This is a genomic window from Arthrobacter sp. NPDC058127, assembly GCF_042884555.1.
GTDB lineage: Bacteria > Actinomycetota > Actinomycetes > Actinomycetales > Micrococcaceae > Arthrobacter.
Window position 1 is genome coordinate 1 of the sequence record NZ_JBHVTT010000011.1, and the last position, 54,854, is coordinate 54,854.

A 54,854-nucleotide genomic window follows, 5' to 3' on the forward strand; every position below is an offset into this window, starting at 1 on the left:
GGACCTCCCAAAACTCACATGTGGCACTACCATTGCAACGCTCCACGGGTCGACAATCCAAGAGCACCGTTATTGGCAACCCACGGACTCTGTGAAACAGAAGGCCCCGGCCTTCACGTCACCCGTCCCGGGGACCCTTGCCTGCCCGTCCGGACAAAGGCCAATTCCGCCGGGCCACAAGCCCCGCAGCGCCGCCCCCGGCACCAGGGATACCCCTCATGCCAGGCCGGCGCTGCGCGGCCGCCCGGCGACAATGGCCCGGTCCGGACGGGCAGGGAACGAAGGCCCTCACTTCATATCGTCTAACTAGCACTTGTTGTCGTTTTGAGGGCTCATAACGACAACAAATGCGAGCCAGTTGGGTGGCCCGGGCGCTACGGGGAACGCCTACGCCAGCAGCGTGTTCACCAAGCGCGCCGCCACCTTGGCGGTCCGCGAGTCGATATCGAACTCGGGGTTGAGCTCGGCGACGTCCAAGTGCAGCAGCTTGCCGCTCGCGCCAAGCTGCTTGCACACGGCGCTGATGATGGGTAGCGGCACGCCATAGGCCGCCGGCGCGCTCACCCCGGGAGCCACCGACGCCGGCAGCACGTCCAGGTCGATCGTCAGGTACAACACGTCAACGGTGTCCAGGAACTGCGCCACGAAATTGTGCACGGCCTCGGCGGAGCAGTCCTCGTCCAGCAGGTATTTCACGCCCAACCGGCCCGCCGTCTTGAAGAGGGTGCGCGTGTTGTTGGGCTCAGAGATTCCGACGACGGCGTAGTTCAGTTCGCGGCCCTCGGCGGCTTCCGCTCGAGCCATCTGCAGGAACGGCGTGCCCGAGCTCGGCACAGGCTCATCCCGCAGGTCGAAATGCGCGTCCAGGTTCAGGACTCCGAGGCGCTTGCCGCCCCTCACGGCCTCCGAGCCAGCCACGCCCAGGTAGCTGGCGAAAGCAGTTTCGTGCCCGCCGCCAAGCAGCACCGTGAGCTTGCCGGCGTCGAGCAATTCCGAAATCACGCGGCCCGCGCGCTCCTGGCCCGCCTCCAGCGAGCCGTCCTCCACAACGACGTCTCCGGCGTCGAACACGTCCCGGTCCAGGTGGAAAGCCAGCGGACCCAAAGCATGCCGGATCGCCTCCGGGGCGGCCGCCGCGCCAACACGGCCTTTGTTGCGCCGCACGCCCTCGTCACTGCGGAAACCCACGACGACGGCGGGCCGGGAGCCCGCTCCCGCCGCGCCAGGGGCGGCTGCATCGGGAGTGTGGGGCGCCACGGCCTGCCACCAGCGGCGGTGCTCATCGCCGTCGCCGTCGAATCGGCCGGTCCACGGCATCGGGCGGACATCGGCGATAGCGGGGGAAATCTCCATGATTCAAGCTCAGCGCATGACGGTACCGAAAAACACGGCTTGCACGCCGCGGGTGTCCGGTATTCCGGAAAGGCCTACTTGACGCCCAGGAGTTCCTCGACCGGGCCGATCCCGAAGAACAGCAGGAACGCCGCGGCCACGGCCCACATGAGCGGATGGACTTCGCGGGCCCGGCCCTGGAAGGTGCGGATGAGTGCGAAGGAGATGAACCCTGCGCCCAGGCCGTTGGCGATCGAGTAGGTGAAAGGCATGAGGGACATGGTCAGGAACGCGGGAATGCCAAGGCCCCAGTCCTGCCAGTGGATCTTGCCTACCTGGGACACCATCATGAAACCAACCACCACCAAGGCGGGAGCGACGGCCTCGAACGGGACCAGGTTGATGAGCGGGGTGAAGAACATGGCCACCAGGAACAGCAGGCCGGTCACCACCGAAGCCAGGCCGGTGCGGGCACCTTCGCCGATGCCGGCACCGGATTCCACGAAGATCTGGTTGGAGGACACGGACGAGCCGCCACCGATGATTGCGCCGAGCGCGTCCACCTGCAGGACACGGTCCACGTTGGGGATGTTTCCGTGCTTGTCGATGTTCCCTGCTTCCCTGGCCAAGCCCACCATGGTGCCCATGGCGTCGAAGAAGATGCTGAGCAGGATCACGAATGCCAGAAGCGTGGCGGCGATGATGCCAAGATGCTGGAACGCGCCGAGGGGGTTCGCCTTGCCGATCAGGGACAAGTCCGGAGCGGCCCACTCGGTGAACTTGGGCGCAACCAGGGACCAGCCGCGGGGATTGTAGGTCTTGCCATCGAAACTCGGACCGATGTGCAGGGTGAATTCCAGGATGGCCGCGAGGGCCGTGGAGACGATGATGCCGATCAGGATCGCGCCACGCACCTTGCGGACCACCAATGCGATGGTCAGCACAAGGCCGACGACGAATACCAGGGTGGGCCAGCCAAGCAGCTTCCCGTCGACGCCCAGGCCTAGCGGGACCGTGGTGCCGGCGGCGTCCGGGATACGGCGCACGAAGCCCGCATTGACCAGGCCGATCAGCGCGATGAAGAGGCCGATGCCCACCACGATCGCGGTTTTCAGTGCCTCAGGTACCGCTTTGAAGACCGCGGTCCGGAAACCCGTGAGCACCAGGATCAGCATGGTCAGGCCCGAAAGCATCACCAGGCCCATCATGTCCGGCCACGTCAGGCCCGGATGTGAGGCGATCGTGACTGCCACGAAGGCGTTGACGCCAAGCCCGGTAGCTATGGCGAAGGGGTGCTTGGCCCAGGCTCCCATGAGGATCGTCAGGATGCCGGCTACGAAGGCCGTGGTGGCGGCGACGGCGGCGAAGCCAAGGGAAGCGCCACTCGAGTCCGCCCCGGAGAGGATCAAAGGATTGAGCACCACGATGTAGCTCATGGCAAAGAACGTCGCGAAGCCGCCTCGGATTTCTCGCGAGTAGTTGGATCCGCGTTCCGAAATCTTGAAGTAGCGGTCGATGGCTGAGCCCTGCTTGAGCATGGAAGTCTCCGGGGATCGGGGAAGTGTGCTCTCAAATCCTATGCCCGCGGCTTCGGCCCTCCCACGAATTCGCCTAGTCTGTAAGGAATCCAACACCAAGGGAGTCATTCGCTCATGCGCCCTATCCGCCAGCTGCTGGCCGTCGTCGTCGCTGCCACAGCGGTTCTTTTCTCTGCCGCCCTGTTCTCGGCGGCACCGGCCTTCGCGCACGACGTCGCCGAGTCAACGTCACCGGCCAACGGCTCAACGGTTGCCAGCGTCCCGGACTCCGTGTCCATCACCTTCAACAACCGGCCGCTCCTGCTCGGCTCACAGATCCGGGTGAACGACGCCTCAGGCCAGAACTGGGCAGATGGTTCCGTCGAGATTGTGGACGCCGTGGTGTCGCAGAAGCTGCGTCCTGGCGCTCCTGCCGGGGTATTCACCGTCATCTGGCGAGTTGTCAGTTCGGATTCACACCCGATCGAAGGCACCTTCACCTTCACCGCCAAAGCAGGAAGTACGACGGCGGGCGGCGGCTCCGCGAGCACGGCACCTTCGGTGGAGGTGCCCACGGCCGGCACTGCCGCGCCGGGTTCGACGACGACGCCGGAGAAGGTGCCCGATGCCTCGCAGCCGTTCCCCTGGAGCATTGTGGTCTTCGCGGTGGTGGCCGCGGGCCTGCTGGTCTTCCTCGGCATCACTGCACGGCGCCGGCTGGCCGGTGCGGATTCCGGGGACGCCGATGATTCCGGTGACTCTGATGCTGCCGGGGACGACGACGCTGCTGGCGACGACGATGCTGCCGGGGACGAGGACTCCAAGGACTCATAGGAGTCCGCCCAAACCTCGGTTTTCTGTGCCGACTCTTTCTAGACCGGGGCAGGAATAGCTGCAAAGGTACCCGTCAGGGCCCCGTGGACGCTGTCCGGGTGGACCTTGGCGGAAATCGCCTGGCCCACCACCTTGGCTTGGCGCAAGACTTCCTTTGGTGTGGGTGTGGCAAGTTCGCCGACCCCAACCAAGTACATTCCAATCGCGCGCATGGCTGCGACGAGGTTCTGGCCGATGGCGATGCCGAGCTCGGCAAGCATCCGCCGCAACTGGCTCTGCCCGCAGCGGGTGACAACGACGTGGTCGGCCAGCAGCACTCCGTTGGCGGTGTGGACGGCCCACTGATACGAGGAGACACCCGAGGAGCCTGAAACGACCGATCCGGAAATCACGGTCCCCACGGCAGCTTCGTCCAGGCGATCGAGGCGGACAGCCCGGGTGGTGCTCCGAACGTCGAGGCCGTGACTGGCTGCGTAATTGCGCAGGTGCCTCAGGATTTCGCTGCGCTCCTGGAGGCACGCGGCGTCGGCGGCGTCGCAGCGCTGCAGGATGCCGGTGTTGAGCGCCTGCAAAGGTCCGGGGACATACATCCCGTCCACCACGATGGCGTCTACGCCGTAGCGGCTGAGCTCGCTTGCCACGGCCAGGCCGGGCATGCCGGCACCGATGACCACGGTGGTGGTGCGTTCCGTACTCGCAGCAGGCATGGTTGACACAGCTTGGCTCCTCTTTGAAGGTGCGTTGCCGAAGCAACACCGGGGTGGCGTCCGGGTCCCCAAGCGGTCGCGAATGATGGCCGTTGATGTGTTGAAAAACACGATCCCCGGTCACCAGTGCCTCGAACATTACAGAAGAAATCGCGTGGTGGATAGCCCCCGCATCGGCATGTCTGCCGCCGCGTTTTTCGCGCCACGGTTCGGCAGATTTCCACGCCCCTGGCGGGTTTCCACATAGGCTTCTTCCGGCTTGATTCGGCCCTTGCAAACGAGAATAGTGAGCATTGGAGACCGCAACTCACTGCATTCAAGCGAGAAACACGTTGTGGGCGCGGCCTCTGGCAGAATAGCCGCAACATCAGCCAGCAGTGCGAGGAGGCAGGCCCCATGGACCAGCACGGCAAACACTCTGAGAGCCATGAACCAGAGACCGAAGGCAACGGCGAGGAATCATCCATTGCCCCCGGCGGAATTGTGGTGGGCGTTGACGGCAGCGAACACGGCCAATGCGCCCTTATTTGGGCCGCCCGCGAGGCCGAACGCAGGCAGCTTCCCCTGCATGTAGTCACGGCCTACTCCGTGCCCATCTTCGCGGCTTCCGGCCTGGACGGCGGCTATGCCACAGTGGATGACTCCGTTATCCGGGACGGTGCGGAAGCAATAGTCAAGCAAGCCCTTGAGAAGGTCTCCGGCTACGCCATCGACGTCGATGGCTCGGTGGAGAACGGAGACGCCTCCGGCGTGCTGCTCGATCTGTCCGAAACGGCCGAGCTCCTGGTCTTCGGTACCCGGGGACGCGGAGGGTTCGTGGGCAGGCTCCTGGGCTCCGTGAGCAGTGCCTTGCCGGCGCACTCCAAGTGCCCCACCGTGACGGTCCCGCTCTTCTGCGCGGACCGATTGGGTGAAACCACAGAAGACAAGCACATCAAGGCCGAGCGTGCGAAGGCCGGCTCCCGCGTTGTCGAGAATGTGGTCGCGGTGGGCGTGGACGGCTCGGAACAGGCCCGCGTCGCCGTCTTGGAGGCAGCAGAGCAGGCCCAACGCATGGGCGCGAAGCTACGCGTTATTTGCGCCGTCCCCGAGTACAGCGGCTCCTTGGCGTGGGTTCCGGCACCCCTGGACCGGGAGGCACTCTTCAAGGACATCAGGGTTCAGCTGGACGCAGGCTTGGCGTGGCTCAAGAGCCACTTCCCCAAGCTCCCGGCGGAAACGCAACTCCTTGATGGTTCGCCCGTGGAAGTCCTCGTGGAAGTGAGCCGCGGGGTCGAACTCGTGGTGCTGGGTACGCGTGGGCGCGGCGGCTTCGCAGGAATGCTCCTCGGATCGACGTCGGACGGAGTCCTGCACCATGCCAAAGGGCCCGTGCTCGTTGTTCCCGACCGCGAGGATCCCAGGCTGGCGGACCGCGTCAAATTCGGTCCCATGCTCGGCGCCGCATAGCAGGCAAGCCCAAGGACCGGTGGACGCAGGCGGACGGCAATGGCGGAGCACGCACAGCCCGGGGAAGCACCGCGCTTAATCGTCGAGCTGCGCCGGATCCGGGCAACCATGCTTCCAGAGGTCGGCGGCAAAGCTGCCAATCTCGGCGAAATGATCTGGGCGGGACTACCGGTCCCGCCCGGATTCTGCCTGACCACCGAGGCTTACCGGCGCGCGCTTCAGCCCGATGGAAGCCCCGAGTCAGCGCTCCCAAACCTTCTCCGCGGCCTTGAGGCCGTGGCACCTGGCGACCTTGAGGGGCTCGCTTCCCTCGCGGCCCGCGCGAGGGAAGCAGTGCTCGACGCCGGCATCCCAGCCGACGTCGAACATGCCGTTCGCTTGGCCTACTCCGCACTGGGCCCGGAAGCCCCGGTGGCCGTTAGGTCCTCCGCCACCGCCGAGGACCTGCCCTTTGCGAGTTTCGCGGGACAGCAGGACACCTACCTGAACGTCGTGGGGGCCGACGCCGTGCTGCAGGCCGTCCGGAAGTGCTGGGCCTCCCTTTGGACGGACCGGGCAGTCAGCTACCGGTCAAGCAACGGGATCGACCACGCCACGGTGACGCTCGCCGTCGTCGTCCAACGGATGGTGGACGCTGAGGCTGCAGGGGTGTTGTTCACGGCCAATCCGGTGACCGGGCGGCGCCGCGAGGCGGTCATCGACGCCAATCCCGGGCTTGGTGAGGCCGTCGTCTCGGGCGCCGTGAATCCGGACCACTTCGTGGTGGATTCGCTCACCGGCAGGATCACGGAACGACGGATCGGCGACCGGAAACTGGTGATTCGCTCCATTCCTGGCGGCGGGACCGAAAGGCTCGATTCGCCCGGAACCTTCGGCGCGCCTCCGCGAACCGAAGGCGGAACCGCCGGGGACGCTTGCCTTGCCGACTCCCAGATCAGGGCGCTCGCTGTCCTCGGCCAGCGCGTCGAGGAGCATTACGGAGCACCGCAGGACACTGAATGGGCCATCGATGGCGACGGCAAACTGTGGCTCACCCAAGCGCGCCCCATCACCACGCTCTACCCGCAAATGACCCGGCAACCCGCAGTCCCCGGCCCGCACGCATACCTTTGCTTCAGCCTCGCCCAGGGCCTCACCCGTCCCCTGACTCCCATGGGCCTCGCGGGCATCAGGCTCATGGGGTCCTCGGTGGCCGGCGCGGCGGGATTCCGGGTCACCGAGCCGCGGGACGGGCCTTCGCCGTATTACGAGGCGGGACAACGGATCTATTTTGACCTCACTTCGGTGCTCCGGAGCAAGGCCGGGCGCGCCATTGTGCCCAGGATTTTCGACGTCATGGAAGCACGTTCGGCGGCCATCGTACGCGCCCTGTTCGACGACCCGGGGTTCGCCGTCACCAGCAAGACGCCTTTCAAACTGCTCAGGCACGTTGGGCCGATCGTGCTCCGCTTCCGCCTCCCCGAGACGCTGCTGCGGGCGCTCTTTCGACCCGACGTTGCCCTCGACAAGGTGGAACGGCTGGGCGGGAAGCTGAAGGCCACGCATGAAGTCCCCGCCGATGCGACCCCTCGTGAAAAGCTGGACCACGCCGAGCGGATACTGCGCGAGGAATTGTTCCCCATACTGCCCAATATCCTGCCCCCGGTAGCGCTCGGCTTCGCGATGATGGGGCTAGTCCGGAAGATACTTGGCGAACAGGCCTCCTGGGGTGAGTTACAAACCATCATCCGCGGACTGCCCAACAACGTCACCACCGAAATGGACCTTGCCCTGTGGCGGCTCTCGACCAGCATCCGCGACGACCCCGCTTCAGCGGAGGCCTTTACCGGCGGCGATCCCGCTGTGCTCGCGCGGAGCTACCGCGACGGCGGGCTGCCCGCAGTCGCGCAATCGGAATTGGCCTCGTTCCTGCGCGACTACGGGCACCGGGCCGTCGCGGAAATCGACCTGGGCATGCCCCGCTGGTCCGACGACCCCACCCACATCATCGGAGTCCTGGTCAATTACCTTCGCCTCGACGATCCCCGCCTGGCGCCGGACAAACAGTTCGAAAAAGCAGCTCACGACGCCGAGGAGCAGCTCGCCGTTCTGGTGGCCCGTGCGCGGTCCAAGAGTCCGCTCCACGCCAGGATCGTGAAAATGGCACTCGAACGGACACGCATGTTTGCGGGACTCCGCGAGCTTCCCAAGTACCACCTTGTGCTTGGCTTCGCCGCGGTCCGCGCCCAGGTTTCGGAAGTAGGGGAGACCTTGGCGGAAGCGGGAGTCATCGGAGACGCGGGCGACGTCTTCTTCCTGGATTTCAACGACGCCCGCCGCGGCTTGGATGGCACGGATCTCCACGAGTTGGTGGCACGGCGGCGCGAGTCTTATGACCTTGAACTCAGGCGCCGGCATGTGCCACGCGTGTTGCTCTCCGACGGCACCGAGCCGGAAGCCCTGCCCGCCGGTTTCCTGCGCAGCGGGACTGGGGCTCCGGCGTCGGGGGCCGCAGCGTCGGATGGCGCGCTGCCGGACGGCACGCTGCTGGGAACCCCGGCTTCGGCGGGAACGGTGACGGCAGTTGCCCGGGTGATCATGGACCCGGTGGGCGCGCATCTCGAACCGGGAGAAATCCTGGTGGCCCCCTCTACGGATCCCGGCTGGACGCCCCTCTTCCTGACCGCCGGAGGGCTCGTGATGGAGATGGGAGGGCCCAACTCCCATGGAGCCGTCGTGGCCCGTGAGTACGGGATTCCCGCAGTCGTGGGCGTCCCGGATGCCACTTCCCGGATCAGTTCAGGCGATACGGTCACGGTGGATGGCGCCACGGGGACGGTGGCCATCCAGCCCCGCTAGGCTGGGCCCCTACGCGTGCTGGTGGGTTTCGTGCGCCGAGTGGCCGGCCGGTTCCAGTTGGAAGGTGCAGTGCTCGGTGTCGAAATGCGAGCCGAGGCAGGAACCGAGTTGGTCCAGGAGCCGGTCGGCACCGGTGGCGTCCAGGATCCGGTCCTCAACCACCACGTGGGCCGAGAAGACCGGAACGCCCGAGGTGATCGTCCAGATGTGGATGTCGTGAACGGCCACCACGCCCTCAACGGAGAGGATGTGTTCGCGGATCATTTTGACTTCGACACCCTTGGGGGTGGCCTCCAGCAGGACATCAACCACATCGCGCAAAAGGTGCCAGGCCCGGGGCAGGATCATGAGCGAGATCAGGATGGAGGCGATGGGGTCTGCCGCCCGGAAATCGGTGACCATGATGACAATCGCAGCCACGATGACAGCGAACGAACCCAAAAGGTCACCGAGGACTTCGAGGTAGGCGCCGCGGACGTTCAGGCTCTCCTTCTGGGCTCCGCGCAGGATGAGGAGCGAGACCAGGTTGGCGACAGCACCCAGAATGGCGGCAAAGAGCATGACGTCGGTGCGGATTTCCGGTGCCTCCCCGAAACGGCGGAGTGCCTCGATGAAGATCACCACTGAGATCACGATCAGGATGAGGGCGTTGGCCAGCGCGGCCAGGACCTCGGCGCGCTGGTACCCGTAGGTGCGTTGATCACTCGCCGGACGGGTGGCTATCCAGGCGGCAAGCAACGCGATGAAGACGCCGGCGGCGTCGGAGAGCATGTGGCCCGCGTCAGCCAGCAGCGCGAGCGAACCGGAGACGACGGCGCCTGCCACCTGGACGAGGACCACTCCGAGGGTGATGGCCAGGACAGCGATCAGCCGCTTCCGATGCTTTCCGGTTGCGGTGACGCCGTGCGAGTGGTCGTGATCGTGCCCCATGCCTACAAGGCTATCCCCAGCCTAGTTCGTGCAAACGGTCGTCGCCGATGCCGAAGTGGTGGGCGATCTCATGGATCACCGTGATGGCCACCTCGTCGATCACTTCCTGGCGGGATTCGCAGATATCCAGGATCGGTTGCCGGAAAATGGTGATCCGGTCCGGGAGGGAACCGGCATCCCACCAAGAGTCCCGTTCCGTCAACGGCACGCCCTCATACAGGCCCAGGAGTACGGTGTCCGGTGCGTCCCCGGGCTGCGGGATGTAGTCGTCCTCGATGAAGATGGCCACGTTGTCCATGGCCCGGGCCGCCTTGTCCGGGATGAGGAGCAGGGCATCGCTGACGGCCGCCTCGAAGTCTTCCGGCGACATCTCGAACGGAACGGTATTGAACGAGACCGCACCCGCGCCAGGGAGCGGGGAGGAAATGCGCTGGCCGCCAGGGGCATCGCCGTCGGGAACGATCGGCAGGCCGGGAGGTAAGTTCGCGGGCATGTTCTGACTCTAGTCCGCGGCCCGGCCATTGACGCCGGATGTGATGACAGCTACAGTTTTCCGGGCTGGTAATTCGTATAACCAGGCCCCAGGTTAAGCCCAGCCAGTCGTGCGGATCCTGTGACAAGCCCCCGGAGTTCCCAGCAGACAGGCCAGCCCATGACCCGACCCGGCAACCGCTCCGGCACGACGATGAACGACGTCGCTGCCGCTGCCGGTGTTTCCCAGGCCACGGTTTCCTTGGTGCTCAACGACGCCGCGGGAACGAGGTTCTCGGAGGAAACCCGGCGCAGGGTCCATGCTGCCGCCCACGAGCTGGGGTACCGGACCAACGCCCATGCCAAAGTGCTTCGCGACGGCGTTGCCGGGATGATCGGCTTCGTCGGCGACTTCGTGGCCACGGCGCCATTCGCGGGCAAGATCATCGAGGGTGCCCAAGCCCGGGCTTGGGAGGCCGGGCTGCTCCTCCTGACCGTCAACACGGGCGGGGACAAAGCCCTCGAGGCCGCTTCGCTGGAGACCATGCTGTCCTACAAGGTGGCCGGAGTGGTCTACGCCGCCATGTACCACCGGGTCCTTGACGTGCCGGACGTCCTGGCGGAGGTGCCCGCCGTCGTGCTCAATTCGCGCGACCGGTCCGGACGCTTTCCAAGCATCGCCCCGCAAGAGGAGCTGGGCGGGTACGCCGCCACCAAACGGCTGGTGGACGCCGGTCACCGGCGTATCGCGATGATCAACATTGGCGCGGTGGACGGTGAGCTTCCCGCCGCCGTCGGACGCTATGCGGGCTATCTGCGCGCGCTCGAGGAGGCTGGCTTCCATCCCGACCCCTGGCTCCACCGTATCGGCGACGGGCATGAATCCGGCGGTTTCGACAATGCCTTGGCACTCATGACGGGTCCGCAGCCGCCCACTGCCATCTTCTGCGCCAACGACCGCACCGCGTGGGGCGCCTACCAAGTGCTGGCCCAGCTCGGACTATCCATACCGCACGATGTGTCGCTGGTGGGGTTCGACAACCAGGAAACGCTCGCCCCGCACTTGCGGCCCGGGCTGACCACGCTGGAACTGCCTTTCCTTGAGATGGGCCGGCGCGCCATCGAACTGCTGCTGGCCGGTGCCGAACGCGACGGCAGTACCGAATACTTTGAATGTCCCCTCGTCGAACGCCATTCCGTGGCGGCGCCCCTGAAAACCACTATTAGCAACTGAAACTCCCCAACCAAGGAACAGGAAACGCATGAACCACTCGCACCTTGCGTCCGAGCCGCTCGACGTCGTCGTGGTCGGCGAAGCGCTCATCGACATCGTGAACTCGCCCGGAGGGCAGACGGAATACCCCGGCGGCTCGCCGGCGAACGTCGCCTACGGCCTCGGACGGCTCGACGTGAAAGCCGGGCTGCTGACCGCCGTCGGGCGCGATTCCCGGGGCGAGTCGATTGCGGCGCATTTGGCAAGCGCCGGCGTGGTTGTCCTGCCGGGCTCGCAATCGCTCGCGAAGACCGCGACGGCGACGGCGGAGATCGCCGCGGACGGTTCGGCCGAGTACACCTTCGACATTGAGTGGAAGCTGGCTCCTGCGGCACTCCCTTACGCCCCGAAGGTGCTGCACACGGGTTCGATCGCCACCTTCCTCGAGCCCGGGGCCGGCGTCGTCAGGAACCTTTTGGAGCAGGCGCAAGGTGGGTGCATCGTCACGTACGACCCCAATATCCGCGCGGACCTCCTCGGCAGCCACAGTGAGGCTCTCCGCGTTTTCGAGGAGCTCATACCGCTGACCAGCGTGGTGAAGCTCAGCGACGACGACGCGTTCTGGCTCTACCCCGGCAAGTCCTTGGAAGAGACTGCCAAGCACATCCTGGGCCTCGGTGCCGGCCTGGCGGTGGTAACGCGAGGCGCCGAAGGCTCCTTGATGGCGACGCCGCACACCCAGTTGACGGTTCCCGCGGTGACCTCGGTGGTGGCGGACACGATCGGCGCCGGCGATTCCTACATGTCGGCGCTGATTCTTGGGCTGCTGCTGCGCGGAAGCCAAGGGCTTGCGCCCACGGTCCTCGAACGCATCGGGCAGACCGCCTCCATGGCCGCAGCCATTACCGTGGGGCGGCCTGGAGCCAACCCGCCCACGCACCGCGAGCTTCTTGCCGGGATGGCAAGGTAGCAGCGGCAGGGGTTCGACAGCGGCAGGGGTTCGACGGCGGCGGGGCTCCTTGGCCCCGGGTCGCCCGGCTTCTTGACGCCGAACCTTAGCGGGAGCGGCTTCCTTTGGGGGAGCGGCGCCGCGTCAGCCCGACACCCACGAGGCAGATAACGCCGCCCACGAGGCCCCAGATGGTGGGGATCTCATTGAGGACCGCCCAGGAAATCAGGATCGTGGTGCCCGGAACCAGGTACGTCGTGGCAGCGAGTTTCCCGGCCTCGATGAGGGACAGCGCATAGGCCCACGTCGTGAAAGCGATGGCCGTGGGGAAGATCCCCAGATACACCAAGCCGAGAGTGGCTGGAAGGGGCGCTGCCTGCACTTCGGCCACCAGTTGGCCGGCCCACGGCAGGCAGCACACGGCCCCCACCATGATGCCAAACCAAGTGGCCTGTGCCGCGGAGAACGTGCGCAGCACGGGCTTCTGGACAATCACGCTCACCGCGGCAAGCACAGCGGCAAGGAGGCACAACAACACTCCGGCGACATCCGCCGTCGAGCGCTGTCCCGAACCGAGAGCGATCAGCGCAACCCCGCCGAATGCCACGAGGCTGCCGATGATCAGCCAGCGCGGAAAGCCTTCTTTCAGGACGACCCCGGCGAGGACGGCGATCAGGATCGGCGAGACGTTGATGAGCATGGCGCTGGTTCCGGCATCGAGCATGTGCTCGGCGGCGTTCAGGGCGAGGTTGTAGCCCGCGAACCACATGACGCCATAGGCGAGGATAGGCAGCCATTCGCGGCCTTTGGGCCAGCGCTTGAGCCGGGGCAGGGCGACAAAGCCGAGCGCGACGGCGGCAACCACCAGCCGTCCGAGCGTCAGGGAGCCGGGGGAGAAGCTGGGTCCCACGGCGCGGATGCCTACGAAGGCGGATGCCCAGAGGACAACGGTGACGATGACGGCGGCGATGCCGAGCTTACTGATGGTCCGGGAGGGAGTGGTCGCCGGAGAGATTGGGGTGCTTGTGGCCATGATGCCAATCTAGCCCGCGAGGGGCACCACGGACTGGCGGAATTCGGACGTCTTTCAACAAGAAACCGCCAACTCTGGTGCAGTGGATTTGAACCGGGTGTTGAGGCCGGTTTGCGTTCTGGTTTGCGTCCTGGTTTGCGGCCTGGTTTGCGTTCCGCGCTGCGCGATTTGGGAATATCCCCGACTATGCTCTAAAGTTTTAGAGTCCAGTTCGGACGAGCGAGAAGCGGTAAACGCATAGCGTTGTTGACCGTCGCGAATTCGGATTGTTCCAGGCCCCCATCGTCTAGCGGCCTAGGACACCGCCCTTTCACGGCGGCGGCACGGGTTCGAATCCCGTTGGGGGTACGCAAGGAACTGGTCAAGTCAGGCTGAAAAGTCTGGTAAGCTGGAAGCCTTGAAAAAAGCGGTAGAGATACTGCAAGCGTAGTAGAGATACTACAAGCAAGGCCCTGTAGCGCAGTTGGTTAGCGCGCCGCCCTGTCACGGCGGAGGTCGCGGGTTCAAGTCCCGTCAGGGTCGCTTTGATTGCCGGAAGGAATTCCGGCAATCATGGTGACATTGTCACCTAAGGCTCTGTAGCTCAGTTGGTAGAGCGTTCGACTGAAAATCGAAAGGTCACCGGATCGACGCCGGTCGGAGCCACCACTGGGAAGCGTCAGTTCTTCGGAACTGGCGCTTTTCTTCATTTAACCTGCAGTGGAAAAGCCTGGGGTTATTCAGTTTGTGCCTAAAAGGGCGAATATATCCATGCGCACGCGCCATTTTCACGCCTACGCGACGGATTCTGCTCAATCACTCGAATGGACAAACCCCGGAGCCTTGGAATCACGCGGCCGGCCACCTACACGACTCGGAGTGATCCAGCAGAATCTCACGGCGACGGCCGGCTTGTCTCCGCCTTGTCTTGGCCAAGCGCTAGGGTGGTACTCAAGAGAAGGGGAGGGCTAAATGGACCAGCAGGAAAGCTACACCGCGCCTGAACCGGAAGCCGTTGGGGCTCCGGTATCCGAGGACCGGCAAACGGTGGCAGGAAGTGGCCGCACAGTGATCTCGGATTCCGCTGTCGCCAAGGTTGCCGGTATTGCCGCCAGGGCTGTTCCAGGTGTCTATTCCCTCGGGTCAGCTCCTTCGCGCGCCCTCGGAGCCATCCGCGATGCCGTCGGCAGCCAGGACCATGCTGCGGGTGTCCGCGCCGAGGTCGGAGAAACCCAGGTGGCCGTGGACATCAATCTTGTGGCCGTCTATGGATGCCCTTTGCATGATGTCGCCAACCAGGTCCGCGCGGCCGTCTATCGGGCGGTCGAATCGTTGGTGGGCCTGGAAGTCATTGAGGTCAACGTTGAGATCAACGACGTCTACGTCGCTCCGCCCATCAAAGCCGGAACAAAAGGCCCATTATCGGAAAGGGAGCCACTCCAGTGAGCATGACTGTTGTCGGGATCGGGATCGGCGCCTTCGTGGCGTTCATGGCTTTCCAATTCGGGCTGTGGGGTTTTATCATCGCCCTTCTCTTCATGGGCATCGGTGCGCTTCTCGGCCGCGCCGCGGACGGAAAGCTTGACCTGCGCACCGTGCTGGATGCCCTCACCGGCCGCCGTTCATCGTCATGAGTTCCACGGCTGAGGCTGTGCAGCCAGCCGTCTCCCTGGCTGGCCACAACCGAATCAGCACCCAGGCCCTCACCACTTTGGCCCAGGCGGCCGCCGCGGAAGCGCTCGGTGTCTCGGCGCAGGATGTCCGGGCCGAATGGTCGGACGACGACGGCCTCCTGGCACTCTCGGCTGTCGCCCCGATCCGTGTGCCCTCGCTGACGGAAGTCCTCAGGGACCCCCTGCGGGTAGCGGGATACGGGGGCACGGTCTGGGAGCGGGCCGTAGCTGCCAAAACGGCCATTCTTGAGCGCGTCACCCAACTCAGTGGTTCCACCTTGAGCCGCGTGGATATCCGGATCAGCGGCGCACGCATCAGCGAAGGAGCTCGCGTCCGATGAGCCACGCCCAGACCCCGCACGCCCGGCGCAGCCACGCGGACGCTACGCACGCGCAGACGGCCGACAGCGAGACCCCCGGCATCCAGACACCAAGGACCACCGATTTCGGCGACCGCATCGACGTCGGACTCCGGCGCATCCTCAAGCGCGAGACCCGTTCATCCCGCGCGGGAATGGCGGGGCTGGCCGCGGCCCTTGTGATCGCGGCCTGTGTCTATGCGCTTCTCGAATCCGCTTTGCGCGCCATTGGCCAACCACCGTGGCTCATCGATCCGCAAACGGCTGCTGAACGGCTCACCGCCCTGCCGGGAGGGATTTCCCCCTTGCTGCTCGGTTCCCTCGGCGGCGTCGTGGCCATGGTGGGCCTGATTTTCTTCTTGAACGCGGTCCTGCCCGGCCGAAAGTCCCGCCACTTGCTTGAGGATCCCCGGGCCGGAGTTGTGGTGGACGACGAGGTCATCGCTTCTGCACTGGCCCGCGCTGCCCGGACGGCGGCGAATGTCACCCAGGAGCAAGTCATGGTGGTGGTTTCCCAACGGCTGGTTGTGGTCAACGTCCGTCCCACCTCGGGCGTGCCCTTGCACGAGGAACGGGTCTTTGCCGCCGTCGAGGATGAACTTCAAAAGATGGCCCCTTCGCCCATGCCTTCGGTCCGTGTCAATGTCGCTACGTCGGGGGTGATCGGGGCATGAACGGCACTCCGCACGTCCTCAACCGCATCCTGATCGGCATCCTTGGCCTGAAGCTGCTGGCCATCGGCATTCTCCTGATGCTGCTCGCCACTGTTCCCGCCGTGGGAAGTTGGTGGCAAGGCTGGTCCACCGGGCTCTGGGAACACGCCAAGTACCTCTCTGAGCAGACCCGCATTCCAGGACGGGAGGAAAGCTGGCTCTGGGTTGCCGCAGCAGCGGTGCTGGTTGTCCTGATCGTGCTCATGGTGGCCTGGGTGTCGCAGCAAGGCAAAGGCCGGGCAAACCTCATCGTGTCCGAGTACGATGACGCCCGGACCGCCGGCGATGTCAGCATCGGCGGGAACCTTGCTGAACAGGCGCTCAAGGCGGCCCTCGCGGAACGTACGGATCTCGCGGGCGTCACGGTGGCAACCTACGAGGTCAACGGTAGTCCCGGGCTCCGGATCAGGGTCCAGCCCCGTCAAGGCGTTTCCCCGCACACGCTGGCCGCTGACGTCTCCAGGCTCGTGGAGGCGTTGGACATAGTGGTGGGACGCAAGACTCCCGTGTTGATTCATATCGGGGCCGGCGCGAGGACCAGGTTCAGCAAGGCCGAGCGCGTTCGTTGAACTGACACGCAACCGTTATTAATCGGATAGCCATGTTCCTTTCCCGGGCGTTTTGCGTTGCAGAGGTGTCCGTGGGGCCATAGTTTGAAGGGTAGGGGGAACTCTTCCCTTTGGTTGGGCTTGCCCCGGCCGGCACCGGACCTTGGGTCCGAGTCAAGCCGATGGACCAGAACACTTTGGACCAGGAACAAGGAGAAAACCATGAGCGAAGAAGTCAACAACATCAAGCAAAGCGCCGAAGCCGCAGCTGAACAGGCCAAGCACGTCGCAGGCGATGCCGCTGAGCACGTCAAGGAATTTGCCGGCGAGGCGGTCGGGAACGCGAAGGAATTTGCCGGCGATGCCGCGGAGCACGTCAAGGAGTTCCTCTCGGGTGACGTGGCTGAGAAAGCCAAGGAAATCGCGGGTGACGTTGCCGGCAACGCCAAGGACCTCGCTGGTGACGTGGCCGAGAACGCCAAGGGCCTCGGCTCCAAGATCGCCGGTTTCTTCAAGGGCGGCAAGTAGGCTCCACGCCGGATCATTACGGCGCCTTCCTGACCCTCTTTGGCTAGAGAACGGGGCCGACACGCACAACTTGCTGCGTGTCGGCCCCGTTTCCGTGCGAAAGAAGGTCAGGAACGACGTCCCCTAAAGCGCCACGAGGTACGCCCCGATATTCGGGACAATCGAAGCCCCGCCCGAGCCGCCATCGCTGGAGAGCTCCACCCGGAGCCCGGCCGGTACGGGGAGAGCTGCAGTCCCCATGTTGATTACTACCAGCACGTCCCGGTTGTGGAAGGCCAGGACTCCGTTGGCGGGATCGTGCTCCTCGGCCCACTGGAACGTGCCCGAACCCAGGCCGTGGGCCCTGCGGAATGCGAGGACGGAGCGGTACAGCTCCAGGGTGGAGCCCCCGACGCCGGCCTGGACGTCCGCCGCCAGCTCGCCGAACGCTTCGGGCTGGGGCAGCCAGGGCGCCGCAGGCGCTCCACCGGCAGTACCGGCTCCGCCCGTACCTGCCGACGCCGCTTCCGAGAATCCGAAGCCGGGTTCCGCGGATTTCCAGGGCAGCGGCACGCGGCACCCATCGCGGCCGCGCTCCACGCCCTTGGTACGGAAGAATGATGGGTCCTGGCGAGCCTCGGCCGGCAGGGACGTGTGCTCTGGAAGGCCGAGTTCCTCACCCTGGTACAAATAGGCCGAGCCGGGCAGGGCGAACGACACCATGGATGCCGCGCGCGCCCGCGCGAGGCCCAGGGCGGCGTCGGGCTGTTCGTCTTCCGCCGCTATTCCCTTGGGGAAAGTGGTGGGATCTTCCAGCCCGAAGCGGCTGGGGTGTCGGACCGTGTCGTGGTTGCTCAAGACCCAAGTGGAAGGAGCCTCGACGGATCCCGCCGCGTCCAACGAAGATTCGATTGCCTCCGCCATGCGCTCCGCGTCCCAGCCTGCCAAGAGGAAATCGAAGTTGAAGGCCTGCTGCATTTCATCCTTGCGCACGTACCGGGCCAAGCGCTCAGCAGGCTCCACCCAGGCCTCGGCAACCAGCATGCGGTCGCCGTCGTACTCGGCGAGGACTCTGTGCCATTCGCGGTAGATCTCGTGGACGCCGTCCTGGTCGAAGAAGGGCGACGGCGGGTCCAGCGGCGGCTTGACCTTGTGCTCGACGGCGGTCGCGACGGGCCCGGCGGAGTTATCGGCTGCGGGGACAATGTGCAGCCTGGCCGTGTGCGGTTCGACGGCTTCGCTGTGGGCGCCTGGTGCGGATAAACCACCTTCAACCATGGCGGCAGCGCCGTCCCAGTCCGGCAATCCGGCTTCTTTGACCAGGCCGTGGGCAACATCCACCCGGAACCCGTCAACTCCGCGGTCCAGCCAAAAGCGAAGTACCGAACGCATCTCATCATGGACCTCGGGGTTCTCCCAGTTGAGATCGGGCTGCTTCGTATCGAAAAGGTGCAGGTACCACTCGCCGGGAGTGCCGTCGTCGTTCGTTAGGCGCGTCCACGCAGGGCCGCCGAAGATGGATTTCCAATTGTTGGGGGCCAAAGCCCCGTCCCCGGAACCCGGCTTGGAGTCTTTGCCCGGGTGGAACATGTAGCGCTCGCGTTCGGGGGAGCCGGGGGCGGCTGCAAGGGCTTCGCGGAACCATGCGTGCTCGTCCGAGGTGTGGTTGGGCACGAGGTCGACAATCACCTTGATGCCCAGGCTATGTGCCTTCTCCAGCATGGCGTCGAAGTCATCCAGGGTGCCGAAGAGGGGATCCACGGCCCGGTAGTCCGCCACGTCGTATCCGGCGTCAGCTTGCGGCGACTTGTAGAACGGGGAGAGCCACACGGCATCCACGCCCAAACTTTGCAGATAGGGCAGTTTCGCCGTGACCCCGGCAAGGTCGCCCATGCCGTCGCCGTTGGCATCGGCGAAAGAGCGGGGATAGATCTGGTAGACGACGGCGCTGGCCCACCACGCGGAATTGTTGGAACCGGGGGTTGGGATCGGGGAGTGCGGCACTGGATTCCTCTCGATGACACATTTTTGTGTAAACGCTTGCATTACTACCCGGAAGCTTACTAATGTGAGGCTCACCACATCAACCGCACTGCGGAAATACCTGGTCCACTCACTGAGGAGTTCCCAGCATGAACACACGCAAGTACCTTTTGCCGGCAGCTGTCGCCGGCGTGCTAGCCATGTCCCTGTCCGCCTGTGGTGGCGGCGGTGGCGGCAGCACCGCCTCAAGCGGCGGAGATGCCGCAGCAAACCTCGACGGACGTGGTCCAATCACCTACGTCCAGGGCAAAGACAACAGCAACGTTGTCCGCCCGCTCGTCGATAAGTGGAATGCGGCGCACCCGGACCAGAAGGTCACCTTCAAGGAGCAGTCCGACCAGGCGGACCAGCAGCACGACGATTTGGTCCAGAACTTCCAGGCCAAGAACGTCAATTACGACGTCGTTGACGTGGACGTCATCTGGACCGCCGAGTTCGCGGCGAAGGGCTGGCTGCAGCCGCTCACCGACAAGATGAGCATCGACACGTCCAAGATGCTGCCTGCCACCGTCAAGACGGCAACGTACAACAACACGCTGTTCGCGGCACCCCAGACCTCGGACGGCGGCATCCTCTACTACCGCAAGGACCTGGTGCCCACCCCGCCCAAGACCTGGGACGAGATGATGAGCATGTGCTCCATCGCGAAGCAGCACGGCATCGACTGCTACGCAGGACAGTTCGCCAAGTATGAAGGCCTCACCGTGAACGCGGCTGAAGCCATCAACTCGGCCGGCGGCACGATCGTTGGAGACGACGGCAAATCGACGGTGACTTCTGCGGCCGCCAAGGCTGGCCTCAACAACCTGGTCACCGCCTACAAGAACGGAAACATCCCCACGCAGGGCGTCACCTACCAGGAGGAACAGGGCAGGCAGTCCTTCGAAGACGGCAAGCTCCTCTTCCTGCGCAACTGGCCCTACGTCTACAACCTCGCCAAGACGGACGGTTCGTCCAAGGTGAAGGACACCTTCGGCATGGCTCCGCTCCCCGGTAAGAGCGGCCCTGGCGCCTCATCCCTCGGTGGACACAACCTCGCCGTCAGCGTCTACTCGGCACACAAGGCAACGGCCAAGGACTTCCTGACCTTCATGACCAGCGAAGAGACTGAAAAGTTCTACGCCACGCAGGGCTCGCTGGCCCCGGTCCTGAGTTCCTTGTACGACGACCCCACCCTGGTCCAGCAGCTGCCGTACCTTCCGGTGCTGAAGACCTCAATTCAGAATGCCGTGCCGCGCCCGGTCACGCCGTTCTACCCAGCAGTCACCAAGGCCATTCAGGACAATGCCTACGCTGCCATCAAGGGTGACAAGTCCGTCGATCAGGCAATGACGGATATGGACACGGCCATCAACTCGGCCAGCCAATAGCGACACCTACAGTGAACCTCGGGCGGCTGGCGCTTCACGCGACCAGCCGCCCGAGGGGCACGCTATCAATTTCCGGAAGGAGGGGAAATGTCCACCCTTGCGCAGCCTAAGCGGGCGCCAGAGACACCAAGCCCCAAAACCAAAAAAGTTCAAAAAGAAGTAGGACAGGACCGGGCGGCCACGTCTCAAGGCCGGTGGGCGTTCTGGTTGATTTCCCCTGCTTTGGTATTGCTCGCCGTTGTCATCGTGTACCCGGTGGTCAACGCGATTATCATGGCGTTCCAGAAGGACCAGGGCCTGGATCCGGTGACCAAGGTCTTCGTCCAGGGCGGACCCGCCGGCTTCGATAACTTCGTCCACTGGTTGGCACAGCAGTGTGGCTCCGCAGCCTGTGCACCTGGCACTCTTGGCGCCCAATTCTGGAGCGCCGTGGGAACGACGTTCTTCTTTACGGCGGTCACCGTTGTCTTGGAGACGGTCCTCGGGTTCTGGATGGCCATCATCATGGCGCGGACGTTCCGCGGCCGCAGTGCCCTTCGTGCCGCTGTCCTGGTTCCGTGGGCCATTCCAACGGCCGTAACCGCGAAGCTGTGGTTCTTCATCTTCGCTTTCGACGGAATCGCCAACAAGCTCTTTGGCACGGCAATCCTGTGGACAGGCAGCGAATGGCCGGCCCGTTGGGCGATCATCATTTCAGACGTTTGGAAGACGACGCCGTTCATGGCCCTGCTGATTTTGGCTGGCCTGCAGATCATCCCGGCGGAAGTATACGAAGCCGCGAAGGTCGACGGTGCCTCGGCATGGCAGCGTTTCACCCAGATCACCTTGCCGCTGGTGAAGCCGGCGCTCATGGTGGCTGTCCTGTTCCGTGTCCTTGACGCACTGCGTATGTATGACCTCCCGGCCATCATGACCCAGGGCTCGAACGGTACAACAACGCTGTCCATCCTGGTGGTTGACCAGATCCGTCAGGGATTCAACTCAGCAGCGGCCCTGTCCACCATCACCTTCTTGATCATCTTCCTCGTTGCGTTCATTTTCGTTCGTTTCCTGGGAGCCAACGCAGTCGCCTCAGCCACACCCAAGACCACCAAGGGGCAGGACAAATGACCGCCGTGAGCATTGACTCCGCGCCTAAGACAGCTGCCCGACGGCGGGAACGCTGGGCGAGCGGGCGCACGTACATCAGCGCAGCGCTCATCTTCATCTGGTGCTTGATTCCCTTCTACTGGATGATCGTGACCGCGTTCCGCGACGTTGGATATACCTTTGATTCGACGCCTTTCTTCACCCACGTCACGTGGGACAACTTCAACACGGTGTTCTCTGAAAGCCTGGGCAACCACTTCGGCCGGAACCTCTTGAACTCGCTCTTCGTGGCAGGGGTAACCACCTTGGTTGCCCTGCTCTTCGGGGTGTTCGCGGCGTATGCCTTGTCCAGGCTCGAATTCCGCTTCAAGTTCCTGGTCCTCGGCTTTGTCCTCGGGGCATCGATGTTCCCGGGCGTGGCCTTGGTGACGCCGTTGTTCCAGCTGTTCACCAACATCGGCTGGTACGGCACCTATCAGGCGCTGATTATTCCAAACATCTCGTTTGTGCTCCCCCTGACGGTCTACACCTTGACGTCCTTCTTCCGGGAAATGCCGTGGGAGCTGGAGGAATCAGCCCGGATTGATGGCTGCACCCAGGGTCAGGCATTCCGCAAGGTGATCATGCCGCTCGCGGCGCCAGCCGTGTTCACCACAGCCATCCTGGCGTTCATCGCATCGTGGAATGAGTTCCTCATCGCGAGCCAGCTGTCCAATGACCAGACCAAGACCGTTACGGTGGCTATCGCCTACTTCGCCGGTGCCCAGGCCCACCAGGAGCCGTACACCGCCGTCATGGCAGCCGGAACAGTTGTGACGATTCCGCTGGTGATCCTCGTGCTGATCTTCCAGCGCAAGATCGTGGCGGGCCTGACAGCCGGCGCCGTCAAATGACGCAAACTCCGGATTCGGCCGGGCCGTCCCTCGGCGGCCCGGCCAAGGAGCAGCACACGCGAGTGAAATCGGCGGAAGATTTCGACCTCGTGATAGGTTTTCTCGGCTTTTGGGCCTTGGTCCTGCTGGTGATCACGGTGGCTGCCGAGCTCACGGCCCAGCCCGCATTGGGCTGGGCCCTGGGCCTGCTCGCAGTGTTGCTGGCCCTGTGGGGGATGCTTCGGCTTCGCCGGCGGCTCCCCGCGCGGACATCCAGGCGCATCACGTGAGTAGCGAGCGGAAATAAGTAGCGCGGAATCGGCGGAAGGCAACCAAGCGGAATACGCTGGTTATCTGCCGTCTGGGAAGGAACCCCCGGCTTCCGCACGGATTCTTTGAGGGGGCTTGAGTGGCAAAAACGAGTGAACGGTCCCAGCGTGGCGGCCACGCCGGAGCCAGCATTGAGGACGTCGCACAGGCCGCAGGCGTTTCCACCGCCACCGTTTCCCGCGCAGTGCGCGGCCTTCCCCGGGTGTCTCCGGCTACCCGGGAGAAGATCCTGCGGGTCGCGGGAGAACTCGGGTATGTGGCGTCGTCGTCCGCTTCGGGACTGGCCACGGGCCGCACCAAGACGATCGGTGTCCTGGCCCCTTACGTGGACCGCTGGTTCTTCTTCAAGGCGATCGAGGGTGTAGACCGCGAGCTCCACGCTCGCGGCTACAACCTCTCCTTGTTCAACCTTGGCGGGCAGCGCGGAGCACGGGAACGGCTCTTCAGCAAGACGATGGTCTATAAGCAGATCGATGCTCTCCTGGTCCTCTGTATGTCCCTGACGTCCGAGGAAATCGCCGATCTCCAAAGGATCGAAATCCCCTTGGTGATTGTCGGCGGTCCAGTGGAGGACTGCCCGAGCATCGGCATCGACGATTACGCTGCCTCGGTGGAAGCCACCATGCATCTGTTGAATCTCGGCCACCGGGAGATCGCGCTGCTCCATGGCCAGGACGATTCCGACCTGAACTTCACCGTGCCGCGACTGCGCGTTGACGGTTTCACGGATGCCATGACGAGCGCGGGCTTCTCCATGCCTCCGGAATGGGACATTTTCGGAAACTTCACTGTGGGCAGCGGCCAGGAAGCCTTCGACGAGCTCTGGAGCAAGCCCGGGCCGAAACCGACGGCGATCTTCTGTGCTTCCGATGAAATGGCCATGGGAGCCATGTTGCAGGCGCGGCGCCGTGGCGTCCGCGTACCGGAAGAATTGTCCATCATCGGCATTGACAACCATGAATTCGCCGAGGCCATGGGCCTGACAACCGTGGCCCAGGACCCCGTTGAACAAGGCCAACTGGGCACGCGCATGCTGTTGGACGAATTGGCCGGGGCCGCGGGTTCCGTGCGGTCCATGAAAGCACCCCACCGGCTGATCGTGAGGGAAACCACCGCACCGCCCCGCCCCAGGGACTAGCCCGCTCCGCGAGCCAAGACGACGCGAACAGAGCTAGGAAGCCCGGGCCAGCTGCCTGATGGGGATCCAGCGGGAAGCCAGCCTCCGATAAGCAGCGGCCGCTCCCGTCATGTCTCCCTCGGCCAGGCATTCGATGCCGAGCCTGACATCCATAGGCGATTCATCCGGGTACACCTTGTCCGCCACGGCGCCATAATCCAGCTCGACCATTGACTGCACATGGAACAACTCAAGCCATTCGGTGAGCTGGGTGAGGTCGTCCAGCATGTCCAGGTCCGGGGCGGCGAGGGCGAGGTTGGCTACGGCAAATCGTGCACGGTCCAAGGCATCCGTCAATGAGGCCCAGACCCTGACCGTCAGGATGCGGCCGCCTGATTCCACCACATCCTTGCGGTCCGATTCCTGGAACAGCGAGAACCAGCTGAAGGGGATGCCCCACGTTGAAGCCCTGGTGTGCACGCGCTTCGCGTCATGGCTGGCGTTGATTCGGTCGATGCGTGCCTGATGGCGGTCTCGCTGGTCCACAGGGATAAGAAGGTCCGCAAGCGGTCCGTGGATACCTTCCATGAGGGCGTTGGCCGCCAATCCTGCCCGGATGACCAGCTGGCTGGGGCAGTAAAGCAGCCGTCCGGCGTCGGGGTCGTTCCGATCTCCGGAAGGAACCCGGGTGATGCGGACCAGATCGGTGCTGCCGGTGGGGAAAGGGTCCCCGCCCTTGCGGGTGACCCGTCCGAGGGAAGCGAGCAGCTCGGCATTTTCGACGGCGGCCCGCGAACCGCTGCGGGTACCGCTCGCCACGAGCTGCTGCCGCTGGTCCTCGGGGAACGCCTCGAGCGGTTCGTAGACGCGCAACGCTGAAGAGAAGGGCAGCCCTGCCTGGCTTCCATATAGCTTTCCGCTCATAGCGGGCCCGCCTCCTCCGTCATTGTTGCTGCTCAGTCCGTAAGCTCCACGATCACAGGAGCGTGGTCCGAGGCGCCCTTGCCCTTGCGCTCCTCGCGGTCGATCGACGCTCCCGTGACGCGCGCGGCCAGCGCGGGGGAGGCCATGACGAAGTCGATGCGCATGCCCTCTTTCTTGGGGAACCGCAGCTGCGTGTAGTCCCAGTAGGTGTAGACGCCGGGACCTGGAGTGTAGGCGCGGGCGACGTCGGTGAAACCGGCCGCCTCGAACGCCCGGAAGGCCTCGCGCTCGGGTTCGCTGACGTGGGTGAGTGCGTTCGCCCTGAAATAGTCGATGTCCCAGACATCCTCGTCCAGCGGCGCGATGTTCCAGTCGCCCATGAGCGCCACCTGGGTCTCTGGGTTCTCCGTGATCCAGCCGGCGGCATGGCCCTTCAGGGTGTCCAGCCACTTGAGCTTGTACGGCATGTGTTCGTCATCCAGGGAACGGCCGTTGGGAACGTACAGGCTCCACACCCGGACCCCGCCACACGTTGCGGCAATGGCACGGGCTTCCTGGACAGGATCCTTGCCGGCCTTTCCGAAGGCGGGCTGGTCAACAAAGGTGCGTTCGACGTCGTCGAGCCCTACACGCGAGGCGATCGCCACACCGTTCCATTGGCTCAGGCCGAAGTGCGCAACCTCGTAGCCCATGCGCTCGAAGAGCTCCCACGGAAAGTTGTCATCTTTGCACTTGGTTTCCTGCATGGCCAGGACGTCGCAGTCACTGCGCTGCAGCCAAGCCTCGACGCGGTCGGCACGTGCGCGGAGCGAATTCACATTCCAGGTAGCTATCTTCACAGCCACTAACTTACCGAACTTGGGACCTGGCGCATCCCCCTGGGGTGGATTGCTCCCGCAGGGGCTAATGGGCGAGCATCACCGAAGAGGAAGCGCGCCTGCGGAGTTTGATGCCGGAGGCGATCAACAGAACGCCACTGACCGCGGCATATGTCGCGAGGAGCGCCACCACGCCCAGGAATCCCGCGCCCGGATTGACGAGCACAAAAAGTCCAAAAACGGTGGTGACCAACCCGGTCAACATCCAGATCCACCAAGCCCTGACTGTCGTCCTGATGTCCCTCGCAAGGATGATCTGCGAAATCCCGAGGATCAAGGCCCATGCTCCGATGAGGAAGCCAAGCGCCGCGGCGGTGATGCCAGGCCAAGAAACCGCCACGAGCCCGGTCGCGACGGAGATGAAGCCGCCAATCATGCTCCAGCGGGAGTGGCGCGCAGGGTCGTAGAAGTAGTGGGCCATGTCAGTGAGTCCGTCGGTGATGGCGTAGACGCCGAACACATAGACGAGGGCAAATACCGTGGCGACCGGCAGGGAAGCAACCAAGAAGGCCAAGAGAAGGGCCAGGGCTCCCCGGAAAATGAGCGCCGTTCCAGAATGCTGGAACAACTTGCGTCCTGCGGTGTCGGACATAGGGTCAGTTTAGACCCGGCGCGGTAGCTGGTGAAGTGGCCAGCGGTCTTCGTCTACTGCACGGAACCACCGCTTAGTTATCGGCGGGTGTAGTGGGCGATGATCACGCCCTTGGTGGTGGTGACGGAGTCGGTGAGCTCGAACTCGGTCAGCGGGGCTGGGCCTTCGAACAGCCGCGTCCCGGTACCCAGGGTCAGTGGGTGGATCAGCAGCGTGAAGTTGTCTATGAGCCCGGCGGCGTGCAGGGAGCGGACAAGCGACGCGCTGCCGATGATCGTCAGATCGTTGCCCGGCTCGGCCTTGAGCTTGGCCACCGTCTCGGCGGCCTCGCCTGAGAGCAGAACGGAGTTCTGCCAGGCATCGGCGTTCTCCAGCGTCCTTGACACAACGTACTTCGTGGCTGCGTTCATGTACGCGGTGAACGGGTTGTCGTCGGCGCGGGTGCTCCAGGCGGTGATGAAGTCGGTCCAGGTCCGGTGTCCGAACAGCATGTCCGTGGGTTTCGCCATGCCCTTGCCCATCTCACGGCCCATGACCTCGTCGTTGTACTTGCCGCCCCACCCACCGTGGGTGAAGCCACCGCGGGTGTCCTCGTCCGGACGGCCCAGTCCCTGGATGACTCCGTCGAGGGTGATGGACAACGTGGCATTGATCTGGCGCATGACGTGCTCCCTTGCTTCTGCGGACCGCTCTCTGCGGCCCGGTCACCCCCTATACGAATGGCGACCGGCCAAATCGACACCAGCATCCGAATTTTTTCTTAGCGCATCCCCTCGCGGCGAATGGCCACTGCAATCGCGGCCGCCCGTGTCTCGACGCCGAGCTTGGCGTAGATGTGCGCCAAATGCGTTTTGACCGTGGCCTCGGAAATGAACAGGCGTTTGCCGAGCTCACGGTTGCTGAGGCCTTGGATGAGGAGGCTGAGCAGTTCGGCTTCCCGCGGGGTGAGGACCTCGTCCGGGTTGCGCAATTGCTGGAACAACTTGCTGGCCACAGGTGCGCTCATGACGCTCTTGCCTTGCGCCGCGCCCCGGACCGCAGCGAAGATCTCCTCCGGCGCGGCGTCCTTGAGCACGTAGCCCATGGCACCTGCGTCCACGGCCCTCACGATGTCGGCATCGGAATCATAGGTAGTGAACACCAGTACCGCTTGCTGCTTGCTCGCTTGACGCAGGCGCTTGATCGCCTCGATTCCGTCCATGCCCTGGCCCATGGCGAGGTCCATCATGACGACGTCGGCCGGGTGCTGTTGCGCTACAGCGAGGGCTTCCTCTCCGGATGCGGCTTCTGCGACGACGGTGATGTCCGGCTGGGTGCCGAGCAAGGCCTTGAGTCCGCTGCGGACCACCAAATGGTCATCGACGAGCAGGACCGAAACGGGGTTCATGGAGTGTCTTTCTTGATGGGCGCCTGGTTTGCCCTGCTGGGTTCCATAACGGGCAGCGGCAGTTGCGCGGCCACGACGGTTCCTTCTCCAGGGGAGCTCTCCACTGAAAATACTCCGCCGAGTCGTTCCACCCGTTGGCGCATGGCACGTAGACCGTAACCTCCCTTTTCCGACGGCGGAGGTACCGCAGCGGGATCAAAGCCGCGGCCGTCGTCGAACACGTCAAGGGTGACAGCCCCGGGAAGGAATCCCAGCGTCAAACTGGCGTGCTCAGCGTGGGCGTGGAGTTTGATGTTGGCCGCCGCGCTCTGGGTCACGCGCACCAGGGCATGGCGGACCTCGTCGGGTACCGGGCGGGGATCGCCGGTGACGAGGAGGACTACGGAGCCGAGGTATTGGCGCGCGGCCTGTTCGAGGGCCTGGGGCAGCGGTCCGTTCTCCAGCCCGGGAGCGGAAAGTTCGTGGACCAGGCTGCGGGTGTCGGCCAGGTTCTGCCGTAGGAGCGTCCCGGCCCTCTGCACTTCCGCTTTCGCTCCCTCTTCAGGCCACGACCGTTGCGCGGCTTCGAGCAGCAGCAGGCTGCTGGCGAGGCCTTGCGTGACGGTGTCATGGATTTCCCGCGAAACACGCTCGCGCTCCGCGGTGATCCCGGCTGCGCGTTCGCTGGCGGCCAGGCGTTCCTGTGCTTGGGAGACGTCGGCATGGAGTCGGCGTTGCAGCGCGGCGTCCTGCTCGATTCGGTCGTAGACCAACGTGAGCAGAACCGCAGCGGCTATGGGCCCGAGCAGCATAGCTACGTCGGTGTCGCCGCTGAGGCGGAACAGCCCGATGGCCGTTGCAATTGCCGTCAAACCCGCGGCCAGATAGGCGATCCAACCGCTGAAGGCCGCGCGCGACAGGAAAAACAAAGCCAAGGAGCACCACGCAAAACTCGGTGCGGCGATGACCAGCACAGCCCAGGCGAGCACGAGCGCCACCATCCACAACAGCCACGGCTGGCGCCGCTTGACCAGCACCGCCACCACTGCATAGAGAATGCAGACCGCGGCCGCCAGGGCCACTGTCCAGAGATTGTCGGCCGGGCTGTGCCGCAGGACGTAGCGCACGCCGGATGCCACCATGAGCACGGCGAAGCTGAGGTGAACCACTGCATCAATCGGGCCCAGGGTGGGGCGGAAGGCAGCGGCGCGGGAGGCCGTCCCGTTCGGAGATTCCGGCATTCTTCCCATGCTAGGCGCGTTCCGGTCGCCGGTCTCTCCGCCTTTTGGCTGATACCGGGAGCGGAAAGGATGAGGCCAGGCGCGACGAGCGCCGGATGTGCGGAGGAAGCCCTGCCGGAAGCATGGAAATGTACCCGTTGCCGACCTCCCGGAGGACCACCATGAAGAAGTCCAACAAGATCTTCGCCGTCGCTGCCGCAGGAGCTTTGCTCCTGACCGGCGGGGCAACCGCCGTCGCGAATGCCGTGACGCCCGCCGCCGCAAAGATCGCGACTGCCACCGTCGACGTCAATCCCTCGGCGGAAAACGTTGTCTCCCAGAATCGCATCACCGTCGGGGCATCCAGCCAGGCTGTCAACGCTGCTTTGGCGAAGTGCCAGGCCGACAAGCTTCCGTTCGTCACGGTTGCGCTCGTGGACCGCTTCGGAACAGTGCAGGCCTTGCTCCGCGGCGACAATGCGGCCGAACACACCATCGAGGCCGCCAAGCAGAAGGCCTACACCGCAGCCGCCTTCGGTGCCCCGACGAGCGAACTGGCCAAGAGGATCAATGGCAACGGACCGTCGATCGCCGACCTCCCGGGCACTCTTTTCCTCCCGGGTGGCGTGCCGCTCAAGGTGAACGGCGTCTCGGTGGCGGGAATCGGCGTCGGCGGCGCACCGGACGGCGCCCTTGACGAAGCGTGTGCAGCAGCCGGTGCGGCGGTGCTTGCGGCGCAGTAGGGAAGCGGCGTCAAGTTGGGGGCGAGGGCGCCGGCCCCCGCCCCGCCCGCTTCGCGGTGCCCACCACACCCGGGCAGGGGCCGCCGCCCTCGCTTAGACAGCCTCCAAAACTGAGACGTAGTTCGCGATGCCAACGCCGCCCATGTTCTGTACGGCGCCGCGGCGGGCGTTGGGCAGTTGCATGGCGCCGGCGGTTCCGGTGAGCTGCATGGCCGCGATGACGTGCTGTGATACGCCGGTGGCGCCCACGGGGTGGCCCTTGGCCTTGAGCCCGCCGGACACGTTGACGGGCAGCTTGCCGTCCTTGTAGACCCAGCCCTCCTGCACTGCCCTGGAGCCTTCGCCGCGCGGCGTGAGTCCCATGGCCTCGTACATGATCAGTTCGGCGATCGTGAAGCAATCGTGCACTTCGGCGAAGTCCAGTCCGCCGATCCCGACGCCCGCCATCCCCAGCGCGCGCTCCCAGGAGACCCGCGTAGCGGCGAACTCCGTGGGGTCGCGGCGCTCTGGCGGGAAGAAGTCGTTCGCGTGCCCGAAGCCCGCCAACCGTACGGGTTCGGTAGCAGCGCCCGACGCCGGGCCGAGGGATAGCACGACGGCGGCGGCGCCGTCGGACACGGGGGAGCAGTCAGTGCGGCGCAGCGGTTCGGCGACCATGGGGTTTTTCTCGGAAACCGTCCGGCAGAACTCCTCGCCGAAGTCCCGATGCATCTGCGCGTAGGGGTTGTCCATGCCGTTGTGGTGGTTCTTCGCGGCGATGGAACCAAGGATGTCGCCCAAGCCGCCGGCAAAACCAGAGCCTTCGATGCCCGCGGCATACCGCTTGTCGTAGTGCTTGGCCACCTCGGCGAACAGTCCCGTGAAGCCAGTGGTGGATGCCTTGCCTGCCATTTCGTAGGACGCGCCGAGGAGGGCTGCGCCAACGACGTCCGCCCCCGCATCCGTCATCTTCTCGGCCCCGATCACCAGGACGTTGCGGGCAGTGCCGGCCAGCACGGCCTTCACGCCCTGCTGGAACGCTGCGGAACCGGAAGCGCAGGCGTTTTCGGTCCTGGTTGCGGGCACGTTGGAAAGATCTTCGGACAGCTGGAGGGCAAGCGAGGACGTGAAGCCCAGGGGCTGCATGCCGGAGTTGAACTGGCCGAGGTATATCTCGTCGATGTCCCGGGGCTCAAGGCCTGAGTTCTGGATGGCCTCCGCGGACACCTGGACGATCAGGGACTCGAGCGTCTCGTCCGTGAGCTTGCCGAACTTGCTGTGTCCCCAGCCGGTGAGCAGGACATCTTTGCCGAACTGGTCTTTCAGGCTCATGCTGTGGCTCCTTCGAGAGCGGGTTCCTCCAAGGAGACCGTGAATGCGGCCTCCGTCTTGCTACGGATCTCCTCCACGGTGACCCCGGGCGCGAGGCGGCTCAGCGTGAGCTGCCGCCCGCCGTCTGTTTCTTGTACGTTCCGCACGAGATCAAATACCGCGAGGTCGCTGACAATCCGGTCCACAACCCCCAACCCGGTCAGCGGCAGGGTGCATTCCCGGACGATCTTGGCGCTCCCGTCCTTGGCGTTGTGCTCGGTGAGGACCACGACGCGCGGGGTCCCGGCCACCAGGTCCATGGCGCCGCCCATGCCCTTGACCATCTTTCCCGGAATGGTCCAGTTGGCGAGGTCGCCGTTGCCGGAAACCTGCATGGCGCCGAGGATGGCAACCTTGACGTGTCCGCCCCGGATCATCCCGAAAGACGTCGCGGAGTCGAAGATGCTGCCGCCGGGCAGGACCGTGACGGTCTGCTTGCCGGCGTTGATGAGGTCGGCGTCTTCCTCGCCTTCATAGGGGAAGGGCCCCATGCCGAGCAGTCCGTTCTCGCTTTGCAGGACAACCCGCACACCTTCAGGCAGGTTGTTGGCAACAAGGGTGGGAATGCCGATGCCGAGATTGACGTAATCACCGTCGTTGAGTTCCTGGGCCGCAATGGCGGCCATCTCGTCGCGGGTCCATGCCATGGTGGTACTCCTTCGCTGGGTTGTTTGCGGTCAGGCCAGGGCGTCAGCGCGCTGGCGGACGGTGCGCTGCTCGATGTCCTTCGCCCGGCCGCTCGCCTGGACCAGCCGTTGGACGTAGACGCCGGGCGTCACGATGTTGTTGGGGTCCAGCTCGCCGGGCTCCACGATCACTTCGGCCTCGGCGATGGTCACGATTCCCGCTGTCGCCACGACCGGGTTGAAGTTCCGGGCCGTGTAGCGGTAGATCAGGTTGCCGTCCGTGTCCGCGGTGTGGGCGTGGACCAGCGCGACGTCGGCGACGATCCCACGCTCTCGGACGTACGTGACGCCGTCGAACTCTTCGAGCGGCTTGCCTTCGGCAACCAGGGTTCCGACGCCGGTCCGCGTGTAGAAGGCGGGGATTCCGGCGCCTCCCGCGCGGAGTCGCTCCGCGAGGGTGCCCTGGGGAGCGAACTCGACCTCAAGCTGGCCGCAGAGATACTGCTCGGCGAAAAGCTTGTTCTCGCCCACGTACGAGGCGATGACCTTGCGGACCTGGCCGGCTTCGATGAGGACGCCGAGTCCCTTGCCGTCAATGCCCATGTTGTTGGAGACCACAGTCAGGTCCTTGACCCCCGAATCGCGGACGGCATCGATGAGGTCCGCAGGGATGCCGCTGAGCCCGAAGCCGCCGACGGCGATCGTCTGGCCGTCGCGCAGGACGTCCTGCAGTGCAACGGCTGCGCTGGGATGGATTTTGGCCATGGCGTTGTCCTCGTCTTTGAGTAGGGTCACTCGGCAGTTATCCACTTTGTGGACACTGTGCTGAGCTAGTCGTCTGGGCTGGTCGTTTGGCAAGGAGCATATGGTGGCCTGGGCGAAGGGTCAACGGCGTCCTATGGGCAGTGAGGCTGAATTCGCACAGTGTGGACGCTAGTCTTTTAAGTGTCCACATTGTGGAGGAAATCTTTGGAGAGGGGTGGAGTTGCCGACTCAGCAGCCACAAATCAAACCCGTGCAGGGCGCCCAGGTGGTGGGGCGGGTCGCCGCGCTCCTCAGGCTCGTGGGACGCAAGCCGGAGGGCATGTCCATCGCTGGCCTGGTCCGCGAGTCGGGGTTGACGCGCCCGACGGTACACCGCTTGCTCGCGTCCCTTGCCGCCGAAGGCCTGCTGGACCACGAGCAGGGGACCGGCAACTGGATCCTGGGGCCTGAGATTTTCCTGTTGGGGTCCGTGGCGGCGGCGCGTTTCCCGTTTGAGGACTTGGCCCGGCCCAGCCTGCGCCGCCTGGCCGGGGAGAGCGGGGAAAGCGCCTTCTATTCCATCCGTCGTGGCCACGAAACGGTATGCGTGCTCCGCGAAGAAGGCAGCTTTCCCGTGCGCTCCTTCGTGTTGCACGAGGGCGTCAGGTTCCCGCTCGGCGTGGCGTCGGCGGGCACCGCGATCATGGCTTTCCTGCCGGACGAGGAGCAGGAACTCGTCTTGTCCAACTGGGGACAGCACGCTGGAGAATTCGCTACAGGCCATACCGAGAGCGTGGTGCGTCGGAACCTTGAGCAGACCCGAATGGTCGGGTATTCGGTGAATCCCGGGTTGGTGCTTGAAGGAAGTTGGGGGATGGCCGCCGCCGTTTTCGACCAACTGGGCCGGCCAATCGGCGCCTTGTCCCTCACGGGCATCGAGCCGCGGTTCCGTCCTGAACGCCAGGAATTCCTCGGCAAGTTGCTCATGGAAGAAGCGCACCGGATGAGCTCCGCTTGAGGCCTTCCAGATTAAGTTTTGAAACTCACCCATCCCCGCAGCCCGCACCTCCGAATAGCTGGCATAAGGACTTAGCCCCGCAAAGGTGAAGTGCTTTCACGCCGGAATCAACCGGCACCGAATGTCAGTCCGTTTGAAGGAGAAATGTCATGCTTGCTACAAAGCGCACGTCTTTTGCGATCGCCGGTCTCGCCGCTTCCGCCCTGCTGGGCCTCACCGCTTGTGGCGGCTCCGCCTCCACGGCTTCACCGTCGTCGGCCGCTCCGAGCTCGTCGTCCACCATGGCGGCGACCCCCTCCGCTTCTGCAAGCGCCGCGATGGACCCGAGCAAAGACCTGGTTGGCCCGGGCTGTGCAGCTTACGCTTCCCAGGTTCCCAGCGGTGCAGGTTCCGTTGCCGGCATGGCTCTCGACCCCGTAGCCGTGGCCGCTTCCAACAACCCGCTGCTCAAGACCCTCACGGCCGCTGTGTCCGGCAAGCTGAACCCCAAGGTGAACCTGGTGGACACGCTCAACGGCAGCCAGTTCACTGTCTTCGCTCCTGTGGACAGCGCCTTCGCCAAGATCCCCGCCGCCACCATCGACAGCCTCAAGACCGACGACGCTCTCTTGAGCAAGATCCTCACCTACCACGTCATCCCCGGCCAGCTGACCCCGGACCAGGTCGTGGGAACCCACAAGACGGTTGAGGGCGACTCCGTGACCGTTACGGGAACCAAGGACGCACTCAAGGTTGACGGAGGCTCTGCCGTGATTTGCGGTGGCGTCCACACCGCCAACGCCACGGTGTACCTGGTTGACAGCGTCCTGATGCCGAAGTAAATATCAACACAGGTCATGCCCCTTAGGATTCGTCTTGAGGGGCATGACCTTTGCAGCAAACCCGAGGGGAAATAGTGAAGCCGTCAATCGTGTGGTTCCGGGACGACCTCCGGGCCACGGACAACCCGGCGCTGCGGGCGGCAGCTGACGACGGTGCCGCCGTCGCGCTCTATGTCCTCGACGAGGAATCGCCGGGCATCAGGCCGCTCGGCGGCGCTTCCCGCTGGTGGCTGCATCATTCCCTGCTTTCCCTTCGCGAAGACCTCGCGGCCCTGGGCGTGCCGCTCTTGTTGCGCCGCGGACCGGCGGCCGAGATCGTCCGGGAAACCGCGACGGCGATGGGATCTGGATCGCTGCACTGGAACCGCCGTTATGGCGAGCCAGAACGAATGCTCGACGCCGGCATCAAGACCTGGACGCGAGAGTCCGGGATGCACGCGGAGAGTTTCCAAGCCTCCTTGCTGCACGAGCCGTGGGCCGTCACCACGAAGCAAGGTGGACCCTTCAAGGTCTTCACGCCTTTTTGGCGGACCGTGTCCGGCTTGGATTTCCGAGAACCGCTGGAAGCCCCGGAACCGGGCCGGGGATTCTCCGGCCAACTGCCTGAATCCGAGAAATTGGACACCTGGGGATTGTTACCGCGGAACCCGGATTGGTCTGCCGGATTGTCCGAAAGCTGGCAGCCGGGTTCGGCCCAGGCCCATGAACTTCTTGATGACTTCCTGGAGCATGGGCTGGCGGACTATTCGGTGAACCGGGATCGTCCGGACCTGCCGGGCAGTAGCCGATTGTCGCCCTTCTTGCGCTGGGGGCAGCTCAGCCCGTTCGAGGTATGGCATGCCCAGCAGAGCCGGCGTCGGGAACTGGGCGATGGCGCCGCGGTCTTCGCCTCGGAACTTGGGTGGCGTGAATTCTGCTGGCACCAATACTTCCATCACCCGGACCTGGCAACGGCCAATTTGCGGCCGGGGTTCGACCACTATCCGTGGGCTTGGCCCGGTGGCCAGGATGCCGGCTCACCAGATGCCGCCGCCCAGGAAACCACCTTCCTCCGCGCATGGCAGGAGGGCCGCACCGGGTTCCCCTTGGTGGACGCCGGCCAGCGGCAATTGTGGCACTCGGGATGGATGCACAACCGGGTTCGCATGGTCTCCGCCAGCCTCTTGGTGAAGAACCTTGGCGTGCACTGGCAAGTGGGCGAGCAATGGTTCTGGGACACCCTGGTGGATGCCGATCCTGCCTCGAATCCTGCGAACTGGCAGTGGGTAGCGGGTTCCGGTGCGGACGCTTCACCCTTCTTCCGGATCTTCAACCCGGAGACCCAGGCCGCGAAATTCGATCCCCACGGCAGCTACGTTGGCCAGTGGATCCCCGAGCTGTCCACGGCGGACTATCCGGAGCCGGTGGTTGACCTTAAAGCCTCGCGGCGGGAGGCGCTGGATGCCTACGGCTCGCTCCCGCGTTGAGCCGGGCCGCCTGGGCAGCAACTGAAGTCCTCTAGAAATTAGTAGGAAGTCCGAGTATATTCGGGATCAAAGACGTCCCGGAGCGCAGTTGGACATGTGCTTTCGAGGCCGATGGCGGGCATTTCCCCCTATGCAAAGGAGCATTCCATGGTGCGCGAACTTTCCCACTACATTGACGGCCAGAGGATCGACGGGACCTCCACTCGCTTTGGCGATGTCTACAATCCTTGCACCGGCGAGGTCCAGGCACGGCTTCCCTTGGCCAGTGCTGACGAGGTCAGGAACGCCATTGCGAGCGCGGAGAAAGGCCAGCTCGAATGGGGCGCCATGAACCCGCAGCGCCGTGGCCGGATCCTGCTGAAGTTCGTGGACCTGGTCAACGAACACATGGACGAACTCGCCACGCTCCTTTCCTCCGAGCACGGCAAGACCTTCCCCGATGCAAAGGGTGACATCCAGCGCGGCATCGAGGTGGTGGAGTTCGCCGCCGGCGCGCCCCACCTGCTCAAGGGTGAATTCTCGGACAACGCAGGCACGGGCATCGACGTCCACTCGCTGCGCCAGCCGCTCGGCGTCGTCGCGGGCATTACGCCTTTCAACTTCCCTGCCATGATTCCGCTCTGGAAGTCCGGCCCCGCACTGGCTGCCGGCAACGCCTTCATCCTCAAGCCTTCTGAGCGCGATCCGTCCGTGCCGCTGCGCCTGGCAGAACTTTTCACCGAGGCGGGATTGCCGGACGGCGTCTTCAACGTCATCAATGGCGACAAGGAAGCCGTGGATACCCTCCTCGAGGATCCGCGCGTGAAGGCCATCGGCTTCGTCGGATCCACGCCGATTGCCCAGTACATTTACGCCACGGCCGCTGCCCACGGGAAGCGCGCCCAGTGCTTCGGTGGCGCCAAGAACCACATGGTGATCATGCCCGACGCCGATCTCGACATGGCCGCGGATGCCCTCATCGGTGCCGGCTTCGGCTCCGCCGGCGAGCGTTGCATGGCGATTTCGGTGGCCGTACCCGTTGGCCAGGAGACGGCTGATCAGCTCGTCTCCAAGTTGCAGGACCGCATCAAGGCCCTGAAGGTGGGTCCCAGCCTGGCCGCGGATTCGGACTTCGGACCTGTCGTCGCCGCCTCGGCGAAGCACCGTATCGAGGGATACATCCAAGCGGGCGTCGACCAGGGCGCCACACTCGTCACCGATGGGCGCGACCTGAAGGTGGACGGATACGCCGGAGGTTTCTGGGTTGGCCCGACCCTCTTCGACAACGTCACGAAGGACATGTCCATCTACAAGGAGGAGATCTTCGGCCCGGTCCTGAGCGTCCTCCGCGCAGCTGACTACGAAGAAGCGCTGCGGCTCTGCTCCGAGCACGAGTTCGGCAACGGCGTCGCGATCTTCACCCGCGACGGCGACGCCGCCCGCGACTTCGCGAGCCGCGTCGAGGTCGGCATGGTGGGCATCAACGTCCCCATTCCCGTCCCGATTGCCTACTACACCTTCGGCGGCTGGAAGGCCTCGGGCTTCGGCGACCTGAACCAGCACGGCGCGGACGCCTTCCGCTTCTACACCAAGACCAAGACGGTCACCACCCGTTGGCCCTCCGGCATCCGCCAGGGCGCCAGCTTCGTGATGCCGGCCGGCAGCTAATGGCGGAGGTTCTGTTCGAGAAGCGGGGCCACCTCGGCGTCGTTACTTTGAACCGTCCCCAGGCGGTCAACGCGCTCACAGCCGGCATGGTGCACGCCATGCTGGAGCAGCTCACGGCCTGGGCGGTCGACGACGACATCAAGACAGTTTTGGTGCACGGCGCCGGGGATCGCGGGTTATGCGCGGGCGGAGACATCGTGGCGATCTACGACGACATGCTGCGCCACGGCGACCAGACCGCCGACTTCTGGGCTGCGGAGTACCGCCTGAACTCGCTCATTGCCCGGTACCCGAAGCCGTACGTGGCTTTCATGGACGGGCTGGTCCTTGGCGGCGGGGTCGGGATCTCGGCCCACGGCTCCGTCCGTGTGGTCACCGAGCGGACCCGTACCGGCATGCCGGAAACCACTATCGGTTTTGTGCCCGACGTCGGCGGAACCCTTCTGCTGTCCCGCTCACCGGGCGAGTCTGGCACCCACGCAGCCCTCACGGGTGCCCACTTGAGCGGGGCCGACGCCCTGTTTCTTGGGCTCGCGGACCACTTCGTCCCGTCCGAAAGCCTGCCCGCGCTCGCGGAAGCGCTGGAAAGCGCGACGGCGGAGGCCGCCGTCGGGCGCTTTGTGCAGGAACCGCCGGCCTCGGCACTGTCCGGCCAGCTCGAGTGGATCGATGCCGCCTATGCCTCCGACGACGCTGAGGAAATTATCGCCAGGCTGCGCGACGCCGAGGGGGATGCCGCTGCCGCCGCGGACACGATCGAGACGAAGTCGCCCACGGCCGTGAAAGTCACCCTGGAATCGTTGCGGCGCGTCCGGGGGCTCTCCCTCGAGGAAGCCTTGGAACAGGAATACCGCGTTGGCTTGCGATGCCTGACCGGACCGGATTTTCGCGAGGGGATCCGCGCCCAAGTGGTGGACAAGGACCGCAACCCCCAGTGGAAGCCAGCCTCCCTGGCGGAGGTGTCGCCAGCCGCCGTCGAGGGCTTCTTCGCATCGCTCGGCGACCGTGAACTCAAACTTCATTCAAAGGAGTCCGACCATGTCTGAAAACGCAGCTTCCGGCACCATCGCTTTCCTCGGCCTTGGCCACATGGGCGGCCCCATGGCCGTGAATCTTGTCAAAGCCGGGCATCAAGTGGTGGCGTACGATCCCGTCACGGCAGCACTTGAGGCGGCCCGTGAACACGGCATTGCCACGGTGGATTCCGCTTCCGAAGCCGTTGCGGGGGCATCCGTTGTCCTGACGATGCTGCCCAGTGGCAAGCACGTCCTGGACGCTTACCGGGGAGTGGACGGGGCGCCCGGCCTGCTCTCCGTGGCTGCCCCGGACACACTGTTCCTCGACTGCTCCACCATCAACGTCGACGAGGCCCGCGAGGCAGCAGCCATTGCCCTGGACGCCGGCCACCGCTCCGTGGACGCGCCCGTTTCCGGAGGCGTGGTGGGTGCCGAAGCAGGAACCCTGACCTTCATGGTGGGGGCGCTGCCCGAGGACTTCGAAACGGTGAAGCCGATCCTGGAACTCATGGGCCGGAGGATCGTGCACTGCGGAGACCACGGAGCCGGGCAGGCCGCCAAGGTCTGCAACAACATGATCCTGGGCGTGTCCATGATCGCCGTTAGCGAGGCGTTCGTCCTGGGCGAGAAGCTGGGCCTGACGCACCAAGCGTTGTTCGATGTCGCCTCCAACGCCTCCGGGCAGTGCTGGGCGTTGACCACCAACTGCCCGGTTCCCGGACCGGTTCCCACGAGCCCGGCCAACCGCGACTACCAACCCGGATTCGCCGGAGCGCTCATGGCGAAGGACCTCCGGCTCGCGGTCAACGCGCTTGAGAGCACCGGAGTCGACGGGCAAATGGGGCACCTGGCATCGAAGATTTATGACGCTTTCGCCGCCGAAGGCGGAGCCGGGCGTGACTTCTCCGGCATCATCACGGACATCCGGGACAAGTCCGCCAAGTAGCCTTGGCGGGTAGGACACAACTGGGCAACCGACAAAACTGAGCAACCGACAAAAGGGGCACGGCTTGGCGCAGCAGTATGAAAACATCCTGGTGGAACTCCGTGGACGGGTGGGTTTGGTGACCCTGAACCGGCCGAAGGCGCTCAATGCGTTGAACCAGGCCACCATGAATGAGATCGTGGCCGCCGTGTCGGACATGGACGCGGATCCCGGAGTGGGTGCCGTGGTGATCACCGGCTCGGAAAAGGCCTTCGCGGCCGGAGCCGACATCAAGGAGATGGCATCCAAGGGGTACATGGAAATGTACGCCGCCGACTGGTTCCGTGGTTGGGAAAACCTCACCCGCCTGCGCATTCCCGTGATTGCCGCAGTGTCGGGCTTTGCCTTGGGTGGAGGTTGTGAACTTGCCATGATGTGCGATTTCATCATTGCCGGGGACAACGCCAAGTTCGGCCAACCGGAAATCAACCTCGGTGTCATTCCCGGCATGGGCGGCTCGCAGCGGTTGACCCATGCCGTGGGCAAGGCCAAGGCGATGGACATGGTCCTCACGGGCCGGTTCATGGGCGCCGAGGAAGCGGAACGGGCAGGACTTGTTTCCCGCGTCGTGCCGGCCGATTCCGTGGTGGAAGAGGCACTGAAGGCCGCCGAAGTGATCGCATCCAAGTCCAAACCGGTTGCCATGGTGGCGAAGGAAGCCGTCAATGCCGCCTTCGAAACCGGCCTCTCCCAGGGCGTTTTGTTTGAGCGTCGGATCTTCCACTCATTGTTCGCCACCGAGGACCAAAAAGAGGGCATGGCTGCGTTCAACGAGAAGCGTCAGCCGGAGTTCAAACACCTTTAGGGTCCGCCCAAAACGGCGCTGGGCCCACGCCGGCAGGGTTCCCTAGCCGAACTTGTGAGGCGAGGGGGGCCGGTGGGGAGCAGTGGATGGCCCATTTGCGGCTCCGAGCTCGACCGGGAGTTCGAGCGCGTGGCCGTATTGGGACCAGCCGCCCGTGAAGAGCCGGCCGTGTCCAAGACCGGCATACTCCAAGGCCAAGAGATTGTGGCAAGCCGTCACCCCGGAGCCGCAATAGCTGATGACGTTCTCTGCAGACGTGATACCCGCCTTGGCGAAGATGCGCAGCAACTCGGCCTTGCTGCGCAGTTTCCCGGCGGGGCCAAGGTTCTCCCTGCACGGGACGTTCCTCGCGCCGGGCACATGCCCCGGCCGTGGATCGATGGGGTCCTGCCTGCCCTCGAAGCGGTCACGGTTGCGTGCGTCCACCGCGAGGTTCGTTTCGATCGAGAGTTCGTGGATCTCCGCCAGTCGGTTGCTCGGCCACGGTTTGGCAGTGAAATCACCCGCGAGCCTCGAAGGGTGTTCGGTTTCCAGGGGCCCTTCGTAGCTGCCCAGCCCACCATCCAGAAGAGCTGAGCTGTGGCCTGTGGCGCGCAGCATCCAGACCAAGCGTGCGGCGATGACCCCGCCGGCGTCGTCGTAAGCCACCACGATATTGTCGTCGCTGATTCCCAATTCCCGCATCCCCAGGGCGAAATCATGCGACGCGGGCAGCGGGTTCCGTCCTTCGAGTGGCGATCCCTCCGCCGAGAGCCATCGATCCAGATCGACAAAGACGGCGCCGGGGATGTGCCCGCGGTCGTAAGCTTCCCGGCCGGAGCGTCCGTCGAGGTACCAGCGCACATCGGCCAGCACCACGCGGCGACGGTTTTGAGACAACCATTCGAGATCGACAAAGGGTTCCACAGCTGAATTCTGCATAGCCACAATGCTAGGACCGAGTCTCACTATTTGATATATGAATCTCATAATGTGGTCGGCCGGTGCAATTAGAGCCTTGTGGCCATCGCAAGCCCGGCGTAGAGTCCAGCTGCCAATCGATGCGAGGAGTGGACCATGGGGCAGCTGGTTGTTCAGGAATTCGTGACGGCGGACGGTTTTGCAGCCGATGCCAACAATGAGTTCAGAGCCTACGAATTGCTCGAAGGAGGGACCGCCGAATTCGACCGCAACCAACTGGAGTGGCTGGACTCCGTGGACGCCATGGTGCTTGGCGGCTCGACCTACCGCATGTTCGCGGAGTTCTGGCCGACGCCGGCATCGGCAGGGGAAATCATCGCACCTGCGCTGAACGGGCTGCGCCGATACGTGTTTTCAAGGACCCTTGAGAAGGCGCCATGGGGCGATTTTCCGGAGGCCACCGTTGAAGGTGGTGATGCTGTGGAGGCGATCCGCAGAATCAAGCGCGAGACCGACGGCGCCATTGTCCTCTGGGGCAGCCTCACCTTGAGTGAAGCGTTCTTCAAGGCCGGCGAAGTGGATGTCCTGCGCCTCGTGGTCATGCCTGTGGCGATCGGGGCGGGACGCGGCGTGTATCCCGCCGGCCAGGCCCCGGCGTTGCTGAGCCTGACGGGCGCGAAGACCTACGATCAGGGGTTGATCGAACTCGAGTACAGGGTCCGCCCCAACTAATCAGTCGGTAAAGTCGCCCGCGGCCTTGCGGAAGTCTCCGAGCACGCGGATCAGGTGCTCGACGTCGTCGTCCCCGAAACCGGACTGGCCGAACACCTCGCTGTTGAGTGCCGTCGTCGCGCGCTTCGCGATGGTGCGGCCCTCCGCGGTGAGCTCGATCAGCGTGGTGCGCCCGTCGGTGGGGTGCGGGGAGCGGACCACGAGTGCCGCCTTTTCGAGGCGGTCGACGGCGTTGGTCACCGACGTCGGATGCACCTGGAGCAGCGCGCTGGCTTTGTTCATGGGCAACGCGCCGCTGCGCGCGAAACTCAGCAGCGCCAGGAGCTCGTAACGCGCGAAGGTCAGGCCGAACGGCTTCAGCACGCCCTCGATCCGCGCCAGCAGGATCTGCTGAGTGCGCATGATCGCGGTGATGGCCGCCATGGGCGCGGCGACTTCGCCCCAGCCGTGGCGTTCCCAGTTTCGCTGGGCGTCGGCGATGGGGTCGCGGGGGAGCGGGCTGCCCACGGTGCCTCCTGACATTGCTTGGCTGCCTATTCTTTCAGACTCGGGAACTCGTCCTCGGTGTACTCGACGCCCAATCCGGCGGGCAGCGGCCCGTCGCCGTGGCGGGCCACCTCCGTGCCTCGAAGTTCGACACGCCGGATCTTGCCGGAAATCGTCTTGGGCAACTCGCCGAATTCGAGCCGACGGATGCGCTTGAACGGCGCCAGGTGCTGCCGGCAGTACCTGAGGATGTCCTCCGCCACGGCCGGGCCGGGCTCGTACCCGGCGGCGAGCACTACGAAGGCTTTGGGCACCGAAAGCTTGACCGGATCAGGAGAGGGCACGACGGCGGCCTCCGCCACTGCGGGGTGTTCGATCAGGACGCTTTCGAGTTCGAAAGGCGACAAGCGGTAGTCGGAGGATTTGAAGACATCGTCTCCGCGGCCCACGTAGGTAATGACGCCGTTCCCGTCCCGGCTGGCCATGTCGCCCGTGTGGTAGTAACCCTCGCGGAAAGCCTCGGCCGTCTTTTCCGGGTCGCCGAAGTAGGACTTCATGAGCCCCACGGGGCGGGGGTCCAAGCGCAAGCACAGTTCGCCGTCGTCGGCCTCTTCGCCGGTGGTCGGATCAACGAGCACCACGTCGTAACCAGGCAGCGGCCGTCCCATGGAGCCGGTCTTGACCGGTTGCCCCGGGGTATTGGCGACCTGGACGGTTGACTCCGTCTGGCCGAAACCGTCGCGGATGGTCTGACCCCAGGCCCTCTCCACTTGCCCGATTACCTCGGCGTTGAGGGGTTCGCCCGCCGAAACCACCTTGGTGGGCGGGGTTTTGAGCAGGGTCAGGTCAGCCTGGATGAGCATCCGCCACACGGTGGGCGGGGCACAGAAACTCGTGACGCCTTCTCGCCCCATCTGCTCCATGAGGGCCTTGGCATCGAAGCGATCGTAGTTGTAGACGAAGACGCAGGCCTCGGCGATCCACGGCGTGAAAACGTTCGACCACGCGTGCTTGGCCCAGCCGGGGGAAGCCACATTGAGGTGGACGTCTCCGGGTTCCAGGCCGATCCAGTACATCGTGGAGAGGTGCCCCACCGGGTATGAGGTGTGGGTGTGCTCCACCAGTTTGGCCCGCGACGTGGTCCCGGAGGTGAAGTAGAGGAGCATGGTTTCGTCGGCGGCGGTGGGGGCTTCCGGGACGAAAACGGTCTCCGCGGAATCCGACTCGGCGTATTGAAGGGCGCCGGTGTTCTGGCTGCCGCCCACTTCAATGAGGGTGTAATCGCCCGGGACCTCGGCGAACTTGGCAATATTGGGGCTCCCGACGGCGGCCCAGCGGGCGCCGCCGCGTTCCACGCGATCCGTGATGTCGCGTGGGCCCATGAGCGTGGTTGTGGGAATCAGGACCACGCCGAGTTTGATTCCGGCCAGCATGAGTTCCCACAGTTCCACCTGGTTGCCAAGCATGATGATCATGCGGTCGCCGCGGCGGACGCCCTTGCCGCGGAGCCAGTTGGCGATCTGCGAGGACCGTGCGGAGAGTTCGGCGAAGCTTCGGCGGGTGGAGCTGCCGTCCTGCTCGACGATGACCAACGCCGGGTTGTTGGCTGTGGCAGGGTTGGCCGCGATCTGGTCGAACCAGTCGAGGGCGAAGTTGAACTCGGTGAAACGGGGCCACTGGAATTCGCTGTGTGCCTGGGCGTAGTTGGTGCGCAGCTCAAGGAGCCGGTCGCGGGCTGCACGGAAGTCGTCGGTGACTGTCATTGTCTGCCTTTCGCCCTGCGTGGATGGGTCAGCGCGGACCGGGAACGAGCTGGCCGTGTGATCCGCCTCACCTGCAATATACTAGGACATCCAAGGGTTTGGAAGAGGCGACGAGGTGCGGCCGCGTTCCGTCACGCCGGACACACTCTTGAGGGATTACGACGGCGGCGCCCCCGCCACGGCGCGGCAGGCCGCCGTCGTGCGCTGCAAAAAGTCGCTCAGCGTGACGGTGGGGCCCCGGTTAGGGCGACTGCTACTTCCACCACGTGTCGAAAATCGTGACCGGAACAGTGCGCTTGTGCCGCGTGCGCAGGTACTTCTGCTCGATGGTCTCCGCCACCTCGTCGGAGACCTCCCGGCCTTCGAGGTAGTCGTCGATCTGGTCGTACTTGATGCCGAGTTCGTCCTCGTCCGTGCGGCCAGGCGTGCCGTCCAGGAGGTCGGCCGTGGGGACCTTGTCCCAAATGCGGGACGGGGCGCCCAGCTCGGCGAGGAGTGCACGGTTCTGCCGCTTATTGAGGCCGAAGAGCGGCAGGATGTCCGCGCCGCCGTCGCCGAACTTGGTGAAGAACCCAGTGACGGATTCGGCTCCGTGGTCCGTGCCGATCACCAGGTAATTGTGCTCGCCCGCGAGGGCGTATTGCGCGGTCATGCGGGCCCGGGCCTTGGTGTTGCCCTTGTGGAAATCCGAGATGCGCGCACCCGTGGTCTTTTCGAACTCATCCTCGAAACCGTCTACTGCGCGGGAGATGTTGAATGTCCACTCGGTCTTGGCCTGGATAAAGTCGAGCGCGGCCTGGGCGTCGTCCTCGTCGTGCTGGGCTCCGTAGGGGAGCCGGACCGCCACGAAGTTCGCTTCGACGCCCTCGGCCTCAAGCTCCTCGACCGCCAGTTGGGCAAGACGTCCGGCGAGGGAAGAATCGAGTCCGCCGGAAATGCCCAGGACAAAACCCTTGGTGTGCGTTGCCTTGAGGTATTCCTTCAGGAACGTAACGCGTTTGCGGACCTCCTCGGCAGGGTCGATCCGGGGCTGGACGCCCATTTCGGCAATGATCGTGGCCTGGAGTGTGCGCATGTCCCCAACACTAGTAACCAGCGCTTGAAACACTCAACTGTGTCACCTCAAGTGTCACGCCAATCGAGGAACGCTCGCTCAGATATGGGCGCCAATCGACGATCGCTCGCTCAGATATGGGAGCGAGGGTCGCGCCAAAACGCACCATAAGTGAGCGAGCGTCCTGGGAGGGGCTGCGCCGTCGTGTGTCCGGGCTGTTTGTCACCACCCCCCGAGCTACTTCGACGATCGCTCGCTCAGATATGGGCGTTAATCGACGATCGCTCGCTCAGATATGGGCGTTAATCGACGATCGCTCGCTCAGATATGGGCGCTAATCGACGATCGCTCGCTCAGATGATGTGAGCGAGGGTCGCGCCAAAACGCACCATAAGTGAGCGAGCGTCGGTGGGGATTACGACGGCGCGGCGCCCGTCGATGCCCTGACGGTGAGGTGCGTGGGCATGACCGCAAGGCGCCGGCTGGTGCCGCCGTACTGGGGATTCAGCCGGGACAGGAGCATGGAGACGGCTACCCGCCCGGCTTGTTCAATGGGAGACGCCATGGTGGTCAACGGAGGGTTGCAGAAATCGGCTCCGAAGATGTCGTCGCAACCGACGATGCTCATGTCGTCGGGCACCCGGATACCGCGTTCGCGCAAGCGTTGCAGCATCCCGATGGCCAGCAGGTCATTGAAGACGATGCATGCAGTGGCGCCCGTATGCACTGCGGCGTCCGCTGCGGCTGCGCCGGATGTGGTCTTGGGCGCGAACGGCCCCACGCTGAACGTGGTCAGCTTCCGTTCGGCGGTTTCTTCCTGGAACGCTTGCCACCGCTTGGCGTTGGACCAGGAGGTGGCCGGGCCCCCGACGAAGCAAATCCTCGTGTGCCCCAGCGAGACCAGGTGTTCCAGCGCCTGGATGATGGCCGACGGCGTATCGATCACCACAGTGGGTGCGATTGCCGGAGCCCGGTTGATGGTGACGAGGGGCTGCTGCGTCGCGGCCTCGGCCAGTTGCGCGTCCGTCAGGCGGGAGGCGGCAAGGATGAAACCGTCTGCTGAACGCCGCATTTTCTGCAGGGCATCCGCCTCCATTTCCGCGGATTCCTCGGTGTCCACGAGGAGTTGCGTGTAGCCGGCAGCCTTCAACTGGTGCTGCGTCCCGCGGATGATGTCGAAGTAGAACGGATTGGTGATGTCCGGAACCAGGACGGCAACGGTCTGGGTGCGTCCGGAGCTGAGCCCGCGGGCCTGGGAGCTGGGAATGTAGTTCAATTGCGCGGCCGCTTCTTCGATCCGCTCGCGCGTCACGTGGTTTACCCGCCCGGGATTGCTCAGGGCCCTCGAGACTGTCGATGTTGCCACTCCCGCAAGCTCCGCGACGTCGCGGATCGTGGGCTGCCTGCCCGGTGACTGGAGCTGGAGTTCTGCCATGTCTAGGTGTTCCTCATCTGCCGCAGCCCCTCAACAACGAGTGACTTGTCCCACAATTGCAGCACCGAAGACAATTTTTGGCAATCGCTTGTCATCCTTGTTGCGCATGCCTAGACTCGGAGAAATCACCCGATGTGACGCGCACCACGCCAACGAGGCCATCGGGTCTCCAGGGAGGAAAACAATGAAGTTTGCATCGTCCGCCAAATTTGCCGCTGTTGCCCTAACAGCCGCCTTAGCTTTGACCGCCTGCGGAGGCGGCAGCACCAGCTCCGGGGGGAGCGCCGGTCCCGTTGACGGGAAGGGCAAGAAGCTGAGTGTCCTGGTCAACTCCAACGCAAACTATCCGGCACAGCAGAAGCAGTGGTTCACGGATATTGCCGCCAAGTTCAAGGCACAGACCGGTGCCGACGTTGAATTCGAAACGTTCGCGTCGGGAAATGACGAACTCACGCGGATCCAGACCTCCGTGGTGTCGGGTCAAGGCCCGGACGTCTATAGCCTCGGTACCACGTTCACCCCCACGGCCTATGCAACCAAGGCCTTTGTGACGTTGTCCGATGACGACTGGAAGAAGGTGGGCGGTAAGGACCGGTTCAACCAGGCAGCCCTGGGCATCTCCGGCCCGGATGCACAGCACCAAGCGGGGATTCCGTTCGTCAGCCGGCCGTTCGTGATGGCCTACAACAAGGACATCCTGAAGGCGGCGGGGATCGATAAGCCCGCCACCAGCTGGGACGAGCTCGCAGCCCAGGCCAAGAAGATGACCAACCCGGCCACCGGAACTTTTGGGCTCGCTACCGGGTACAAGGACAACTTTGATCCGTGGAAATTCATCTGGGCTATGTCCGTCCAGGCAGGCAACCCGCTAGTGGACGGCAAGACACTCAAGCTCGACGACCCGACCGTCAAGAAGGCCTACGAAACCTACTTCGGCTGGCTCACCAAGGACAAAGTTGTCGATCCGGCCTCAGTTGGCTGGAGCAACAGCAACGCCCTGGCAGCATTCGCGAGCGGCAAGGCCGGCTATCTGATGATGACGACGTCGAGCTCCGTCCCGACGCTCGAGAAGTCGGCTGTCGCCGGCAAGTACGCCTACACAGCCATGCCGACGACCGCCCCGGGCCAGACGTCTCCGCAGGGCGACGCCGCGAATGCTGCCAGCATCCTCTCCGGTGACAACGTGGTTGTTGCTGATTACTCGAAGCAAAAGGACTTGGCCTTCGCTTACATCAACCTCATCACGTCCAAGGACGAGCAGCTGAACTACCAGAAGATCTTCGGAGATCTGCCCGCCAATGCCGAGGCGCTGAAGTCTCTGAATAACCCGATACTCCAACCGGTTGCCGATACCGCCGCCAAGTCCAAGGCAACGCCCTTCACCGGCGCTTGGGGCGACATTCAGTTGGCCCTCGTCAACGTAGTGGTCCAGTCGATCCCGGACCTCTCCAAGGGTTCCGTGGACGACTCGAGCCTCCAGGCGCGCCTCAAGGACGCACAAACCAAGGGCCAGGCCTCACTTGACCGGGCATCAAAGTAAGTAGGAACTGACATGTCCACCGATTCATTGACTGCGGGCAAGTCCACGCGCCGCAAGTCGTCCCGCGCTGCCAAGCCGGACCCGCAGTCGCCGGACGACACACCGCGGCGTCGCAAGGGGCTGAGCGAACGCAACCGCCCCTTGTGGATGCTGATTCCAGGCGGCCTGCTGATGGTGATCATCATCGTGGTGCCCCTCCTGCTCGGTATCTTCATGTCGGGGCTGGACCTGGACCAGTATTCGCTGCGCAAGTGGGTCAGCGCTCCGTTCATCGGAGTCCAGAACTTCGTCGAAGCGCTGACCGCATCGCCTCTGCTGCACGCCATCTGGCTCAGCGTCAGCTACTCCTTGATTGCCATGGTGGTCACCATCCCGCTCGGCATCGCCGGTGCCGTCGCCACCCAGAACGCGTTCAAGGGCCGGGCTGTGATCCGCTCCGTGTTCCTGATCCCCTACGTCCTTCCGTCCTTCGTGGTGGCGACGGTGTGGCGGACCATGTTCCAGCCGGGCAGCGTCGTCGACTCCGTGCTGCATTCGGTGGGCATCGACCCGGGCCTGTGGCTCAACGGTCCCCAGTCTTATTGGACGCTGATCCTGGTCCAGATCTGGGCATCGTGGCCGTTTGTCTACCTGCTGGCGTTGTCCGGGCTCCAGTCTGTGGACCATGAGGTCCACGAAGCCTCGGCCCTTGACGGTGCCCTGTGGTGGAACAAACTCCGCTACGTCGTCTTCCCTTACCTCAAGGGTCCGCTCTCCTTGGCGTTCCTGATCGGCATGCTGCACCACATCAACAACTTCACCTTGCCGTTCGTCCTGTTCGGGGTACCTGCTCCTTCCGATGTGGAGCTGCTCCCGATCCTCACCTACGTCACGAGCTTCCAGAGCTTCAGGTTCGGGCTCAGCGCGGCCATGGCGTTCATTTCGCTGATCCTGATCGCGATCCCCTTGTTCGTCTATCTGCGGGCCGTCAAACTCGACGACGCCGAAACCCCCGGAGGCAAAAAGTGAGCACCGCAACTACCGCCGTCGGACGCCGAACGAGCGAGAACTTCCGCCCGGGCTCCAAACGCCAGCACGAAGTCACCAAGCTCCTGCCAGGGCCGATGCTCGCCATCATCCTGACGGTGTTGTGTGCCCTGGTGCTCATTCCGGTGGCGTACATCTTCCTGGCGTCCGTGAACTCGGACATCGGCGTGGCCCGGGGCGAGTTCTTCCCGTCCAGCTTCTCCTTTGAGAACTACTCCACGATCTGGACGAGCGTTGGACTGGCCACGGGCCTGGCCAACAGCGTTCTCGTGGCCGGTTCCACCGCCGTGGTCTCTGCGCTGATGTCGATTGCCACCGCCTACGTCCTGGTCCGCTACCAGTTCCGTGGCCGCCTGACGATCCTTCGCGGGCTGCTGGGACTCCAGTCGGTTCCCGGCACCCTCATGGTGCTTCCGGTCTTCGTGCTGTTCTCATCGTCCGCGACCTACCTGGGCATCCAGGTCATCGGCACGCAATGGGGCTTGTTCGTCACCTACCTGACGTTCGCGATGCCGTTCTCCACTTGGGTGATGGTCACCTATCTGCGCGGCCTGCCGCGCGAACTCGAAGAGGCGGCAAGGATCGACGGCGCCAGCAACCTGGGCGTGCTGGTGCGGATCATCCTCCCGCTGAGCTGGCCCGGCGTCGTCGTTTCCGGTATTTTCGCCTTCCTGCTCGGCTGGAACGACGTCTTGTTCGCCTCAGTCATGACGCGGCCCGAAAGCCAGACGGCCGCCGTCGCGCTCCAGGTCTTCGGTGCCTCGCAGGAAGGCGGCGCGATTCCCTTCTACGGCCAGATGATGGCGGCATCCCTTGTGTGTGCTGCCCCGGTGGTCATCCTGTATCTGATTTTCCAGCGTTACCTAGTGGGCGGCTTGACCGCCGGAGGAGTCAAGTAACTTATGAGCACGCCAGCTGTTGAATGGGAGCTCTCGGGCTTCGGCGACGAGATCGACGACGACCCCAAGATCCAGATTGCCGTGATGCAGGCACTGGGAGCCAACCACATTGAAGTCCGCAGCGCCTGGGGCACCAACATCGTGGATCTGGATGAGGCGCAGCTCCGTGAACTGAAGTCCTTGCTGGATGCCGCGGAGATGAAGGTTTCCGCGATCGCCTCGCCGATCGGGAAAGTGGACGTTTCCCTCCCCGTCGAGCACGAGGTGGAACGGCTCCGCCGCGCAGTCAACGCCGCACAGGTCCTGGAATCCCGCTACATCCGGATCTTCTCCTTCTACTACGGCGAGGACGTGGCGGTGGAGAGCATCCGGGAAGCGGTCATCGAACGCATGCGTGCCCTCGCGGACGTGGCGGAAGAGTCCGGCGTCGTCCTGCTGCACGAAAACGAGAAGGACATCTATGGGGACATCCCCGAACGGGTCCTGGACATCATCGAAACCGTCTCGTCTCCCGCGCTCAAGGTGGCCTGGGATGCTGCGAACTTCGTCCAGGTGGGCGTCAAGCCTTTCGAGGACGGCTACGCCAAGCTCCGTCCGCACCTTGAATACCTGCAGGTGAAGGATGCCTTGTTCTCGAATGCCACGGTGGTCCCGGCGGGCGAGGGCGACGGCGATGTCCTCCGCACGGTTGAGGCCTTGAAGGCCGACGGGTACACCGGCTTCGCGAGCCTCGAACCGCACTTGGCCGGCGCCCATGGGCTGGGCGGATTCTCCGGCCCGACCGCGTTTGGCATTGCAGCGAGGGCGTTCGCGAAAGTCCTCAATGAAGCAGGAGTGGAGACGAAGTGAGCGAGGTCGCAAACGCTCCAGGCACTCCCGGCGCCGAGATCCGCGCCGCAATCGTAGGGTGCGGCGTCATCGGCCGCACCCACTCGGCCGCGGTCCGCGAGTTCCCGGAGCTCGTCATCACGGCCCTTGTGGATGTGGTTGCCGAGGCATCCGAGGCGCTTGCCGCCAAGATCGAGGCCCAGGGCGACCCGAAGCCGGCAGTTTTCCCCACGCTGGCCGAGGCGCTCGCCGCCGCACCCGTGGACCTGGTCATCATTTCGACGCCCAGCGGCCTGCACATCCAGCAAGCGCTGGAAGCGCTCGACGCCGGCAAGCACGTCGTGATCGAAAAGCCCCTTGACGTTGACTTGAGCAAGGCGGACGAGATCCTGGCTGCGGCCAAGGCCGCCGAGGCCAAGGGTTTGGTGGCCACGGTGATCAGCCAGCACCGTTTCGATCCGGCCAGCCGGGTGGTGGACGAGGCCCGCCGAGCCGGACGCTTCGGTACTCTAACTTCTGCCGTGGCCTCGGTCAGCTGGTGGCGGAGCCAGGGCTACTACGATTCGGGCGCGTGGCGCGGAACCTGGGCCATGGACGGCGGTGGCGCCATCATGAACCAGGGCGTCCACACCGTGGATCTGCTCTTGTGGTTCCTCGGCCGGCCCATCGAGATCAGCGCCAAAACCGCGCTTCTCGCCCACGAAGGCGTTGAGGTGGAGGACACCGCCGTAGCGACGGTCACCTTCGAGTCCGGTGCCCTTGCCGTGTTGCACGCGACGACGGCGGCGTACCCTGGCTTGACGGTCCGCCTCCAGGTGATGGGCAACAAGGGATCCGCAGTGATCGACAACGACGACCTCGCGTACTTCCACGCGTCCGACGCCGCCGATCCCTCGGAAAGCAGCGCCATGGGCATCCTCGGCGGTGGCAACCAGGCCGCCGTCGAGCTCGCCAAATACCCGGACGATACCGTCGAGGCACTGGATCCCACGGTGTACCCGGCTGGACATGTCCGGCAGTACCGCGACATCATCGCGGCGATCCGCGCAGGACGCCCCGCCGGCGTCACCGTCCGTGACGCCGTGACCGCCTTGGCTACCGTGCGTGCCCTGTATGTCTCGGCCACCTTGGGCCAGCCTGTGCTGATCGACGATGTCATAGCCGGCAAGTACAACAACGTGGAGGTCCGCACCGGCGGGACCGCTTCCCACCCGGACGCCCGCGAAGAGGTATCGGCATGAAGTTCTCCGTCTTCACCGCATCCACGCCCGAGTGGTCGCCCCAGGAAGCCGCCACGAAGCTTGCCGCCCAGGGGTGGGACGGCATCGAATGGCGCGTCACGGACCAGGCGGAGGCGGCAGAACCGGGCTTCTGGGCAGGGAACCGTGCTACCTGGCCCATGACGGGCCTGGAAGATTCGATCCCGGAGATTGCCCGCCTCACCGCCGAATCAGGGCTGGAATTCTCCGGCCTCGGCGGCTACGCCCGCTGCGACAACCACGACGACGTCGATCGAGTCCTCGCGGCGACAGCAGCCTTGGGTGCCAAGCAGGTCCGAGTGAACGTGCTACCCCTGGGCAACTCGAACATGGGCGGCCAGGAACCCACCGGCCTGCCCTACCCGGAGCTCTTTGCGGCAACCCGGGAACACTACGAGTGGGTCGCTTCCCGCGCAGCACACCACGGCGTCAAAGCCCTCGTGGAACTGCACCATGGAACAGTGACGGCCTCGGCCTCCTCGGCCCGTCGGTTGCTGGAAGGTCTGGATCCGCAGCACGTCGGCGTTATCCATGACCTCGGCAACCTACTGATCGAGGGCTGGGAATCACCGTTGCCCGCACTCCAGCTCCTGGGCCCCTATTTGGCACATGTCCATGTGAAGAACGCGCGCTGGGTCCGCACCGGGTCGAAGGACGAATCGGGTGCGGCTGTGTGGGTCAACGAATGGGCTCCCCTGGCCGAAGGCCAAGCAAGTGTCCTCGCCTACTTCCGGGCGCTCGCTGAAGTCGGCTACGACTCGTGGGTCACGCTGGAGGACTTTTCCACCGAGCTTCCCTTGGAAGAACGGACGGCCTCGAACCTGGCGTACGTCCGCAAGGCAGCCGCGTTGGCGGGGTTCGCCGTCGTCGACCCCGCTTCGGCACCCTGACGGGTCCGGTCTTCGGCCCTTAAACACAGCAGCAGCCGCTTGCCTTCTGAGGCAAGCGGCTGCTGCGCTGTGTTTCTAGATGGTGCGCGGTGCCTTGGCCAGGTTGTCCTTCAGTTCCGCAGCGTTCTGCCGCACCACATAGGCCGGGCGGTCACGCTCCACGCGCCAGCTCTCATCAAGCTGCCCGATGTTCACGGTGTCGAAGCCGAACTCGTCGTAGAGCTTCGCCACGAGCTCGGCGGCCTCGGGGTAGTCGCTGGCGGTGGCCAATGCGCGGCGGTTCTCGGTGCCGGACGGGGTTCCGTCTGTGCCGATCTCCTTCGCCATGATGTGGTTGAAGCCCTTGGCGACCTTGGACGTGGGCAAGTGCTTCTGGAGCAGGCCGGACGTGGTGGCCTCTCCCTTGTCCAGCTCCGGGATGCGGCCGTCCCGCTCCCAGTAATAGTTGTTGGTGTCGATCACAATCTTGCCCGCGAGCGGCTCCACGGGAATGTCCTGGTAGCTCCTGAGGGGAACGGTCACGACGGCGAAATCGCCTGCCGCTGCTGCCTCGGCCGGTGTTGCGGCCCGGGCATGTTCGCCAAGCTCCGCCACCAGTTCCGCCAGGGTTTCCGGTCCCCGCGAGTTGCTGATCACTACGTCATAGCCGAGTTCGACCGCTTTGCGGGCGACTTGGCTGCCAATGTGTCCTGCACCGATGATTCCGATTGTTGTCATATTTCCGGCAACACCGCCTCCCGCGCAGATATTTCACAGGTTACGGCGAGTGACGCGGGTCTTCGCGGGGCGCTGGCGACGCGGAATTTTCTCGGCGTCACCCAAAGAGCCTCACGCCCCCGGGATTCCGGTGTCGCCAGGGATTCATCGAGGCGCAGGGCAGGATGCGCGTCGCGGACTTTCCATGACGCCGGCCATTCCCTTGCGTCGAACGGCTTTACGTAGAATGGGCACCATGACTCCCGCTGTTGACACTGCCGCTGCCCGTGCCCGCCTCCTTGAATTGATCAAAGAACTGGCGGTCGTCCGCGGCAAGGTGATCCTTTCCAGCGGTGCCGAGGCGGACTACTACATCGACTTGCGGCGCATCACCCTCCACCACGAGGCTTCGAAGCTGGTCGGCCAGGTGATGCTCTCCATGATCGACGACGCCGGAATCGCCGTTGAGTGCGCCGGCGGCCTGACCATGGGTGCGGACCCGGTCGGTACTGCCGTGATGCACGCCGCCGCCGACGCCGGCCGTGCCGTCGATGCCTTCGTGGTGCGCAAAGCCCAAAAGTCCTACGGCATGGGACGCCAGGTTGAGGGTCCCTCGGTGGAAGGCCGCAACGTCGTGGTCCTCGAGGACACCTCCACCACCGGCGGCTCGGCACTGACCGCCGTCGAAGGCGTCCGCAAGGCCGGTGGCAACGTGGTGGCCGTGGCCGTCATTGTGGACCGCAACACTGGCGCCAAGGAAAAGATCGAGGCCGAAACCGGCGTGCCGTACCTCTTCGCTTTCGGCAAGGACGAGCTGGGACTCGACTAACTCTCCCAAGCCTGAGCGGGTTTCAAGGGGACCGTGTGCCCGTTGTCCGAAGCGCCTAAGCTGGCTGCGTGAACTATCGGGCGGGGAAATTCCCCCGGAATCAGCAGCGCTGGCAGGACCCGGGCTCCCTTGCCCGGGTTCTCCGCCAAGCCGCCGAGCTGAAGAGCTTTTCCCGCCGTTCCTTCCTGATCGGAGCGGGTGCTTCCACGGCCCTCGCAGCGGATATGCTGTTCACCCGCCAGGTCCAGGCGGAACGCCGCACCACCAAGATCCTTCCGGTGGGGGACGATTTTGCCGAGTCGTACTACCCCAACTCGAGTTGGATTCTCTTTCCGGGTTACAAGACCAGCTGGGAAGAGGCCCAATGGATCCTCAACTCGCTCCGCGGTTCGCTCCGGCAGCGGGGCCAGATGGCCGCCGTCGGATACTCCAACCTGGGGTTG

General features: G+C 64.5%; 55 protein-coding genes and 3 tRNA genes (1 of these 58 running past the window's edge). 36 read left to right on the plus strand and 22 right to left on the minus strand.

From position 1 onward, the window contains the following. Positions 1-387: 387 nt before the first annotated feature. Complete coding sequence (gene hutG / locus ACFVTG_RS14880) at positions 388-1,353, minus strand: formimidoylglutamase (protein WP_390281570.1); 966 nt, start codon at positions 1,351-1,353, stop codon at positions 388-390. A gap of 74 nt (positions 1,354-1,427) precedes the next feature. Beyond that, positions 1,428-2,870, minus strand: a complete 1,443-nt coding sequence (locus ACFVTG_RS14885) for an NCS2 family permease (protein ID WP_284754700.1) — start codon at positions 2,868-2,870, stop codon at positions 1,428-1,430. Between the two features lie 114 nt (positions 2,871-2,984). Here ACFVTG_RS14885 and ACFVTG_RS14890 point away from each other — a divergent pair, with 114 nt between their 5' ends. Beyond that, complete coding sequence (locus tag ACFVTG_RS14890) at positions 2,985-3,683, plus strand: copper resistance protein CopC (RefSeq protein WP_390281572.1); 699 nt, start codon at positions 2,985-2,987, stop codon at positions 3,681-3,683. A 38-nt stretch (positions 3,684-3,721) separates the two neighbouring features. Here the strand turns inward: ACFVTG_RS14890 and ACFVTG_RS14895 are convergent, their stop codons facing one another. Next, complete coding sequence (locus tag ACFVTG_RS14895) at positions 3,722-4,390, minus strand: FAD-binding protein (protein ID WP_390281811.1); 669 nt, start codon at positions 4,388-4,390, stop codon at positions 3,722-3,724. Between the two features lie 396 nt (positions 4,391-4,786). On the opposite strand from ACFVTG_RS14895, the gene ACFVTG_RS14900 reads away from it, so the two are divergent. Together ACFVTG_RS14900 and ACFVTG_RS14905 are read left to right on the plus strand one after the other, a co-directional pair. Continuing rightward, the gene (locus tag ACFVTG_RS14900; protein WP_284754696.1) at positions 4,787-5,839 is read left to right on the plus strand and encodes a universal stress protein; all 1,053 of its coding nucleotides are present in this window, start codon (positions 4,787-4,789) and stop codon (positions 5,837-5,839) included. A gap of 39 nt (positions 5,840-5,878) precedes the next feature. Further along, positions 5,879-8,677, plus strand: coding sequence for a PEP/pyruvate-binding domain-containing protein (locus tag ACFVTG_RS14905; RefSeq protein ID WP_390281576.1), 2,799 nt, complete (start codon positions 5,879-5,881; stop codon positions 8,675-8,677). Between the two features lie 9 nt (positions 8,678-8,686). Here ACFVTG_RS14905 and ACFVTG_RS14910 read toward each other — a convergent pair whose 3' ends face one another. Together ACFVTG_RS14910 and ACFVTG_RS14915 are read right to left on the minus strand one after the other, a co-directional pair. After that, a complete protein-coding gene (locus ACFVTG_RS14910; protein ID WP_390281578.1) occupies positions 8,687-9,607 on the minus strand; it encodes a cation diffusion facilitator family transporter in 921 nt (306 codons plus the stop codon). 10 nt (positions 9,608-9,617) lie between these two features. Then, positions 9,618-10,100, minus strand: coding sequence for a metallopeptidase family protein (locus tag ACFVTG_RS14915; RefSeq protein WP_284754690.1), 483 nt, complete (start codon positions 10,098-10,100; stop codon positions 9,618-9,620). Positions 10,101-10,259: 159 nt separating this feature from the next. Between ACFVTG_RS14915 and ACFVTG_RS14920 the strand changes: the two genes are divergently transcribed. Continuing rightward, positions 10,260-11,312, plus strand: a complete 1,053-nt coding sequence (locus ACFVTG_RS14920; RefSeq protein WP_390281581.1) for a LacI family DNA-binding transcriptional regulator — start codon at positions 10,260-10,262, stop codon at positions 11,310-11,312. A gap of 28 nt (positions 11,313-11,340) precedes the next feature. Next, a complete protein-coding gene (locus ACFVTG_RS14925; protein ID WP_390281583.1) occupies positions 11,341-12,261 on the plus strand; it encodes a carbohydrate kinase in 921 nt (306 codons plus the stop codon). An 85-nt stretch (positions 12,262-12,346) separates the two neighbouring features. On the opposite strand, the gene ACFVTG_RS14930 is transcribed toward ACFVTG_RS14925, so the two are convergent. Continuing rightward, the gene (locus ACFVTG_RS14930; RefSeq protein WP_390281586.1) at positions 12,347-13,273 is read right to left on the minus strand and encodes a DMT family transporter; all 927 of its coding nucleotides are present in this window, start codon (positions 13,271-13,273) and stop codon (positions 12,347-12,349) included. A gap of 275 nt (positions 13,274-13,548) precedes the next feature. On the opposite strand from ACFVTG_RS14930, the gene ACFVTG_RS14935 reads away from it, so the two are divergent. The 9 genes from ACFVTG_RS14935 (at position 13,549) to ACFVTG_RS14975 (ending at position 17,073) form a co-directional block, all read left to right on the plus strand. Continuing rightward, positions 13,549-13,621, plus strand: a tRNA-Glu gene (locus ACFVTG_RS14935). Between the two features lie 100 nt (positions 13,622-13,721). Continuing rightward, positions 13,722-13,795, plus strand: a tRNA-Asp gene (locus ACFVTG_RS14940). A gap of 50 nt (positions 13,796-13,845) precedes the next feature. Continuing rightward, positions 13,846-13,921 (plus strand) — tRNA-Phe (locus tag ACFVTG_RS14945). 303 nt (positions 13,922-14,224) lie between these two features. Beyond that, complete coding sequence (locus ACFVTG_RS14950) at positions 14,225-14,698, plus strand: Asp23/Gls24 family envelope stress response protein (RefSeq protein WP_390281588.1); 474 nt, start codon at positions 14,225-14,227, stop codon at positions 14,696-14,698. Beyond that, complete coding sequence (locus tag ACFVTG_RS14955; protein ID WP_284754683.1) at positions 14,695-14,886, plus strand: hypothetical protein; 192 nt, start codon at positions 14,695-14,697, stop codon at positions 14,884-14,886. The genes ACFVTG_RS14950 and ACFVTG_RS14955 overlap by 4 nt, the downstream gene beginning before the upstream one ends. Next, a complete protein-coding gene (locus ACFVTG_RS14960) occupies positions 14,883-15,266 on the plus strand; it encodes a hypothetical protein (protein WP_390281590.1) in 384 nt (127 codons plus the stop codon). Before ACFVTG_RS14955 ends, ACFVTG_RS14960 begins: the two co-directional genes overlap by 4 nt. Then, positions 15,263-15,958, plus strand: a complete 696-nt coding sequence (locus ACFVTG_RS14965) for a DUF6286 domain-containing protein (protein WP_390281592.1) — start codon at positions 15,263-15,265, stop codon at positions 15,956-15,958. The genes ACFVTG_RS14960 and ACFVTG_RS14965 overlap by 4 nt, the downstream gene beginning before the upstream one ends. Beyond that, complete coding sequence (locus ACFVTG_RS14970) at positions 15,955-16,566, plus strand: hypothetical protein (protein WP_390281594.1); 612 nt, start codon at positions 15,955-15,957, stop codon at positions 16,564-16,566. The genes ACFVTG_RS14965 and ACFVTG_RS14970 overlap by 4 nt, the downstream gene beginning before the upstream one ends. Positions 16,567-16,767: 201 nt before the next feature. Continuing rightward, the gene (locus ACFVTG_RS14975) at positions 16,768-17,073 is read left to right on the plus strand and encodes a hypothetical protein (RefSeq protein ID WP_390281597.1); all 306 of its coding nucleotides are present in this window, start codon (positions 16,768-16,770) and stop codon (positions 17,071-17,073) included. 123 nt (positions 17,074-17,196) lie between these two features. On the opposite strand, the gene ACFVTG_RS14980 is transcribed toward ACFVTG_RS14975, so the two are convergent. Next, complete coding sequence (locus ACFVTG_RS14980) at positions 17,197-18,945, minus strand: glycoside hydrolase family 13 protein (protein ID WP_390281813.1); 1,749 nt, start codon at positions 18,943-18,945, stop codon at positions 17,197-17,199. Between the two features lie 239 nt (positions 18,946-19,184). On the opposite strand from ACFVTG_RS14980, the gene ACFVTG_RS14985 reads away from it, so the two are divergent. From ACFVTG_RS14985 to ACFVTG_RS15005, 5 genes are all read left to right on the plus strand, one after another. Beyond that, positions 19,185-20,465, plus strand: a complete 1,281-nt coding sequence (locus ACFVTG_RS14985; protein ID WP_284754675.1) for an ABC transporter substrate-binding protein — start codon at positions 19,185-19,187, stop codon at positions 20,463-20,465. Between the two features lie 87 nt (positions 20,466-20,552). Next, positions 20,553-21,575, plus strand: a complete 1,023-nt coding sequence (locus ACFVTG_RS14990) for a carbohydrate ABC transporter permease (protein WP_284754673.1) — start codon at positions 20,553-20,555, stop codon at positions 21,573-21,575. Beyond that, positions 21,572-22,447 carry a carbohydrate ABC transporter permease gene (locus ACFVTG_RS14995; RefSeq protein WP_284754671.1) on the plus strand — a complete coding sequence of 292 codons (876 nt, stop codon included), beginning with the start codon at positions 21,572-21,574 and terminating at the stop codon, positions 22,445-22,447. The genes ACFVTG_RS14990 and ACFVTG_RS14995 overlap by 4 nt, the downstream gene beginning before the upstream one ends. Then, positions 22,444-22,716 (plus strand): hypothetical protein, encoded by a 273-nt coding sequence (locus ACFVTG_RS15000; RefSeq protein ID WP_284754669.1) that lies wholly within the window; start codon positions 22,444-22,446, stop codon positions 22,714-22,716. Before ACFVTG_RS14995 ends, ACFVTG_RS15000 begins: the two co-directional genes overlap by 4 nt. A 119-nt stretch (positions 22,717-22,835) precedes the next feature. Then, positions 22,836-23,894, plus strand: coding sequence for a LacI family DNA-binding transcriptional regulator (locus ACFVTG_RS15005; RefSeq protein WP_284754667.1), 1,059 nt, complete (start codon positions 22,836-22,838; stop codon positions 23,892-23,894). Positions 23,895-23,927: 33 nt separating this feature from the next. On the opposite strand, the gene ACFVTG_RS15010 is transcribed toward ACFVTG_RS15005, so the two are convergent. The 6 genes from ACFVTG_RS15010 to ACFVTG_RS15035 all read right to left on the minus strand — a co-directional run bounded on the left by ACFVTG_RS15010 (position 23,928) and on the right by ACFVTG_RS15035 (position 28,874). After that, complete coding sequence (locus tag ACFVTG_RS15010) at positions 23,928-24,797, minus strand: hypothetical protein (RefSeq protein WP_284754665.1); 870 nt, start codon at positions 24,795-24,797, stop codon at positions 23,928-23,930. A gap of 32 nt (positions 24,798-24,829) precedes the next feature. Beyond that, positions 24,830-25,636, minus strand: coding sequence for an exodeoxyribonuclease III (locus tag ACFVTG_RS15015; protein ID WP_234752737.1), 807 nt, complete (start codon positions 25,634-25,636; stop codon positions 24,830-24,832). A 64-nt stretch (positions 25,637-25,700) separates the two neighbouring features. Further along, positions 25,701-26,267, minus strand: coding sequence for an HdeD family acid-resistance protein (locus tag ACFVTG_RS15020; protein ID WP_390281603.1), 567 nt, complete (start codon positions 26,265-26,267; stop codon positions 25,701-25,703). Positions 26,268-26,344: 77 nt separating this feature from the next. Next, positions 26,345-26,929, minus strand: coding sequence for a dihydrofolate reductase family protein (locus tag ACFVTG_RS15025; protein WP_390281605.1), 585 nt, complete (start codon positions 26,927-26,929; stop codon positions 26,345-26,347). Positions 26,930-27,027: 98 nt separating this feature from the next. After that, on the minus strand, positions 27,028-27,654 hold the full coding sequence (locus ACFVTG_RS15030) for a response regulator (protein WP_390281607.1): 627 nt from the start codon (positions 27,652-27,654) through the stop codon (positions 27,028-27,030). Next, positions 27,651-28,874: a histidine kinase gene (locus ACFVTG_RS15035; protein ID WP_390281609.1), complete on the minus strand. Its 1,224-nt coding sequence runs from the start codon at positions 28,872-28,874 to the stop codon at positions 27,651-27,653. Before ACFVTG_RS15035 ends, ACFVTG_RS15030 begins: the two co-directional genes overlap by 4 nt. A gap of 161 nt (positions 28,875-29,035) precedes the next feature. Between ACFVTG_RS15035 and ACFVTG_RS15040 the strand changes: the two genes are divergently transcribed. After that, positions 29,036-29,596, plus strand: coding sequence for a heme-binding protein (locus tag ACFVTG_RS15040; protein WP_390281612.1), 561 nt, complete (start codon positions 29,036-29,038; stop codon positions 29,594-29,596). A 93-nt stretch (positions 29,597-29,689) separates the two neighbouring features. On the opposite strand, the gene ACFVTG_RS15045 is transcribed toward ACFVTG_RS15040, so the two are convergent. Genes ACFVTG_RS15045 through ACFVTG_RS15055 form a run of 3 tightly spaced genes read right to left on the minus strand, consistent with a single transcriptional unit; the run spans position 29,690 to position 32,337 of the window. Next, on the minus strand, positions 29,690-30,907 hold the full coding sequence (locus tag ACFVTG_RS15045; RefSeq protein WP_390281614.1) for an acetyl-CoA acetyltransferase: 1,218 nt from the start codon (positions 30,905-30,907) through the stop codon (positions 29,690-29,692). Next, complete coding sequence (locus tag ACFVTG_RS15050; protein WP_390281617.1) at positions 30,904-31,593, minus strand: CoA transferase subunit B; 690 nt, start codon at positions 31,591-31,593, stop codon at positions 30,904-30,906. Before ACFVTG_RS15050 ends, ACFVTG_RS15045 begins: the two co-directional genes overlap by 4 nt. Before the next feature lie 30 nt (positions 31,594-31,623). Then, positions 31,624-32,337: a CoA transferase subunit A gene (locus tag ACFVTG_RS15055; RefSeq protein WP_390281815.1), complete on the minus strand. Its 714-nt coding sequence runs from the start codon at positions 32,335-32,337 to the stop codon at positions 31,624-31,626. Positions 32,338-32,551: 214 nt separating this feature from the next. Here ACFVTG_RS15055 and ACFVTG_RS15060 point away from each other — a divergent pair, with 214 nt between their 5' ends. The 7 genes from ACFVTG_RS15060 (at position 32,552) to ACFVTG_RS15090 (ending at position 40,074) form a co-directional block, all read left to right on the plus strand. Then, positions 32,552-33,334 (plus strand): IclR family transcriptional regulator, encoded by a 783-nt coding sequence (locus ACFVTG_RS15060; RefSeq protein ID WP_390281619.1) that lies wholly within the window; start codon positions 32,552-32,554, stop codon positions 33,332-33,334. Between the two features lie 149 nt (positions 33,335-33,483). Next, positions 33,484-34,155 carry a fasciclin domain-containing protein gene (locus tag ACFVTG_RS15065; RefSeq protein WP_390281622.1) on the plus strand — a complete coding sequence of 224 codons (672 nt, stop codon included), beginning with the start codon at positions 33,484-33,486 and terminating at the stop codon, positions 34,153-34,155. A 74-nt stretch (positions 34,156-34,229) separates the two neighbouring features. Next, on the plus strand, positions 34,230-35,621 hold the full coding sequence (locus tag ACFVTG_RS15070; protein ID WP_390281624.1) for a cryptochrome/photolyase family protein: 1,392 nt from the start codon (positions 34,230-34,232) through the stop codon (positions 35,619-35,621). A 147-nt stretch (positions 35,622-35,768) separates the two neighbouring features. After that, positions 35,769-37,268, plus strand: a complete 1,500-nt coding sequence (locus tag ACFVTG_RS15075; protein ID WP_390281627.1) for a CoA-acylating methylmalonate-semialdehyde dehydrogenase — start codon at positions 35,769-35,771, stop codon at positions 37,266-37,268. After that, a complete protein-coding gene (locus ACFVTG_RS15080; RefSeq protein WP_390281630.1) occupies positions 37,268-38,314 on the plus strand; it encodes an enoyl-CoA hydratase/isomerase family protein in 1,047 nt (348 codons plus the stop codon). The genes ACFVTG_RS15075 and ACFVTG_RS15080 overlap by 1 nt, the downstream gene beginning before the upstream one ends. Then, on the plus strand, positions 38,307-39,230 hold the full coding sequence (gene mmsB, locus ACFVTG_RS15085; RefSeq protein ID WP_390281632.1) for a 3-hydroxyisobutyrate dehydrogenase: 924 nt from the start codon (positions 38,307-38,309) through the stop codon (positions 39,228-39,230). Before ACFVTG_RS15080 ends, mmsB begins: the two co-directional genes overlap by 8 nt. A gap of 64 nt (positions 39,231-39,294) precedes the next feature. Beyond that, complete coding sequence (locus ACFVTG_RS15090) at positions 39,295-40,074, plus strand: enoyl-CoA hydratase (RefSeq protein ID WP_284754642.1); 780 nt, start codon at positions 39,295-39,297, stop codon at positions 40,072-40,074. A gap of 42 nt (positions 40,075-40,116) precedes the next feature. Here the strand turns inward: ACFVTG_RS15090 and ACFVTG_RS15095 are convergent, their stop codons facing one another. After that, complete coding sequence (locus ACFVTG_RS15095) at positions 40,117-40,995, minus strand: sulfurtransferase (RefSeq protein WP_390281635.1); 879 nt, start codon at positions 40,993-40,995, stop codon at positions 40,117-40,119. A 135-nt stretch (positions 40,996-41,130) separates the two neighbouring features. Between ACFVTG_RS15095 and ACFVTG_RS15100 the strand changes: the two genes are divergently transcribed. Continuing rightward, on the plus strand, positions 41,131-41,706 hold the full coding sequence (locus ACFVTG_RS15100) for a dihydrofolate reductase family protein (protein ID WP_390281637.1): 576 nt from the start codon (positions 41,131-41,133) through the stop codon (positions 41,704-41,706). Here ACFVTG_RS15100 and ACFVTG_RS15105 read toward each other — a convergent pair whose 3' ends face one another. The 4 genes from ACFVTG_RS15105 to ACFVTG_RS15120 form a co-directional block, all read right to left on the minus strand. Beyond that, on the minus strand, positions 41,707-42,213 hold the full coding sequence (locus ACFVTG_RS15105; RefSeq protein WP_284754639.1) for a MarR family transcriptional regulator: 507 nt from the start codon (positions 42,211-42,213) through the stop codon (positions 41,707-41,709). A 26-nt stretch (positions 42,214-42,239) separates the two neighbouring features. Beyond that, positions 42,240-43,955 carry an AMP-binding protein gene (locus ACFVTG_RS15110; protein ID WP_390281639.1) on the minus strand — a complete coding sequence of 572 codons (1,716 nt, stop codon included), beginning with the start codon at positions 43,953-43,955 and terminating at the stop codon, positions 42,240-42,242. A gap of 253 nt (positions 43,956-44,208) precedes the next feature. Continuing rightward, positions 44,209-45,030 carry an ammonia-dependent NAD(+) synthetase gene (nadE, locus tag ACFVTG_RS15115; RefSeq protein ID WP_390281642.1) on the minus strand — a complete coding sequence of 274 codons (822 nt, stop codon included), beginning with the start codon at positions 45,028-45,030 and terminating at the stop codon, positions 44,209-44,211. Between the two features lie 394 nt (positions 45,031-45,424). After that, positions 45,425-46,444 carry a LacI family DNA-binding transcriptional regulator gene (locus ACFVTG_RS15120; protein WP_390281644.1) on the minus strand — a complete coding sequence of 340 codons (1,020 nt, stop codon included), beginning with the start codon at positions 46,442-46,444 and terminating at the stop codon, positions 45,425-45,427. A gap of 184 nt (positions 46,445-46,628) precedes the next feature. On the opposite strand from ACFVTG_RS15120, the gene ACFVTG_RS15125 reads away from it, so the two are divergent. From ACFVTG_RS15125 to ACFVTG_RS15150, 6 genes are all read left to right on the plus strand, one after another. After that, positions 46,629-47,984: an extracellular solute-binding protein gene (locus ACFVTG_RS15125; protein ID WP_284754635.1), complete on the plus strand. Its 1,356-nt coding sequence runs from the start codon at positions 46,629-46,631 to the stop codon at positions 47,982-47,984. A 12-nt stretch (positions 47,985-47,996) separates the two neighbouring features. Continuing rightward, a complete protein-coding gene (locus ACFVTG_RS15130; protein ID WP_390281647.1) occupies positions 47,997-48,992 on the plus strand; it encodes a carbohydrate ABC transporter permease in 996 nt (331 codons plus the stop codon). 95 nt (positions 48,993-49,087) lie between these two features. After that, the gene (locus ACFVTG_RS15135) at positions 49,088-49,909 is read left to right on the plus strand and encodes a carbohydrate ABC transporter permease (RefSeq protein WP_284754733.1); all 822 of its coding nucleotides are present in this window, start codon (positions 49,088-49,090) and stop codon (positions 49,907-49,909) included. Positions 49,910-49,912: 3 nt separating this feature from the next. Continuing rightward, positions 49,913-50,758 (plus strand): sugar phosphate isomerase/epimerase family protein, encoded by an 846-nt coding sequence (locus ACFVTG_RS15140; RefSeq protein ID WP_390281649.1) that lies wholly within the window; start codon positions 49,913-49,915, stop codon positions 50,756-50,758. Continuing rightward, positions 50,755-51,978 (plus strand): Gfo/Idh/MocA family protein, encoded by a 1,224-nt coding sequence (locus tag ACFVTG_RS15145; RefSeq protein ID WP_390281651.1) that lies wholly within the window; start codon positions 50,755-50,757, stop codon positions 51,976-51,978. Before ACFVTG_RS15140 ends, ACFVTG_RS15145 begins: the two co-directional genes overlap by 4 nt. Then, positions 51,975-52,886 carry a sugar phosphate isomerase/epimerase family protein gene (locus ACFVTG_RS15150; protein ID WP_390281653.1) on the plus strand — a complete coding sequence of 304 codons (912 nt, stop codon included), beginning with the start codon at positions 51,975-51,977 and terminating at the stop codon, positions 52,884-52,886. Before ACFVTG_RS15145 ends, ACFVTG_RS15150 begins: the two co-directional genes overlap by 4 nt. Positions 52,887-52,961: 75 nt before the next feature. On the opposite strand, the gene ACFVTG_RS15155 is transcribed toward ACFVTG_RS15150, so the two are convergent. Then, positions 52,962-53,603, minus strand: coding sequence for an NAD(P)-binding domain-containing protein (locus tag ACFVTG_RS15155; RefSeq protein WP_284754630.1), 642 nt, complete (start codon positions 53,601-53,603; stop codon positions 52,962-52,964). A 235-nt stretch (positions 53,604-53,838) separates the two neighbouring features. Between ACFVTG_RS15155 and pyrE the strand changes: the two genes are divergently transcribed. Continuing rightward, positions 53,839-54,411 carry an orotate phosphoribosyltransferase gene (gene pyrE / locus ACFVTG_RS15160; protein ID WP_268023778.1) on the plus strand — a complete coding sequence of 191 codons (573 nt, stop codon included), beginning with the start codon at positions 53,839-53,841 and terminating at the stop codon, positions 54,409-54,411. A 68-nt stretch (positions 54,412-54,479) separates the two neighbouring features. Then, positions 54,480-54,854: the start of a thioesterase domain-containing protein gene (locus ACFVTG_RS15165; protein ID WP_390281656.1), read on the plus strand. Its footprint extends 678 nt past the window's final position; 375 of the gene's 1,053 nt are visible here — the first part of the coding sequence; it begins with the start codon at positions 54,480-54,482; its stop codon lies off the right edge, out of view.

Excerpts from the sequence above, each read along its gene's own strand:
- hutG (WP_390281570.1), bottom strand. The coding sequence starts at position 1,353 with ATGGAGATTTCCCCCGCTATCGCCGATGTCCGCCCGATGCCGTGGACC.
- ACFVTG_RS14885 (WP_284754700.1), bottom strand. The coding sequence starts at position 2,870 with ATGCTCAAGCAGGGCTCAGCCATCGACCGCTACTTCAAGATTTCGGAA.
- ACFVTG_RS14890 (WP_390281572.1), top strand. The coding sequence starts at position 2,985 with ATGCGCCCTATCCGCCAGCTGCTGGCCGTCGTCGTCGCTGCCACAGCG.
- ACFVTG_RS14895 (WP_390281811.1), bottom strand. The coding sequence starts at position 4,390 with ATGCCTGCTGCGAGTACGGAACGCACCACCACCGTGGTCATCGGTGCC.
- ACFVTG_RS14900 (WP_284754696.1), top strand. The coding sequence starts at position 4,787 with ATGGACCAGCACGGCAAACACTCTGAGAGCCATGAACCAGAGACCGAA.
- ACFVTG_RS14905 (WP_390281576.1), top strand. The coding sequence starts at position 5,879 with ATGGCGGAGCACGCACAGCCCGGGGAAGCACCGCGCTTAATCGTCGAG.
- ACFVTG_RS14910 (WP_390281578.1), bottom strand. The coding sequence starts at position 9,607 with ATGGGGCACGATCACGACCACTCGCACGGCGTCACCGCAACCGGAAAG.
- ACFVTG_RS14915 (WP_284754690.1), bottom strand. The coding sequence starts at position 10,100 with ATGCCCGCGAACTTACCTCCCGGCCTGCCGATCGTTCCCGACGGCGAT.
- ACFVTG_RS14920 (WP_390281581.1), top strand. The coding sequence starts at position 10,260 with ATGACCCGACCCGGCAACCGCTCCGGCACGACGATGAACGACGTCGCT.
- ACFVTG_RS14925 (WP_390281583.1), top strand. The coding sequence starts at position 11,341 with ATGAACCACTCGCACCTTGCGTCCGAGCCGCTCGACGTCGTCGTGGTC.
- ACFVTG_RS14930 (WP_390281586.1), bottom strand. The coding sequence starts at position 13,273 with ATGGCCACAAGCACCCCAATCTCTCCGGCGACCACTCCCTCCCGGACC.
- ACFVTG_RS14950 (WP_390281588.1), top strand. The coding sequence starts at position 14,225 with ATGGACCAGCAGGAAAGCTACACCGCGCCTGAACCGGAAGCCGTTGGG.
- ACFVTG_RS14960 (WP_390281590.1), top strand. The coding sequence starts at position 14,883 with ATGAGTTCCACGGCTGAGGCTGTGCAGCCAGCCGTCTCCCTGGCTGGC.
- ACFVTG_RS14965 (WP_390281592.1), top strand. The coding sequence starts at position 15,263 with ATGAGCCACGCCCAGACCCCGCACGCCCGGCGCAGCCACGCGGACGCT.
- ACFVTG_RS14970 (WP_390281594.1), top strand. The coding sequence starts at position 15,955 with ATGAACGGCACTCCGCACGTCCTCAACCGCATCCTGATCGGCATCCTT.
- ACFVTG_RS14975 (WP_390281597.1), top strand. The coding sequence starts at position 16,768 with ATGAGCGAAGAAGTCAACAACATCAAGCAAAGCGCCGAAGCCGCAGCT.
- ACFVTG_RS14980 (WP_390281813.1), bottom strand. The coding sequence starts at position 18,945 with ATGGGCGACCTTGCCGGGGTCACGGCGAAACTGCCCTATCTGCAAAGT.
- ACFVTG_RS14985 (WP_284754675.1), top strand. The coding sequence starts at position 19,185 with ATGAACACACGCAAGTACCTTTTGCCGGCAGCTGTCGCCGGCGTGCTA.
- ACFVTG_RS14990 (WP_284754673.1), top strand. The coding sequence starts at position 20,553 with ATGTCCACCCTTGCGCAGCCTAAGCGGGCGCCAGAGACACCAAGCCCC.
- ACFVTG_RS14995 (WP_284754671.1), top strand. The coding sequence starts at position 21,572 with ATGACCGCCGTGAGCATTGACTCCGCGCCTAAGACAGCTGCCCGACGG.
- ACFVTG_RS15000 (WP_284754669.1), top strand. The coding sequence starts at position 22,444 with ATGACGCAAACTCCGGATTCGGCCGGGCCGTCCCTCGGCGGCCCGGCC.
- ACFVTG_RS15010 (WP_284754665.1), bottom strand. The coding sequence starts at position 24,797 with ATGAGCGGAAAGCTATATGGAAGCCAGGCAGGGCTGCCCTTCTCTTCA.
- ACFVTG_RS15020 (WP_390281603.1), bottom strand. The coding sequence starts at position 26,267 with ATGTCCGACACCGCAGGACGCAAGTTGTTCCAGCATTCTGGAACGGCG.
- ACFVTG_RS15025 (WP_390281605.1), bottom strand. The coding sequence starts at position 26,929 with ATGCGCCAGATCAATGCCACGTTGTCCATCACCCTCGACGGAGTCATC.
- ACFVTG_RS15030 (WP_390281607.1), bottom strand. The coding sequence starts at position 27,654 with ATGAACCCCGTTTCGGTCCTGCTCGTCGATGACCATTTGGTGGTCCGC.
- ACFVTG_RS15035 (WP_390281609.1), bottom strand. The coding sequence starts at position 28,874 with ATGCCGGAATCTCCGAACGGGACGGCCTCCCGCGCCGCTGCCTTCCGC.
- ACFVTG_RS15040 (WP_390281612.1), top strand. The coding sequence starts at position 29,036 with ATGAAGAAGTCCAACAAGATCTTCGCCGTCGCTGCCGCAGGAGCTTTG.
- ACFVTG_RS15045 (WP_390281614.1), bottom strand. The coding sequence starts at position 30,907 with ATGAGCCTGAAAGACCAGTTCGGCAAAGATGTCCTGCTCACCGGCTGG.
- ACFVTG_RS15050 (WP_390281617.1), bottom strand. The coding sequence starts at position 31,593 with ATGGCATGGACCCGCGACGAGATGGCCGCCATTGCGGCCCAGGAACTC.
- ACFVTG_RS15055 (WP_390281815.1), bottom strand. The coding sequence starts at position 32,337 with ATGGCCAAAATCCATCCCAGCGCAGCCGTTGCACTGCAGGACGTCCTG.
- ACFVTG_RS15065 (WP_390281622.1), top strand. The coding sequence starts at position 33,484 with ATGCTTGCTACAAAGCGCACGTCTTTTGCGATCGCCGGTCTCGCCGCT.
- ACFVTG_RS15075 (WP_390281627.1), top strand. The coding sequence starts at position 35,769 with ATGGTGCGCGAACTTTCCCACTACATTGACGGCCAGAGGATCGACGGG.
- ACFVTG_RS15080 (WP_390281630.1), top strand. The coding sequence starts at position 37,268 with ATGGCGGAGGTTCTGTTCGAGAAGCGGGGCCACCTCGGCGTCGTTACT.
- mmsB (WP_390281632.1), top strand. The coding sequence starts at position 38,307 with ATGTCTGAAAACGCAGCTTCCGGCACCATCGCTTTCCTCGGCCTTGGC.
- ACFVTG_RS15095 (WP_390281635.1), bottom strand. The coding sequence starts at position 40,995 with ATGCAGAATTCAGCTGTGGAACCCTTTGTCGATCTCGAATGGTTGTCT.
- ACFVTG_RS15100 (WP_390281637.1), top strand. The coding sequence starts at position 41,131 with ATGGGGCAGCTGGTTGTTCAGGAATTCGTGACGGCGGACGGTTTTGCA.
- ACFVTG_RS15110 (WP_390281639.1), bottom strand. The coding sequence starts at position 43,955 with ATGACAGTCACCGACGACTTCCGTGCAGCCCGCGACCGGCTCCTTGAG.
- nadE (WP_390281642.1), bottom strand. The coding sequence starts at position 45,030 with ATGCGCACACTCCAGGCCACGATCATTGCCGAAATGGGCGTCCAGCCC.
- ACFVTG_RS15120 (WP_390281644.1), bottom strand. The coding sequence starts at position 46,444 with ATGGCAGAACTCCAGCTCCAGTCACCGGGCAGGCAGCCCACGATCCGC.
- ACFVTG_RS15125 (WP_284754635.1), top strand. The coding sequence starts at position 46,629 with ATGAAGTTTGCATCGTCCGCCAAATTTGCCGCTGTTGCCCTAACAGCC.
- ACFVTG_RS15130 (WP_390281647.1), top strand. The coding sequence starts at position 47,997 with ATGTCCACCGATTCATTGACTGCGGGCAAGTCCACGCGCCGCAAGTCG.
- ACFVTG_RS15135 (WP_284754733.1), top strand. The coding sequence starts at position 49,088 with ATGCTCGCCATCATCCTGACGGTGTTGTGTGCCCTGGTGCTCATTCCG.
- ACFVTG_RS15140 (WP_390281649.1), top strand. The coding sequence starts at position 49,913 with ATGAGCACGCCAGCTGTTGAATGGGAGCTCTCGGGCTTCGGCGACGAG.
- ACFVTG_RS15150 (WP_390281653.1), top strand. The coding sequence starts at position 51,975 with ATGAAGTTCTCCGTCTTCACCGCATCCACGCCCGAGTGGTCGCCCCAG.
- ACFVTG_RS15155 (WP_284754630.1), bottom strand. The coding sequence starts at position 53,603 with ATGACAACAATCGGAATCATCGGTGCAGGACACATTGGCAGCCAAGTC.
- pyrE (WP_268023778.1), top strand. The coding sequence starts at position 53,839 with ATGACTCCCGCTGTTGACACTGCCGCTGCCCGTGCCCGCCTCCTTGAA.